Origin of the sequence: Sphingopyxis macrogoltabida (genome assembly GCF_001307295.1) — a bacterium.
GTDB lineage: Bacteria > Pseudomonadota > Alphaproteobacteria > Sphingomonadales > Sphingomonadaceae > Sphingopyxis > Sphingopyxis macrogoltabida_B.
Genome location: NZ_CP012700.1, coordinates 1,814,023 through 1,868,995, shown reverse-complemented (window position 1 = coordinate 1,868,995; position 54,973 = coordinate 1,814,023). Strand labels below are relative to the sequence as shown.

Genomic DNA, 54,973 nt, shown 5'->3' with positions numbered 1-54,973 from the left:
TTTGGGGACATTGCGCCATGCGCACACGGCCGCGCGCGACGGTTCGGCAACCGACGACGCGCAAATTGTGCGGCGGCTTGGCGTCGGCGTCACTGCGGTCGAGGGCGATGCAAGGCTCCACAAACTGACATATGCCGACGATATGGCGATCCTGTCGGGACTATTGGGGAGCAATGTCATGATGCAGACCGCGGTGGGCATGGGTTATGATGTGCACCGTCTGGTTGCCGACAAGCCGCTGTGGATCGGCGGACTGGAAATCGAGCATAGTCATGGACTTGAAGGCCATAGCGATGCCGACGTCGCACTTCATGCGCTCACCGACGCGCTGCTTGGCGCGCTCGGCGAAGGCGACATCGGCGATCATTTCCCGCCGAGCGATCCGCAATGGCGCGGCGCGGCGTCGCACCGCTTCCTGTCCTTCGCGGCCGAACGTGTCGCCGCCCGCGGCGGGCGGATCGGGCATATCGACCTGACCATCATCGCCGAAGCGCCCAAAATCGGCCCGCACCGCACTGCGATCCGCGAACGCATCGCCGAAATCCTTGCGATTTCCCCCGTGCGGGTTAGTGTGAAGGCAACAACGACCGAGCGGCTGGGCTTCACCGGCCGCCGCGAGGGGATCGCCGCCCAGGCCGTCGCTACGCTGCAACTTCCGGAGAATTGACCCCGTGCCGTCCGACTTTGAAACGCGCCTTGCCGCGCGCGACGATCTTGCCACTGCCGTGCTCGCCGAAAACCGCGCCGCCGGCCGCAAGATCGCGGTCGCCGAAAGCTGCACCGGCGGCATGGTCGCGGTCGCGCTGACCGACATCGCCGGCAGTTCGGACGTGTTCAGCGCCGGTTTCGTCACCTATTCGGGCGAAGCGAAGAAGCGCCAGCTCGACGTCAGTAGCGAAATCATCGAAACCTTCGGCGAAGTGTCGCTCGCGACGGCGTGGGCGATGGCGGCAGGGGCGCTGGCGAACAGCGACGCCGATGTCGCGGTCGCTATTACCGGGATCGCGGGCCCCGGCGGCGGGTCGGAGAAGAAGCCGGTGGGAACCGTCGTTTTCGCGCGCGCGGTGCGTGGGCAAGATCCCGACGATTACTTCACCCAGCGCGTCTTCTTCGAAGACGGCGACCGCGCGGGCATCCGCCATCACGCGACGATGTTCGCGCTCGAACTGCTTCAGCCCGGCAAGGATGCGCTGCGGCCGTCTGAGGATATCGCCCTCCCCGCCGCATAAAGTTCGTCCGCCCGCGCCTCGAACGCCGCGATCATCTTGCGCAGCGCCTTGTCGAACATCTGTCCCGCCAGCGTTTCGAAAACCCGGCTGCGGAACGAGAAATCGACCATGAAATCGACGCGGCAGCCGCCATCGTCGGTCGGCTCGAAATGCCATTCGTTGCTGAGATGGCGCATCGGCCCGTCGATATAGCTGACCGACACGTCGCTCGGCCGCTGTTTGTGGACACGGCACGAAAAGCTTTCGCGCAATCCCTTGAAGCCGACGATCATGTCGGCGACCGCCTCTTCCTCGCTCTCGCTACGGATGCGGAGCGCGATCACCCACGGCAGGAAGTCGGGATAATGCGCAATGTCGCTGACCAGCGCGAACATCTGGTCGGCGCTGTACGGCAGGACGCGGCTTTCGTGGTGCCTCGGCAACGCGGCGTCAGTCCGCCCTGGCGCGCGCCAGTTGCGCCTCGCGCGCGGCGCGCATGCGCTCGAAATCGTCGCCCGCGTGATAGCTTGAGCGGGTGAGCGGCGACGATGCGACCTGCAGGAAGCCCTTGGCGCGCGCGATCTGGGCATAGCTGTCGAACGCCTGCGGCGTCACGAAGTCGATCACCTTGGCGTGCCGCGGCGTCGGTTGCAGATATTGCCCCATCGTCATGAAGTCGATGTCGGCGCTGCGCATGTCATCCATCACCTGATGGACCTCCATCCGTTCCTCCCCGAGCCCGAGCATGATCCCCGACTTGGTGAAGATCGACGGATCGCGGCGCTTGACGCTTTCGAGCAGGCGCAGCGACGCATAATAGCGCGCGCCCGGACGGATCGTCGGATAGAGCCGCGGCACGGTTTCGAGATTGTGATTATAGACGTCGGGCCGCGCATCGACGATCGCCGCGACCGCACTTTCGGGCTTGTTGCGAAAGTCGGGCGTCAGGATCTCGATCGTCGTCTTCGGCGTTTCGCGGCGCAGCGCGTTGATCACCTTGACGAAATGGCCCGCGCCGCCATCGGGCAGGTCGTCGCGGTCGACCGAGGTGATGACGATGTGGCTGAGCCCCATCTTCGCCGCGGCGATCGCGGTATGCTCGGGCTCGAGCAGGTCGACGGGGCGCGGCATGCCAGTCTTGACGTTGCAGAAGGCGCAGGCCCGCGTGCAGGTGTCGCCGAGGATCATCACCGTCGCATGCTTCTTGGTCCAGCATTCGCCGATGTTCGGGCACGCCGCTTCCTCGCAAACCGTATGCAGGTTGAGTTCGCGCATCAGCTTGCGCGTTTCGGCATAGCCGGGACTGGTCGGCGCCTTGACGCGGATCCAGTCGGGCTTGCGGCTGCGCTGGCTTGGCGTGGTGGCTGGCTGTGCGGGAGCGTTCATTTCGCCCACATAGTCGCGCAGGCGCCTCTTCTCAACCTCGCATCCTATGCTAAGGCGCGTCCATGACTCACTTTGCAGACATGATCGAGGGATACCGGCGTTTCCGTAACGGCGGTTGGGCGGAACAACGCGAACGCTGGAAACAGCTTGCAGAGGGCCAGTCGCCCAGGGTGATGGTCATCGCCTGTTCGGACAGCCGATCCGAACCGTCGCAGATTTTCGATACCAACCCCGGCGAAATCTTCGTCGTGCGCAACGTCGCGGCGCTGGTGCCGCCGTTCGAGACGACGCCGGGGCGTCACGGCGTGTCGGCCGCGCTTGAATTCGCAGTGCAGTTTCTGAAGGTCGAGGAAATCGTCGTGATGGGGCACGGCCTGTGCGGCGGCTGCCACGCCGCGCTGCACCGCTCGATGGAGGGCGCCGAACCGGGCCGCGGCGGTTTCATTGCCGACTGGATCGCCCTGCTCGACGAAGCGAGCGCCGGGATCCGCGCCGAATATCCCGATTTCGACAACCGTACCGCAGGCCGCGCGATGGAAATGGCGGCTGTGCGCGTCAGCATAGACAATCTGCGCACCTTCCCCTGTATCCAGGAGAAGGAAAAGCGCGGCACGTTAAAACTGCGCGGCGCATTTTTTGCGATCAGCGACGGCATATTGCATGTGATGGACGAAGCGACGGGAGAATTCGCCCCGGCATAACAGGAGGACGGCATGAGCAAGAACGCAATGTGGCTGACGATCATTTTCCTCGCAGCCATTTTCGGGGCCTTCATGGGGCCATCGCTCGCCAGCATCTTTTCGCCGGGCACCTTGCTGATCCTTTCGGTGCTGCTGATCGGCGGCGTCGTCATCTTCTGTTTCTGGGCCCTGTCGAGCAACAAGGGCGGCGCCAAGGCCGACGATGCGGCCGTCGCCAACGCGCGGGCGATGCAAGCGCCCGAGGGCAAGGCGCGTATTTATATCACGCGCCGAGGCTTCGTCGCCGCGCTGCAGGGCATGGACATCACGCTCGACGACGCTGCCAAAGGGCAGATCAAGTCGGGCCAAATGCTGGTGGCCGACGTCGCGCCGGGAACACACCGCATCCACGCTGCGACCGCCAAGGCAAGCCTTGCCCGTCCGACCGATTTCGAGATCGAGGTCGGCGCGGGCGGTGTCGTGGTGATCGATGCGATGCTGGAAATGGGCGCGCTGAAAGGCGACGTGAAACTGACGCGTCTCGACGCCAACAAGGCGCGCGAGAATGTCCATGCGACCAAGCTGATGCTGTGGGAAGTGCCGCCGGCCTGAGCCGGGGTGGGATGCAGGCACTTGGAGGTGAAAGGAACGTTAGGTTTTTGGACCTAAGCCGCTCTTTCATTCCAAGAATGAAGTAAGGCAATATGCATCGGGTTTATGTTGACATATCCCTGCTGGGTATCGGCACCGCATATGGTCGTGTGTCGGGCTCTATCGATGTGAGGACTATCCCGCAAATTGGCGATCAGCTGTCATTTTCCGTTCCAAAATATGGTGATTTGCCAGCCGAGATTGGAGAAATGTCCTATATCTTGCGGGTAACCGACAGGATTATTGCCGCGAACGCCGACGACGAGGTTCTACTTTCGCTAGAAGACATCGTGGCAGAAACCGATGCGAGGGCGCGGCTTATCATGGCGTTCTTTGAAGAATGCCACGGGTTGTGCGCCGAAGCCGTCATTCACTCTCCACCGTAGCCCATCGCAAAACGCCCGCGGAAATCCGCGGGCGCCTTGTTTCGACGATGTTGCCGGGATCAGCTTTTGGCGACCCCCGCGATCGCCTGATCGACCAGCGCCTTGTCGGCCTTGGCGTCATGCTTTTCGGCGATCAGCTTCGCCGCGGCTTCGGTCGCTGCCTTGGCGGCGGCGCTGCGTACGTCGGCGAGAGCGGTGGCTTCGGCCGCGGCGATGCGATCTTCGGCCATCTGCTTGCGGCGCGCGATCAGCGCGGTCGCATCGGCCTTGGCCTTGGTGACCAGCGCCTCGGCTTCGGCATCGGCGCGGACCCGCATCTCGTCGGCTTCCCTGGCCGCGTCGGCGAGCTTTGCTTCATATTCCGCCTTCAGCGATTCGGCGTCGAGACGAAGTTGTTCGGCTTCATTGAGCTGCTTCGAAATCTCCGCGATCCGCTTGTCGAGCATCCCCGCGATCATCGCGGGCACGCCCTTCCACAACAGGATGGCGATGAAGACGAGCATCGCGATCGACACCCAGACGGTAGCATCCATGCCGAACGCCGTCGGATCGGCATGCGCTTCGCCTGCCGCTTCGGACAGGATGATCAGGGGATTAGCCATGGAGCACCGCCTTCACTGCCGCCTTGGCATCCGCCGCGACGACTTTCACGCCCGACAGCTTGGCGACCAGTTCGCCCGCTGCCTCGGCCGCGACCGATTCGATTTCGGCCATTGCCGAGGAGCGCGCGCTGGCGACTTCGGCTTCGGCGGCCGACAATTTGTCGCCCAGTTCGGCATCGACCTTGGCAAGACGCTTTTCGGCGTCTTTCGCAGCCTTGTCCTTCGCGTCGGAGACCGCCTTCTGGGCAGCGGCGCGGGCCGCGTCGCCTTGCTGGCGATAGCTTTCTTCGAGGTTGTCGGCGGCGGCATGGGCCGCCTTTGCCGCCGCCAGATCGTCAGCTACCTTGCGGTCGCGCGCGTCCACCGTCGCTTCGATCTTGGGCAGCATGCCGCGGCCGATGACGATATAAATACCGGCAAAGACGACCAGCAGCCAGAAAAGCTGCGAGGCAAGGTACCAATTGTCAGCGGTTAGCTGGGCTATCTGGGGCATGAAAGGCGAACCCTAAAATCTGGAAAAACCTGCACAGGCGAACGCCGGCTCCGAAAAGCCGGCGCCGCCGGTCGTCGCTGAAATCAGACGACGAAGAGCAGGATCATCGCAACGACGAACGCCAGCAGGCCGAGAAGTTCGGCAGCGGCGAAGCCGATGAACAGGCGGCCCTGCTGGCCGTCGGCGGCTGCCGGGTTGCGCAGCGCGCTTTCGAGGAAGCTGCCGAAGACGTTGCCCACGCCGATGGCGGCCATGCCGGCACCGATTGCGGCGAGACCTGCACCGATCAGCTTTGCTGCTTCTGCGTCCATTGTAATACTCCTTGGGTGTAAGCGTTTATTATAAAACGGATTAGTGAAGGTTGACCGCGTCGTTGATGTAAAGCGAGGTCAACAGGGCGAAAACATAGGCCTGGATGCCGGCGACGAGCAGTTCGAGCGCGCTGATGCCGATCATCAGGAGGAAGCTGAGCACCGATACGACCGAACCGATCGCGATATTCTCGGCGTTGAAGCCGTTGATCACGAAGCCCGACAGCACCTTCAGCAGCACGTGGCCGGCGGTCATCGCAACGAAGAGCCGCAGGCCGAGGCTGAACGGGCGGATCATGAAGGAAATGAACTCGATCACCGCGATGAAGGGGATCATCGGCAGCGGCGTACCGTGCGGGACGAACAGCGAGAAAAAGTGCAGGCCATGGCGCCAGAAGCCGACGACGAGCACGATCGAGAAGGAAAGCAGCGCGAGCACGCCGGTGATCGCGATGTGGCTGGTGACGGTGAAGGGGTGGAGCCCCAGCACGCCCAGCGGCAACATGCCGAGCAGGTTGCAGAACAGGATGAACATGAACAGCGAGAAGACGTAGGGCGTATATTTGCGCCCTTCGCTGCCGATATTCGCGGTCATCATGTTCGAGATGAAGCCGGTAAAGCCTTCGACTGCGGCCTGCCAGCGGCCCGGAACGAGCTGGCGGCGCATCCCGCCCCACATGAAGAGGCCGAGCACGACGGCGGCGATCACCATCCACAGCGCGCTGTTGGTGAACAGGACTTCATGCCCGCCGAGGTTGAAACCGCCGCCGAGCGGGGTCACCTCGAACTGGTGCATCGGGTCGATCTTGCCGGATTCCGCCGCCACTCTTCACTCCACGCGCATTGCGGGGCGGCTTTTTGGGGCCGTCCCGCCGATAAATTCCTGTTTGCTCCGCTAGTTGCGGGGCGTCTTTGTCAGGCGGATGATGTTCCGGAACGCCACGACGATCCCCAGAAACAACATCCCCAACAAGCCCCAGGGCGACGTGCCGGCGAAGCGATCGATCAGCCACCCGAACAGTGCGCCGCCGATCAATCCGCCCAGCAGTTCCGCCAATACCCGGTTGCCGAGCCGGTAATTGGCATCGGATTCCGGTCCGGCATTCACCGCGGTCCGTTTCGCTTCTGCGGCTTCGGCCCGGTCCAATCGCTCTTCGAGCGAGACCAGGCGCGAATCCTCCGAAGTTGGTCCCGGATCGCTGCCGTTCCCCGTCATCTTGCGCCATCCTCCTGAAACAGAAGCGGAAAACCGCGATCCTGCCTGCGAAAAAAGGCCCGAAAAATCGGGGGACCCCTAAGGCGCGGTCCGTTTAGGAACGACGCCCTGTGAAGTCAATGCCCGCGCGTGGGCGCAGCGCAACATTATGTTGCAGCGCGCAAATGAGCTTGCCGCACACACACAAAAATGCCGCCGCGTTTAGGGGCGCGGCGGCATATGGCGCCCGCGGGCGCCCTTGTTCGTTAGCCGAGCTTTACGGGCAGCGCGAATCGCGCACCGGCGGGCCGCTGTCGCGCGTCTTCCAGCTCCCGTCGGGCGCCTTGTATTTTTCGCCCGGCTTGGTCTTGGCAATCAGGTTGCAGCCGGTGACGAAAGCGAATTGCTCGACCGTGCTGCCCTGCGGGGCGCCGCTGGTATAGGCGGCCTTGCGCTTGATGTTGATGTCGTCGACGATCGCCCGCACCGCGGGGGTCGGGGTCGAGGCATAGCCGAGGTAACCGTCGGGCTGCTCGCCGACCTGCCCCGCCGCGCGGGCGGCTTCATAGGCCGGGTTGCGCTGTGCCGTCGCCGACGGCACCGCCACGGCCACTGCAGCGGTCACGGCCAAGGCGGCCATCGCCAGCCCGGTCGGCTTTATATGCTTCAAATATGTCTTCATCGTCATCATTCCCTGTCAGAATATCTCGCTATTCTGTTCGATCAGCTTTTTGGCGTCTCCATCCAGCCTGTACACGATTTCCTGGCGGATGTTGATGTTCAGGTTGATCTCGATCGGCTTGTCGGGCGTATCGATCTGAACGCAGCCCGCAAGGCCGACGGTTCCGATCAATAGCGCCAGATACCGGTTCGCGACACCCTGCCTCCTCGCTTCTCCATTGGTGGTCATCATTGCACGGGCTCGCTTGCTGGGGGCTGAACGGGATTGGGCGGGTTGGCGGCGGCTGCCTTGGCGTCTTCCTGCGCCTGAAGCAGCGCGGGCAAATTCTGTTCGATATACACTGTCGGGTCGTAAAAACCCTTGGCCGATGTCACGAGCTGGCGGAAGGGGGCCTGGATCTTGACGTTGAAGACGAATGGCAGCTTCGCGATCTGGTTGATCAGGAAATTGCGCGTTGCCCCTTCGCCCTGCCCGACGCCGCCAAAGCGGATATCGGTCACCATCTCGCCGTCCAGATCGCCGTTGAGGATGATTGTCAGGTCGTCATATTTGAGGCTGCGCAGGGCGCCAAAAGCAAAATTGGCCATCGCACCCAGATTGTGATTCGACAGCTCGCCAACATAGGCGAGCGTGCCGCCGCCCTCGCGCGAATCGATCCGGCCATTCACGATCTTGCCGCCGAGGCCGCCGAATTCCACCGGCAGCGTCCCGTCGAACTTGCCGGTCGCGTTGATATTGTCGAAGCCGAAATTCTGCAGAAAGACAGCCGCATCGACCCCGACGATATCGAACGACAGCCGCCGCGGCTCGGTCGCGTTGAAATCGAGCGTCGTCGGATGGAGCAGCAGCTTGCCGCCCGCGAACGGCCAGCTTCCTCCCTCGACGCGCACCTTGTTGTCGCCGAGCAGCCGGTATTCGATCTCGCCGTCGACCACCGGAATGCCGGGATTAATCTCCTTGATCTTCGCCATCTGGCCCGGCGCGGACCTGAGCCCGATCAGGTCGTCGAAGGTCAAGGTCGTTGTCAGACCGGTGACGGGACCGAAGGCTGCCGCAAGGTTGGTATCGGCAGTGGCGAAGGTGCCCCGGCTGGTGACGCCCGCGGGCGACCAGTCGATGCGGCCGTCGCCGACCACCGACCCCTGGACATTGGCGACGACGCCGAGCGCGAGGCGGGTGAGCTGGTCGGGCTGGAAATTGTCGCCGAAGCGCAATTCATTGACCTCGAGGTCGGCCGAACCGGTTCCGTCGGCGAGCCGGTGACGGATGACCGTGTCGACCACGCGAACGCCCGATTTCCGTTCGTCGAACCCGGCGGTTGCGTCGATCACGCCATTCGCAAAGGACAGGTGCGCGTTGTTGCTGACCAGCGGCGAAAAGCGCGCGTCGGCTTCGGCATCGGTCAGCACCATCGCGCCGTCGAGCGACAGCGCGCCGCCTGCCCAGCGCCATCGGCCGCCGATCTCGCTCATGTTCAGCGGCACGACGCCGATCTTGCCGCTCGCGCCGCCGAGCTCACCGGCCATGCCGTTCGCGGCACTGCGTCCCGACAGCGTTTCGGCAGCGAATCGCGTGATGCTATCGCCCTCGCCCAGCCGTACGTCAGCGCGCGCAAGCGACCAGCGCATCGACGCAAGGTCGATCCGCGCCGGACCGCTGTCGAAGGCAAAAGGTGACGTACCGCTGGCGCCGCGCAGCCGGATGCCCGGAATGCGGATATCGCCGCGCAACCCGTCGGGGCCCGCGCTCAGCAACGGTGCGCCCGGGCGGCTGCACAGGTCGATCGCGCTGGCACCGAGCCGGAAACCCGCCACCGCGATCCGTTGTGCGGCAACTCGGCTGCACCCGCCATTGAGGGCCAGCGCGCCGGTCGGGGCGAGGACGCCCGCAAGCGGCACTGCCAATCCGTCGACCCGCCCGTCGGCAAGCGGGCCCGACAGTTCGGCGCGCGTCGCGAAGCGGACGAGGCCGCCCGGTTCGCCCGAGAAACGGACCGGGGCGAGCGCCAGCCGCGCATCGCCCGCACTATAGGGATCGAGCCGCGCGAGCCCGCTGACGGCCCCGTCGGCGCGCCGGTCGAGGTCGAGATCGCCCGTCGGCAGGTCGCCGCCACCGAAGCTCCAGCGCCCGGCGATCAGCATCGCCGGTTTCGCCGCTGCCCAGAGGTACGAGATGCGGCTGTCGCCCCCCCCACTGAACCGCGCCCCGCTAGCGCTCGAGAGTCGCAAGGCGACCACATCGACCCGCGCCGCCTCCCCTTCTCCCGCCAGCAGGAATTCTGCGCTGCCGCCCGCATTGGCGAGCATACGCGAGAGCGCTGCGGTCGCCTTGGTAGCCAGTGGGCCGATGGGCGTTGCTTTCAGGCCATCGGCACTCGCGGCGATCGACTGCCGCAACCGCGGACTGGCATTCGCGCGGGCAAAGGCGATGCGCCCGTCGAACTTCGGCGCCTTTTCCCCGACGATGCCTTTCGCATCGAGATTGACCGAGTCGGCAGCGAAATCGGTACCACGCAGGCGCGCCATATCGGCGTCGATGTCGAGGCTGGTCTGCGCAACCGTCCCGTCGAAGCGGGCGATGACACCCAGCCGGTCCGCCTGCACGGGCCCCGCCACCAGCTTCGCGATGCTGGCGTCGGCGCTGCCCTTCCAGCTTTGCAGGTTTTCGGAAAGCGAGAGGTCGAGCGCGATCTGCGGCGCGGCCGCGGTCACGCTGCCGTTCGCGCAGCGCAACGACTTTCCGCGCAACGGCCCGACGAGGCGCGGCCGCACATCTCGCACCGACACGGTGCCATAGAAGGTGACGCCATCGCCGCTGCATCCTGCCGCGGCGATGCTCGGCGCGACCAGCGCCAGCTTGCCGGTAAAGGCGTTGCGCAGATTGCCGCCGCCGTTCAGCGCGGCGCCGACATTGCCCCATGGCGTTTCGACCCGCGCCCGCGCGTCCTTCAGCACCACCGACAGGTCGGGCAAGGCGAAGGGGTCGGTGCTGGTCGGATCGCGAAACTTGTCGAGCGCGCCGAACGACAGCCGCCCTTCGGTAAAGCGGCCGTAAAGTCGTACCCCGTCGGCGCGGATTTCGGAAACATAGGGACCGGACCAGCCGTAGCCCAGCGACACGACCACCGTTTTCGCGATCAGGTCGGGGCGTTTCGGATCGCCGATGACGACGTTCGACAGCCGTTCGGTGCGAAAACCGATGTCGTCGACCTGATAGCTTGCCGGTATCCCGCGACTGTCGAGCTCTTCGCGGATGAAGCGGTCGGCGATCGGCTCGCGCGCCAGCCACACCCCCGCGATCAACGCCGCTACCGCACCTGCCGTCAGCCAGCGTTTCTTGAACAATAATGTCCGGTATCGCCATCGGGGCCGGGGCTGTTCATCCGCCTCGTTCACGGCCTGCCTCCGGGAAGTGCGGAAACAGCCAGATCGCCCGATGACGTCATGCCGTGCAAAAATCGTCCTCCGGCCCAAACCCTGTCCGGGATGAAAACGCCGGAAATCCCGTTTCGCTGCAGGAGATTGGTCCGGATCGCCATCATCCGTTTCCTATGACCGTTGAGTGCGCCCCACAAGGCGGTTATTCGGAGGCGGATGGGGGATAGCGAAGCACCAGATCATATCGGCCACCGCGCACGGCTCCGCGCCCGCCTGCTCGACGATGCGGCCGGGCTCGCCGATTACGAGCTGGTCGAATATCTTCTGGCGCTCGCCATTCCGCGCCGCGACACCAAGCCGCTGGCCAAGGCGCTGCTCCGCGAATTCGGCTCGCTCGCGCAACTGATCAGCGCCGATCCCGAATCGCTGCGCCGCGTCGATGGCATGGGCGAAGGCGCGGTCGCGGCACTGAAAATCGTTCAGGCGGCCGGGCTGCGGATGCTCAAGGGCGAATTTCGCGACAAGCCCCTGCTCTCAAGCTGGGACGCGCTGCTCGACTGGCTGCGTGCCGACATGGGGCCGATCGACGTCGAGCGCGTCCGCGTCCTGTACCTCAATTCGCGTAACATGCTGATTCGCGACGAACTGGCGAGTGAGGGATCGATCGACCAGTCGGCAATCTACGTTCGTGAGGTGATCAAGCGTGCGCTCGAACTCGGCGCCTCGGCGATCATCCTTGTCCACAATCATCCGAGCGGCAGCCCCGAACCGAGCCGGCAGGATATCGCGATCACGCGCGACATTGCCGCGGCGGCGGCAAAGCTCGGGATCGCGCTTCACGATCACATCATCATCGGCGGTTCGGATTTTCGCAGCCTGCGCGCCATGGGGCTCCTTTAGGCGCGATTTGACTTTCGCGAGCATGGGCGACATCATCGCGCCATGCCGATCATGCGCAGCCTTTTTCGTTTCCATGGGGGACAGCTTCTCGCGGGCATCTAGCCCCGGGTTCCGGCGCGACTGCCCCGAACCCGGGGCAAATTTCCACTAGGTTCTATTGTTGCGTGCGGCTGGTCTGCCGCGCGCGTGCTGGAAAGTCCGCGCCATGAAAAACGAAGAGGCCATCCGGCCGCCTATCCATATGATCGACAGCGAGGCCGATGCGCTGACCGAACTCACGCTGCAAAAGCAGCGTGACCATATCCGCCTTTACGAGCTGTTGCTCGGCGAGATCGACCGCGCCGCGATCTACAGCAGCGCGGACATCCCGGACGATGTCGTGACGATGGGCTCGGAAGTGACCTTTCTCGACGAGAAGAGCGGCACCGAACGCACGGTGCGTCTGGTCTATCCGGGCGACGCCGACATTTCGGCGGGGCGGATATCGATCCTTACCCCGATCGGCGCCGGATTGATCGGGCTCAGTACCGGCCAGTCGATCCTCTGGCCCGACCGGGGCGGCGAAGAGCATCGGTTGACGATCGTGAAGGTCCGGCAGCCCTGACGTTCGTTTGTAGTATGCCTGACGCGATGAAGCCGCCGGATCGCTCCGACGGCTTCACTACCCAGTCAGGGACGCTGTTTAACCAGCGCCGCGCGACAGGAAACCGGTAAGCTCGGTCTTGCTGACCTGACCCGATTTGTCGCCATCGGCGGCAGCAAAGGCCTGGCCAACCCACGTCTTCACATCAGCCGATTCGGGATCGACCGAAGGATCGGTGGCAGTCCGCAGCTTCTTCATCCACGCCGCAAATTCGGCGTCGCTGAGTTCGCCCGACTTGTCGGCGTCATAGGTCGGGAACTCCTGGTCAACGATCTGTGCGACCTGCGTCGGCGAAGCTGCCGTACCGCCCGAAGGCGCCGACTGTGTTGCCGGATCGCCGGCTGGCGGCGTCGTACCCGGAGCCTGGCTGGCGGGCGGTGTCGAAGTCGCGTCGGCCGGCGGCGTGGTCGCGGCATCGGGTGCTGGAGCCGGTTCTGCCGGAGCGGGCGTCGTGGTAGTATCGGTCGGTGCCGGCTGAGAGGTCGCCGGAGCGGCCGGGTCGGCGGGCGGAGTTTCCTGGGCCAGCGCGGGGAAGCTCACCGCGGCGGCACCGATCAAAAGCATCTGTTTCAGCATCATATTACTCCTGCGGGGGAGCCGATTCGGGCTCCGGGGCCGGCTCGGCCGGCGGGGTGCTGTCGGTCGGATCGGCCTTTTCCTTGTCCGCATCAGGGGCGGCCGGATCCTCGGTCGGGGTCGTACTGTCGGTCGGAGCAGGCGCGGGTGCCGGCTCGGCCGTCGGTGCGGGCTCCGACTGCGTGGTCGGAGCCGGATCGCTGTCCGTCGGTTCGGTCGTCTGCGCCAGAGCGGGGAAGCTGATTGCTGCCGCGCCGATCAAAAGTACCTGTTTAATCACGATATTACTCCTGTAGGGGCGACGGCTTGCGATATTGCGACCCGCCACCTTTCTGATGGGGCATGGGGTCAACTCACCCGATTTGTCGAAAGTTGCCTAGCTGATGCGATTGGCGAAACACTCTGTCCCTGCTAGGGGGCGCTCCGTCGCAGTTTCGGACGGATTCTCCGATGAGGCGCCGTAAAAGGAAGGAAAATCAATGGTTCCGCGTTACGCCCGGCCGGACATGACCGCTATCTGGTCGGCCGAGAATCGCTTTCGTATCTGGTTCGAAATCGAAGCGCACGCGACCGATGCCCTCGCGGAACTCGGTACGGTTCCCAAATCGGCAGCCAAGGCGCTGTGGGACTGGTGGGCGAGCAAGCCGGTGATCGACGTCGCTGCGATCGACGCGATCGAAGCCGTCACCAAGCACGACGTCATCGCCTTTCTGACGTGGGTTGCCGAGAATGTCGGCGACGAGGCGCGCTTCATGCATCAGGGCATGACGTCGAGCGATGTGCTCGACACCTGCCTCGCCGTCCAGCTCGCGCAGGCGGCCGATATATTGCTTGCCGATCTCGACGCCCTTCTCGAAGCGATCAAGCGCCGCGCCTATGAGCACAAGCTGACCCCGACGATCGGCCGCAGCCACGGCATCCATGCCGAACCGGTGACGTTCGGGCTCAAGCTCGCCGAGGCTTATGCTGAATTCTCGCGCTGCAAGCTCCGCTTGCAGGCGGCGCGCGCGGAGATCGCGACCTGCGCCATTTCGGGCGCGGTCGGCACTTTCGCCAACATCGACCCGCGCGTCGAGGAGCATGTTGCCGCGAAGCTCGGCCTCACGATCGAACCGGTATCGACGCAGGTCATCCCGCGCGACCGCCATGCGATGTTCTTCGCGGTGCTCGGCGTCATCGCGTCGTCGATCGAGCGGCTGTCGGTCGAGGTCCGCCACTTGCAGCGCACCGAGGTGCTCGAGGCCGAGGAATATTTCTCGCCCGGGCAGAAGGGCTCGTCGGCGATGCCGCACAAGCGCAATCCGGTGCTGACCGAAAACCTCACCGGCCTCGCGCGCATGGTGCGCAGCGCCGTGACCCCGGCGATGGAGAATGTCGCGCTCTGGCACGAACGCGACATCAGCCATTCGTCGGTCGAGCGTTTCATCGGTCCCGACGCGACGATCACGCTGGACTTCGCGCTCGCGCGGCTGACCGGGGTCGTCGACAAATTGCTCGTCTATCCCGAGCGGATGCAGAAGAATCTCGACCGGATGGGCGGGCTCGTCCATTCGCAGCGCGTGCTGCTGGCGCTGACGCAGGCGGGTGCGAGCCGCGAAGACAGCTATGCGCTGGTCCAGCGCAACGCGATGCGGGTGTGGGAAAGCGACGGCCAGTTGTCGCTGCTCGAACTGCTCAAGGCCGATGCCGACGTCACCGCGCGGCTGTCGGCGGACGAACTCACCGCGCTGTTCGACCTCGACTATCATATGAAGCATGTCGACACGATCTTTGCGCGGGTGTTCGGGGCGGCGTAGCGCGCGGGCTGGCAACCCGCGGCAATCTCGCCTAAGATCGACCAAAGGGGACGACCGAGGAGCAAGACCAAGTGGGAATCCTGCGAACGATCATTTGGGTTTTTCTGACCATTGTCCTTGTCGTCTTCGCGATGGCAAACTGGCAGGCAGTGACGGTGACAATATGGCCCGGCTGGGAGGCCGAGACCAAGTTGCCGGTGATCATGCTGGTCGCTTTCGCCGTCGGTAGCATCCCGACCTGGATTGCGCTGCGCGCGACGCGTTGGACGCTTAACCGTCGTCTTGACGCAAGCGAGCGCCAGCTTGCCGACCTGCGCGCCATGGCCAGCCGCCCGTCCGACCCTGCCCCGGCGTCGGCCCCCGTCAACGACATCCCGCCATCGCCATTGGAGACCCCATGAGTTCGCCGCTTTATCTCGCCATCGATACCACTCACCTCGATGCGGCGCTGACGCTGGCGCAGAAGGTGCGGCACCATGTCGGCGGGCTGAAGCTGGGGCTCGAATTCTTCTGCGCCAACGGCCATCACGGCGTCCATGAAATGGCAAAGCTCGGCCTGCCGATCTTCCTCGACCTCAAGCTGCACGATATTCCGAATACGGTCGCCAAGGCGATCCAGGCGCTGCGTCCGCTCGAACCCGCCATCCTGACCGTCCACGCCGCGGGCGGCCGCGCGATGCTCGAGGAAGCGAAAGCCGCGGCGGGCACGAGTACCAAGGTGATCGCGGTGACGGTGCTGACCAGCCTCGACGCGCCCGATCTAGACGATATCGGCGTCGGCGGTACCCCGCACGACCAGGTCGTCCGGCTAGCGGGACTGGCGCGCCAATCGGGGGTCGACGGCATCGTCTGCTCGGGACAGGAAGTGAAGGCGGCGCGCAAGGCCTGGCCCGGCGGCTTCTTCGTCGTGCCGGGCGTCCGGCCTGCGAACGGCGCCGCGGGCGACCAGAAGCGGATCGTCACCCCGGCGCAGGCAATGACCGACGGCGCCTCGATCCTCGTCGTCGGGCGCCCGATCAGCCAGTCGCCCGACCCCGATCTCGCCGCGCGCGAAATCGAGGCGACGCTTTAACAAGAGACATCTGTCATCCCGGCGAAGGCCGGGATCTCCATGGTGAGCTCTGATGCAGCGGCGAGATCCCGGCTTTCGCCGGGATGACGACAGGATAAAGATCATGCCCCCTCTGGTTAAAATCTGCGGCCTCAAGACACCCGAGGATGTCGATGCCGCCATCCGCTTCGGCGCCACGCATATCGGTCTCAACCTCTATGAACCGAGCCCGCGCTACGTCGACCTCAAGACCGCGGCCGAGCTCCGCAAACGCGCCGAAGGGCGGGTTAAGGTCGCGCTGTTGCTCGTCAATGCGTCGCCGCTCGCGACCACCGAAGCGCTCGGCAAGATACGCCCCGATATCGTCCAGTTCCACGGCACTGAGACGCCCGAATGGGTGGCGACGGTCAATCGATCGATCCCCGCCGAGGTCTGGAAGGCGGTGGGCCTCAAGGATGCGGGGACGCTCGAGCGCATCCGGCAATATGAGGGCGCGGTCGACCGCATCCTCTTCGACGCCCCGGCGCAGGCGATGCCCGGCGGCACCGGCACCCGCTTCGACTGGTCGCTGCTCGTCAATCACCGCCACAGCATCGACTGGGGGATCGCGGGCGGCCTGACCCCTGCCAACGTCGCCGAGGCGCTCGCGGCGACCGGCGCGCCGCTGGTCGACGTATCGTCAGGGGTGGAAAGCGCGCCGGGTGTGAAGGATATGGACAAGATCGCGGCTTTCCTTAAAGCGGCGGGTCGATGACCCACGCACCCAACAGCCTCCGCACCCAGCCTGACGAACGTGGCCATTTCGGCCAGTTCGGCGGCCGCTATGTCGCCGAAACGTTGATGCCGCTGATCCTCGATCTCGAGCGCTGCTATCGCGCCGCGCAGCAGGACAACAGCTTCAAGGCCGAATTCGACTACCTGCTGAAAAATTATGTCGGGCGCCCGAGCCCGCTGTGGTTCGCCGAGCGGCTGACCGAGCATCTCGGCGGCGCGAAGATTTATCTGAAGCGCGAGGATCTCAACCACACCGGCGCGCATAAGATCAACAATTGCATCGGCCAGATCCTGCTCGCGAAGCGGATGGGCAAGACGAAGATCATCGCCGAGACGGGCGCCGGTCAGCACGGCGTCGCGACCGCGACCGTCGCGGCGCTGTTCGGCCTTCCCTGCACCATCTTCATGGGCGCGGTTGATGTCGCGCGGCAGCAGCCGAACGTGTTCCGCATGAAATTACTCGGCGCCGAAGTCGTCGCGGTGGAAAGCGGCGCCAAGACGCTGAAGGACGCGATGAACGAAGCGCTGCGCCACTGGGTCGCGAACGTCCACGACACTTTCTACATCATCGGCACCGTTGCGGGTCCGCATCCCTACCCCGAGCTGGTCCGCGATTTCCAATCGGTGATCGGCGACGAAGCGCGTGCGCAAATCCTCGAGGCCGAGGGCCGCTTGCCCGACATGCTGATTGCTCCGGTCGGCGGCGGATCGAACGCGATCGGGCTGTTCCACCCCTTCCTCGACGACGAGGGCGTCGAGATCGTCGGCGTCGAAGCGGCGGGCGAAGGTCTCGATGGCAAGCATGCCGCCAGCCTTGCGGGCGGCCGCCCCGGCATCCTTCACGGCAACAAGACCTATCTGTTGCAGGACGACGATGGCCAGATCACCGAGGCGCACAGCATCTCGGCGGGGCTCGACTATCCGGGCATCGGGCCCGAACATAGCTGGCTCCACGAAATCGGCCGCGTCCGCTACGAACCCGTGACGGATGAAGAAGCATTGGCGAGCTTCCAGAAGCTGACCAAGCTCGAAGGCATCATCCCCGCACTCGAAAGCGCCCACGCCATCGCCGCCGCCGAACGCATCGCGCCGACACTCGGCAAGGACAAGATCATCATCGTCAATTGCTCGGGCCGCGGGGACAAAGATATCTTCACCGTCGCCGACGCGCTGGGGGTGAGGCTGTGATTGCCGTTCGGAAATTTGCTACCAACATTCTCCTGTTTTTCGTGACGATCTGCGCAGCGCATTTGATCAGTTCGTTCATTTTCAGAGGGAAGATGGAAATCACGATGTCCGAGGTGCAAGTGTCCGCTCTCGCAGCACTGCTCATCGCAATCGGCCGTTTGCTATTACACGGACGCGCTCAATGACCCGTTTCGCACCCGCCTTCCACAAAGGCCCTGCGCTCGTCGCCTTCATCACGGCAGGCGACGGCGACACCGCCGCGAACCTCGACGCGCTCGTCGCGGGGGGTGCCGATATCATCGAACTCGGCATGCCCTTCACCGATCCGATGGCCGACGGTCCCGCGATCCAGGCGGCGAACCTGCGCAGCCTCGCCAAGGGCACGACGACCGCCGATATCTTCGCCATCGCCGCCGCCTTCCGATCGCGCCATGCCGACACACCGCTCGTCCTGATGGGTTATGCCAATCCGATGACGATCCGCGGCGCCGACTGGTTCGCCGCCGAATGCGCTAAAGCGGGTGTCGATGGCGTCATCTGCGTTGATATCCCGTCGGAAGAGGACGCCGAACTCGGCCCGGCGCTCCGTGGTGCCGGGGTCGATCTGATCCGTCTCGCGACGCCGACGACCGACGCGGCGCGGCTGCCCGATGTGCTCGGCGGCGCCAGCGGGTTTCTCTATTATGTCTCGGTCGCGGGCATCACCGGTCAGCAGCAGGCGGCGCAGGCGAGTATCGAGGAAGCGGTTGCACGGATCAAGGCGGCGACCGACCTGCCCGTCGCGGTCGGCTTCGGCGTCCGCACCCCGACGCAGGCGCGCGAGATCGCCAAGGTCGCCGACGGCGTCGTCGTCGGATCGGCCTTCATCGACATCATCGCCGAACATGGCGACGATGCCGCGCCCCACGTCGAAACCTTCACCCGTTCGCTTGCCCATGCTATCCACGGCGGAAAGGAGATCGCCGCATGAGCTGGCTCGACCGCGTCCGCAACGCCCTGCCCTTCACGGCGAAGCGCGATACCGCCGACAATCTCTGGCACAAATGCCGCCAGTGCCAGCAGATGGTGTTCGTCAAGGAATGGGAAGACAATCTGAACGTCTGCCCGCGCTGCGACCATCATGACCGGATCGGTGCGAAGGAACGGTTCGCGCAACTGTTCGACGGCGGCCTCCACGAACTGCTCGCGTCGCCGGCGGCGCCCGAGGATCCGCTGAAGTTCCGCGACACCAAGAAATATGTCGACCGCATCAAGGCCGCGCGCGCGCAAACGGGCGATCGCGACGCCTATCAGAATGCGTTCGGCCGCATTTCCAGCCTTCCCACGGTGGTCGGCGTGCAGGATTTCGCCTTCATGGGCGGGTCGATGGGCGTCGCGGTCGGCGAAGCCTTTGTCTCGGGGGTCGAGGAAGCCATCCGCCGCGGCTGCCCCTATATCGCCATTACGGCAGCGGGGGGTGCGCGAATGCAGGAAGGCACGCTGTCGCTGATGCAGATGCCGCGTGCCACCGTCGCGCTCGCCCGCCTGCGCCGGGCCGGCCTGCCCTATATCGTCCTGCTCACCGACCCGACCACCGGCGGCGTCACCGCCAGCTATGCGATGCTCGGCGATGTGCAGATCAGCGAGCCCAAGGCCTTGATCGGTTTCGCGGGACAGCGGGTGATCGAGAATACGATCCGCGAAAAGCTGCCCGAAGGCTTCCAGCGCGCCGAATATCTGCTCGATCACGGGATGATCGATATGGTCGTGCACCGCAAGGCATTGCCCGAAACACTGGGACGGCTGATCGGCTATCTGGCGCCCGAAAAGGCCGCATAGAGCTAGCACATAGTCAGGCACCTCTCCATTTCGTCACCCCGGACTTGATCCGGGGTCCATTCGACCGCGTGGAAAATGGATGCCGGATCAAGTCCGGCATGACGAAGGCAAGAGAGGTCTGACGACCGTTTTATGATCAAGGCTCAACGATGCCCGACCACGCCCACTCTTCCGACCCCGCCGTCCAGACCCAGCTCGACCGCCTGAGCGCACTATCGCCGGGACGCGATGTCCTCGGCCTCGAACGCATCGCCGAAATCTGCGCCCGCCTCGGGAATCCGCAAGATTGCCTTCCGCGCACCTTCCACGTCGCGGGCACCAATGGCAAGGGTTCGACCTGCGCCTTCCTCCGTGCGATCCTCGAAGCAAGCGGTCGCAAGGTGCACAGCTACACCAGCCCGCACCTCGTTCGCTTCAACGAACGCATCCGCCTCGCCGGGACGCTGATCGACGATGCGCTGCTCGCGTCGCTGCTCGAAGAGGTGCTCGACACCGCTGCCGATCTGCGCGCGAGCTTCTTCGAGGTGACGACCGCCGCCGCCTTCCTTGCCTTTGCGCGGACTCCGGCCGACGATTGCATCATCGAGGTCGGGCTTGGCGGACGCCTCGACGCGACGAATATCATCCCTGCCCCGGCGGCGTGCGGCATCGCCTCGCTCGGGATCGACCATGAAGCCTTCCTGCTCGCCCCCGAAGCGGGCACGCCGCAAGAACCCGCCACGCGTATCGCATGGGAAAAGGCAGGCATCATCAAGCCAGGAACGCGGGTCGCGACGCTTTCTTACCCCCCGGCGGTGGTGGAGGTAATCGAGGCGCGCGCTTCCGCCGCCGGTGCGCCCTTGTTCGTAGAGGGCAGTGGCTGGCAGGTCGATCCCGAGGGCGATGGCTTTCGCTGGTCCTCGGCATCGCTCGGCGCGGTTGGCGAAACCTTGTTCCCGCGCATGGCCGGCCCGCATCAGCGGCGGAACGCCGGGCTCGCGATCGCGATGTCACGGCTCGCGGAGCCGCGCCCCGCCGATACCGATGTCGTCCGCGGAATTGCGGGCACCTTCTGGCCGGGGCGCATGCAGCTGCTGGGCAGCGGCCCGCTCACCGCCGCGATGTCCGGCGAGCAGAATATCTGGATCGACGGCGGTCACAACCTCGACGCGGCGCTGCAACTTGCGGACTTCCTTGGTCAGACGCTCGCCCGGCGCGAGCCGGTCGACCTTGTCCTCGGCATGCTCGCAAACAAGGATGCCGCCGGCTTTCTCGCCCTGCTCGCCCCGCACGTCGGCAGGCTGGTCGCGGTACCGATACCGGGACACGAGCATCACACCCCCGCCGATCTGGTGGGCATCGCCCGCGACAGCGGCATTGCACAGGCTTCGGCGCAAGGCGACCTGCCGTCGGCACTCCGCGCGCTCGCGGCCGACAGCCCGGCGCGCAACATATTGATCGGCGGATCGCTCTATCTGGTCGGGCAGGCGCTCGAGCTCAACGAAGAGTTCCCTAGCTGAGTTGAGGGCCTAGGTTGCTGCCGGCTTCGGCTTGTCCTTTTCGGGATGCGCGATCTCGTGGCCGTCGTCCTCGGTGCTCGGCTGGCGTACCGTCTGGACGACGAAACCTTTCTTCCACAAGATCCAGAGCAGCAGCATTCCCGGGATCGCGATGACCACGGTGAACAGCCAGAATCCGACCCAGCCGAGGCCCTCTGCAATATAGCCGCCCGGCGCCGCGAGCCATGTCCGGCCGACCGCCGCGAAGGACGACAGCAGCGCGAACTGGGTGGCGGTATAGGCAAGGCTCGACAGGCCCGACAAATAGGTGACGAAGACGGTGAGGCCGATGCCGCTGGTGAAATTCTCCGTGCCGACAGCGATCGCGAGCATCAGCGGCGAGTGGCCGACCGAGGCCAGCGCGGCGAACAGCAGATTGCTGAACATCATCATCAGACCCGAAACGAGCAGCGCCCGGCCCATGCCGAGCCAGGCGATAAAGGGCGCCGCGAGCGCCGAACCGAGGATCAGCGCGACGAAGCCGACCCCCTTGTTGATCGCGACGAATTCGGTGTCGGTGAAGCCAAGTTCGACGATCATCGGGTTGAGCATCCCCTGCCCCATCGCATCGCCGACCTTGTAGACGAGGACGAAGAACAGGATCAGCACCGCGCCATGGCGGCCGAAAAATTCGCGGAACGGGTTGATCACCGTTTCCTGCAGCCAGCTTCCGAAGCTCTGCCCTGCGGCGCGGGCGCGCGTTGGATCGAAGCGTCCCGGCCCCGCATACAGCGCGCCGAGCAGCGCGGGGAGAATCGCTAGCCCGGTGAAACCATAAGCCGCGGCCCAGCCGAGGTTGAACCCCTCGGGCGACGCCAGCGCGATCGTGCCGACACCGGCGATCAGATTGCCGGTACGATACCCGAACTGGTTCATCGCGGTGCCGTGCGGCAGTTCGGCGTCGCTTAAAATCTCGATACGATAGGCGTCGATGACGATGTCCTGCGTCGCCGACAAAAAGGCGACGGTGATCGCCCAGAAAGCGAAGGGCGCGAGATTGTCGTTGGTCGGGTTGCTCGTGCCCAACTGCCAGATCGCGACGACCAACAACGCCTGAATGAAGAACAGCCAGCCGCGCCGCTGTCCGAATGTTTTGGTCAGGAACGGCAGCGGAAGGCGGTCGACGAGCGGCGCCCAGAGGAATTTCAGCGTATAGGGCGTCGTCAGCCCGATCGCGAAGCCGATGGTCGATTTCTCGATCCCGACCTTCGACAGCCAGAAGGTCATCGTGCCGAGCAGCAGGGTCAGCGGAAAGCCGCTCGAAATGCCGAGCAGGAAGGCGACGATCGGCATCGGCTTGCGATAGGGGGCAAAACTCGGGATCACGAACGCGAGGCCGATGACCAATGCAAGCACGGCAACCAACACCACCGAATCGAGCCCAAGCTGCATCGCGAACCTCCCCCTTCCGCGTGCGCGGACCGTCAAAGCCAAAGGCCTAAAGCCTCGGTCCCAAATTGGAAGCGGCTATTTGGCGATCATGCGCCAGGCCGAGCCGATCAGGCGGCCTCGGGGCGCCAGTAGGTCTGGAGGCCGCTGATCTTGCGCGGCGGCTTGTTCTTGCAAACCATGCCCTCGACCGCGCGCAATGCGGCGACGAGCGCCGAGGCGCTGTGCGGCTTACCGAGGCAGGCGAGCGCGATGTCGCTCGCGTCTTCGGGACATTTTCCGGTCACGAGGAGCACGGCGATGCCGCGGTCGCGGGCGAGCCGTGCGACTTCGCGTCCGGTCATATGTCCCGCGAGCGCGAGGTCGAGGACCAGCGCGTCGAGCTGTTCGGCCGCGATAATCGCGACCGCCGCCTCGCCCGAATCGACGGTCGCGACGACGTCATAGCCGCTGTGCTGCAGCGTCCGCTCATTGTCGAACGCGACCAGCGGATCATCCTCGATGATCAGCAGCCGCTTGATACACGACGGGCGGGACGCGAAGAGCATGAATACTCCCTTTGACATCGCCATGACTCGCTCCGCGCCTTCGTGCAAGATCGCTTCTGCTCGCCATCGACGAAGCGATACGTTTCCGGCTATGAGCGTGATCACAACGCAACACCTTTTCCTGAAAACGACACGAAAGCCGCATCCGTTCCGATGACGACCCGACGTCCGCCCCGTAATCCGTCCCGCCCGGCGCCAAACAACTCTGGCGATCGCGACGCCCCGAAGGGCCGCCGCGCCGCGCGCGCCGCCGTGCCGCCGCGCAAAACCCAGGCCGCCGAGCCCGAGCGCGAGGACGGGCCGCAACGCATCGCCAAGCTGCTGGCGCGCGCCGGCGTGGGATCGCGCCGCGACGTCGAACGCATGGTCGAGGAAGGGCGCATTGCGCTGAACGGTCAGGTCATCGTTCACCCTGCACCGCTGCTCACTTCGCTCGAAGGCCTGACCGTCGACGGCAATCCGGTCGCCAAGCCGGTGTCGACGCGCCTCTATCGCTTTCACAAGCCCTCTGGCTGCCTGACCGCAGCGCGCGACCCCAAGGGCCGCAAGACGATCTATGATTTGCTGCCGAAGGACTTGCCGCGCCTGATGCCCGTCGGGCGGCTCGACTATAATACCGAAGGGCTGTTGCTGTTGACCAACGACGGCGAGTTCAAACGCCAGCTCGAATTGCCGGCGAGCGGCGTCGAGCGGACATACCGCGCCCGCGCGTTCGGCGATATCAGCCAGACCCAGCTCGAAGACCTGGTCGAAGGGATCGAGATCGACGGCATCCGCTATGGCAAGATCGATGCAAACCTCGAACGCCGGACGGGCCGCAACCAGTGGATCGAGATGACGCTGACCGAAGGCAAGAACCGCGAAGTCCGCCGCGTGCTCGAACATCTGGGGCTCCAGGTCAGCCGCCTGATCCGTACGCGTTACGGCCAGTTCACCCTTGAAGCCCTCGACGTCGGCGCGGTCGAGATCGTCCCGCGCGACGAGCTGTTCCAGTTCCGGCGGCGGATGGGCTGACGATGCGCGTAATTTCCGGCGAATGGCGCGGACGCAAACTGCTCGCGCCGAAGAATGACGCGACGCGTCCGACGGCGGACCGCACGCGCGAAACGCTGTTCTCGATGCTGGCGAGCCGCCTCGGCAGTTTCGAGGGACTGCATGTCGCCGACCTGTTCGCGGGATCGGGCGCGCTGGGGATCGAGGCGCTGTCGCGCGGTGCGGCGCAATGCCTGTTCGCCGAACAGGATCGCGATGCGCTCGACGCGCTCAGGAAGAATCTGGGTACGCTCGGCGCCGCGGACCGCGCCGATGTGCGCGCGGGTTCGGTGCTCGCTCTCGGCCCGGCAAAGCGGAGCTACGACCTGTTGCTGTTCGACGCGCCTTACGGCACCGGCGCGGGCAGCGTTGCGCTCGACAAACTCAACCGGCTCGGCTGGATCGGACCAGACAGCCTGATCTCGATCGAAACCGCCGAAAAGGAAGCGGTCGAGGTTGCGGGTTTCGAGGTCGATACCGACCGCAAGGTCGGCAAGGCGAAGCTGACCTTGCTTCGTCCCGCCTGAACTCAGCTTTCGGCCACCTGGCGGCGCACCATCAATAGGCCGAGCCAGCTCACCACCCCGGCCAGCGCCAGATACAGCCCGACCATCGGCGTTCCGCCGCGCTCCGCTAACGCCTGTGCGATGATCGGCGCCATCGCGCCGCCGAGGATGCCGCCGGCATTGAAGGTCACCGAGGCCCCCGTATAGCGCACATGAACCGGGAACAGCGCGGTCAGCCAGCTTCCGAGCGGTCCGTAAACCAGCCCCATCACAAACAATGCGGCGGCGAGTCCGAGGAAGACGATCGGCCAGCTTCCCGACGCGAGCGTCGGCCCGAACAGGAAGCCGATGAGGATCGTCGCGCCGCAGCCCCAGGTCAGCACGCGTTGTGCGCTCGACGCATCGCTCACATAACCCGCGAAGACGATGCCGCCCGCCATGAACAGGATCGCGCCGAGCTGGACGAGCAGGAACTGCTCCTTCGGATAGCCGAGCGCGCTTGTCCCGTGCGCGAGGGCGAAACTGGTCGCGAGATAGAAGATGGCGAAGCAGGCGACGACCGCGAAGGTCCCCGCCAGCGTCGGGATCAGGTGACCGCGCAGCAATTCGCCGATCGGCACTCCGACCGGCGCTTTCTGCTCCAGTGCTTCGGTAAAGGCGGGCGTCTCGCCGATCTTGAGCCGCACCCACAGCCCGAGCCCTACTAGTAGCGCCGAAAAGAGGAAGGGAATGCGCCAGCCCCAGCTCGTGAAATCGGCGTCGGAGAGCGTTACGCCGAGGATCAGGAACAACCCGTTCGCGGCGATGAAGCCGACCGGCGCGCCGAGCTGCGGGAACATGCCGAAGCGCGATTTCCATCCCGGCGGCGCATTCTCGACCGCCAGCAGCGCCGCGCCGCCCCACTCGCCGCCAAGCCCGAAGCCCTGGCCAAACCGAAGGATGCAGAGGAGCAGTGGCGCGATCCACCCCGCCATCGCATAGGTCGGCAGAAAAGCGATCAGCAGCGTCGATCCGCCCATCAGCATCAGCGAAGCGACGAGCGTCGACTTGCGTCCGATCCGGTCGCCATAATGGCCGAACACGATCGCCCCAACCGGCCGCGCGAAGAAGGCGAGGCCAAAGGTCATGAAGCTGTACATGAGCTGCGCCGACGCCGATTCGTCGGGAAAGAAGAGCGGCCCGAAGACGAGCGCCGCCGCAGTGCCATAGATATAGAAATCGTAAAATTCGACCGCGGTGCCGACGAGGCTTGCGGTCAGGATGCGCCGGTGCTTGCGATAGGGTGCCAGATCCACGGACAACGCCCCTCCCCTGTTTGTCTCGGCGCCGCTTTGGACGCGTTGCCCTGTGTGGTGCAAGGTAGAATGCAGCGCGGTGGCCGTTTGGACCTTTCATGCGGCGCATTGGCCAACCGCCTGCGACGGAGCTAAGAGCGGTCCATATGACCGGATTTCAACAGATCGGCATCGTCGGCGCAGGCCGGGTCGCGCAGGCGCTGGCGCTCGGCCTTTCGCCCCACTCGCTCGCGCCGCCGTTGCTGTGGGCGCGCGCTCCCGACAAAGCCGAAGCCGCCGCAGCGCGCTTGGGATGCGCGGTCACGGAGCATCGCATCGACCGGCTGATGCAATCTTGCGATGCCGTTGCCATAGCGGTGTCCGATGATGCCGTGGAAACGATTGCCGCTGAACTGGCGGCGGCGGGGCCGGCGGATCGTCGCCCGTTCGTGTTCCATGTCAGCGGCCGCAGCGGCGCAGCGATCCTCGAACCATTACACGCGGCGGGAGCGCTGACCGCGGCGATCCATCCCGCGATGACCTTTACCGGCGATCCGCAGGGCGAAGCCGCACGCATGAAGCAGGCGCGCTTCGCGGTGACCGGATCGTCGCCGCAAGCAATCGAGCTCGCGCACCGCCTTGTGGGCCTGTTGGGCGGGATCGCGGTCGATATCGCAGAGGAGCGTCGCCCGCTCTATCATGCCGCGCTGTGCCACGCGTCCAACCATCTGGTCACGCTGATGGACGGCGCCTCACATGCACTGCGCAATGCAGGGGTCGACGATCCCGCGACCTTCCTAGCCCCGCTCGTCCGCGCCGCGCTCGAAAACAGCCTCGACCGGGGTTTCGATGCCTTGTCGGGGCCGCTGCGGCGCGGCGACAGCCGGACGATCGAAAGCCATCTGGGCGCGCTCGGCGCCGGGTGTCCCGACCTGCTGCCGGCCTATCGCGCCATGGCGCTCGCGACGCTCGACGAGCTGACCCGCGGCGATGCGGCGCGCGTATCGCCCGAGCTGCGCAGCTTGCTTTGCTGAGCGGCGCGTCCCGTCGCCGCGCACTGGACAGCGCTCGCGCTGTTCCCTAATCGTTCGCGCGTGAATATGCCCCCTGCCTCGATACCCGACCTGCCGCCGCCCGACCCGTCGGACCCGCCCTATCTGCACGGGCTGAATGGGCCGCAGCGACAGGCTGTGCTGACGACCGAGGGCCCGGTGCTGATGCTCGCGGGGGCCGGGACCGGCAAGACCGCAGCGCTGACCGCGCGGCTGGCGCATATCATCGCAACGCGCCGCGCCTGGCCATCGGAGATCCTCGCGGTCACCTTCACCAACAAGGCGGCGCGCGAGATGCGCGAACGAATCGGGCGGATGATCGGCGACGCGGTCGAAGGCATGCCTTGGCTCGGTACCTTCCACAGCATCGCGGCGAAGATGCTGCGCCGCCACGCCGAACTCGTCGGGCTGCAGAGCAATTTCACCATCCTCGACACCGACGACCAGCTGCGCGTCCTCAAGCAACTCATCCAGGCCGAGGGGCTGGACGAGAAGCGCTGGCCGGCGCGCCAGCTCGCGGGGTTGATCGACAAATGGAAGAACCGCGGCCTGACCCCGCCCGATCTCGATGCGGCCGACAAGGAAGCCTATGCTGACGGCAAAGGGCAGCATTTCTACGCGCTCTATCAGGCGCGGCTGAAAACCCTCAACGCCTGCGATTTCGGCGACCTGCTGCTTCACATGCTGGTGATCCTGAAAAACCACCGCGACGTGCTCGAACAATATCAGGAACGATTCAAATATATCCTTGTCGACGAATATCAGGACACCAACGCCAGCCAGTATCTCTGGCTCCGCCTGCTCGCGCAGGCGCGCAAAAATATCTGCTGCGTCGGCGACGACGACCAGTCGATCTATTCGTGGCGCGGCGCGGAGGTCGCGAATATCCTGCGTTTCGAAAAGGATTTCCCCGGCGCGACGGTGATCCGCCTCGAACAAAATTATCGCTCGACGCCGCAGATCCTTGCCGCCGCTTCGGCGCTGATCGCGCAGAACAGCGGCCGCCTGGGCAAGACGTTGTGGACCGAGCTCGATCCCGGCGACAAGCTGCGCGTCGTCGGCGTCTGGGACGGGCCCGAGGAAGCCCGGCGGATCGGTGAGGAACTGGAGACGCTCCAGCACCGCAAGGTCAGCCTCGACCGCACCGCAATTCTCGTCCGCGCGCAGTTCCAGACGCGCGAGTTCGAAGACCGCTTCATCGCGATCGGCATGCCGTACCGCATCGTCGGCGGTTTCCGCTTCTACGAACGCGCCGAAATCCGCGATGCGCTCGCCTATCTCCGTCTCGTCCAGTCGGCAGCCGACGACCTCGCGTTCGAGCGCATCGTCAACGTTCCCAAGCGCGGGCTCGGCGACAAGGCGCTGGCGCGTATCCACCAATATGCGCGGCATGAGCGCGCGCCGCTCTTCCACGCCGCGTCGCGGATCACCGAAACCGACGAACTGACGCCGCAGGCGCGCCGCCAGCTGGCGAATTTCGTCGCGCAGATGCGGAACTGGCAGGGCAAGGCGAACGAGCTGTCGCATCCCGAACTCACCCAGCTGATCCTCGACGAATCGGGCTATACCGCGATGCTGCAGGCCGACCGCAGCGTCGAGGCTGCGGGTCGCCTTGAAAACCTCTCCGAGCTCGTCCGCGCGATGGAGGAGTATGAATCGCTCGAAGCCTTCCTCGAGCATGTCAGCCTGGTGATGGACCGCGACCAGAATGACGACACAGAGACCGTCACCATCATGACGATCCACGCCGCCAAGGGGCTTGAGTTCGATCATGTCTTCCTTGCCGGCTGGGAGGATGGCGTCTTCCCGTCGCAGCGCTCGATGGATGAAGGCGGCACCGCCAGCCTGGAGGAAGAGCGCCGCCTCGCCTATGTCGCGATCACCCGCGCCCGCCGGCGCGCGAGCATCTATCATGCCGCGAACCGGCGTATCTATGGCCAGTGGATGAGCAGCATCCCCAGCCGCTTCATCGGCGAAATCCCGCAAGAGCATATCGAGAGCGAGAACAGCTTTGGCGGCGGGCAAAGCCTGTGGCGTGCTAACTGGTCGGCGCAGGGCGACCCCTTCGCGCATGTCGCCGAACGCCAGCCGGCGCGGACGATGACGCGCGGTCCGGCTTGGCAGCGCGCGGTCGCGCAATCCTCGACGATCACGCGCGCGCCGGCGCCCAGCGAAAAAGGCCCGGCCGCCTCGGTCGGCGCCAAGCCGCGCAGCGATCTCGCGATCGGAATGCGCGTGTTCCACGAAAAATTCGGGTACGGCGAGATCATCGACATCGACGGCAACAAGCTGGAGGTCGAGTTCGAGCAGGCCGGCAGCAAGCGGGTGCTTGACGGCTTTGTGAAGCTCGCCTGATCTCTTATTGTCTACTACATTAGTTATGATATGTAGTCCCATGCGGCCAACGAGTCGCGTTTTGGGAGAGTCTTCTATGAAAACCAAGCTCTTAGCGGGCGCGATGGCGCTCGCCCTGATCGGCTGCTCGAAAAAGGCAGCCGAAGATGCTGCTTCGACCGACACCCCTGCCCCCGCCACCGAAGCTGCGTCGGCGGCCCGCGACGCGGCAGAAGAGGCGGTTCCCGATATCGGCCTTAATGCGACCCCCGGCGTCGCCTTCGATTATAGCTATGCGTTCCGCTTAGACGACAACCGGATCGCCAAGGTCCAGAGCGAACATGCCGCTGCGTGCGAAATGCTCGGCACCGCGCGGTGCCGGATTGCCGACATCCGCTATGGCAAGGTTCGCGAGAATGAGGTCGAGGCGCAGACGAGCTTCAAACTCGACCCCGGCATCGCCCGCAAGTTTGGCGCCGATGCGATCGCCAGCGTCGAGAAGGCCGAGGGCGTACTCGCCGATGCCAGCGTCGCCGGCGAGGATGTCGGCACGCAGATCGAGCAATCGCAGCAACGCAGTGCCGGTGCCGCTGCCGAAATCGAGCGTCTCGAAGGGCGGCTGAAACAGGGCGGGCTCGACAAGGGTGAGCGCGCGGAACTGCTCGCGCAAATCGCCGGGCTGCGCGGCCAGCTCGGCGACGAGCGCGCCAGCCGGCGCGCCGGCGAAGCGAAAATCGCGATGACCAGCGTCGTCTTTAACTATGTCGGCAACGGCGGCCTGCCGGGGATCGGCCACGAAAACCCGTTCAGCAACGCGTGGACGACGCTGCTTGGCAGCGGCGGCACCCTGCTTTCGATCATTCTCGTGGCTGGCGCAGCGATCCTGCCCTGGGCGCTGCTTGCCGCGCTTATCGTCTTCCTGTGGCGGAAAGTCCGTCGCGGGCGTCCGACCGGGCCGTCGGCGCCGACAGCCTGACGGGCATCATGGCCGGGGGCGGATGATCTGTCCCCGGTCGATACGTTTGACTGGAAGGAGAAAGGGTCGTGGTGGAGCCGAGGGGAATCGAACCCCTGACCTCTGCAGTGCGATTGCAGCGCTCTCCCATCTGAGCTACGGCCCCGCGACCGGCGGCGTCTTAACGGGCCAGCCGGACAGTGGCAACGGCTTTTCTGATCATTGGGCCGTGTCGCCTAATAAAAACGGGAAAGCGGGGGTAATATGGCCAAGGCGTGGCACCTCATCAGCCGTCCGACCGGACTACCGACGATGGCGGACTTCGCGTTACGCGATCTGCCCGACGCGCCGCTGGAAGCCGATCAATTGCGGGTTCGCAACCTCTGGCTTTCGGTCGATCCCTACATGCGCGGCCGCATGAACGACGCGAAAAGCTATGCCGCCAGTTTCAAGATCGACCAGCCGATGACCGGCGGCGCGATCGGCGAAGTGATCGAAAGCCGGCTCGACGGTTTCGCGCCCGGCGACCTCGTCCTCCATATGGGCGGCTGGCGCGATGGCGGCGTGATCGGACTCGACGTGAGGCCCAATAAATTGCCCGCAGCGGCGCTCGCCGCTGGGATGACGCCGCAGACCTTTCTCCACAATATGGGCCTGACCGGCGGCACGGCGTGGATCGGGCTGCTGAGGATCGCGGCCGCGAAGCCCGGCGACGTCGTTTTCGTCTCCGCAGCCGCGGGCGCCGTCGGTTCCGCCGTAGTACAGATCGCCAAGGTGCGCGAGATGACGGTGATCGGCTCGGCGGGCGGCGCCGAAAAGTGTAAGTGGGTCAGTGCGCTGGGTGCCGATGCGGTGATCGATTACAAGGCTGGGCCCGTCCTTCCGGCGCTGGCAGCGGCTCTGCAGAAATTGGGCAAGAGCGGCGTCGATGTCTATTTCGACAATGTCGGGGGCGAGCATCTCGACGCTGCTTTCGCTACCGCGAGCGATTTCGCACGCTTTGCCATTTGCGGGATGATCGACGTCTATAACGACGGCAAGGCGCAGGAGATGAAGTATCTGATCCGCGCGATCCCGGCGCGCATCCGGATGGAAGGCTTTATCTACACCGACCAGTTCATCGATTGCATGGAAGAGTTCTACGCCGACATGGGGGCGTTGATCGCAAGCGGCGCGGTGACGATGCGCGAGACGGTGCACGACGGGCTCGAGGCGGCGCCCGACGCTTTCCTCGGACTCTTCTCCGGCGACAATATCGGGAAGATGCTGGTCAGGCTCTGACCCGCGTCGGCATCACTCGGTGCCGAAGCCAACCGAAAGAAAGCTCGGCATCGGACCGTTCCAGCCATCGTCGGGACCGTCCCGGTCGTCGTGACGGTCGGACGCCGGAGGCTTGCGCTTGTCGCCGGACTTCTTCGGCTTCGACGGCGCTTCCTCGGTGGCCTTTACCGGACGCGGCTCGTCCGTCGTCGATTTCGATCCGCCGCGGCTGCGCCCGGACCGGGCCTCTCGTCGCGGTTCCCGATCCCCGACGTCGGCCGCCTTGGCATCCGATGCCGTGGGTGACGCCTGACTGTGGACCGGAATCTGGTAGCCGGTGAGCTTCTGGATATTGTCGACCGCTTCGTCGTCCGACGGCGTGACCAGCGTAAACGCCCGCCCCTTCGCGCCCGCGCGACCGGTGCGGCCGATGCGGTGGACATAGTCGTCGGGATGCCAGGGGGCATCGAAATTGAAGACGTGGCTGACGCCCTTCACATCGAGCCCGCGCGCCGCAACATCGGAGGCGACGAGGATATTGATCGTGCCGGCCTTGAAACGGTCGAGCTCGGCGATCCGGCTCGACTGATCCATGTCGCCGTGAATCTCACCCGCCTTGTAGCCGTAGCGCTGCAGCGACTTGGCAAGTTCGCGGACCGTCGTCTTGCGATTGCAGAAGATGATCGCGGTACCGATGTCTTCGGCCTCGATCAGCCCGCGCAACGTGTCGCGCTTGCTGCGTTCCGACGTCTTGACGAGGAACTGTTCGATATTTTCGTTGCGGCTCGCCGGGCGGGCAACCTCGATCGTCTTCGGGTTCGACAGGAACTTGTCGGCCAGTTTCTTGATCGGCGGCGGCATCGTCGCCGAGAACAGCAGCGTTTGCCGAGTCGCGGGCAGCTTCGTGCAGATATTCTCGATATCGGGGATGAAGCCCATATCGAGCATCCGGTCGGCCTCGTCGATGACGAGCAAGTTGCAACCGGTGAGCAATATCTTGCCGCGCTCGAACAGGTCCATCAGGCGCCCCGGCGTTGCGATCAGCACGTCGACGCCTTTTTCGAGCGCTTTGACCTGGTCACCCATCTGGACGCCGCCGATCAGCAGCGCCATCGACAGCTTGTTATATTTGCCGTATTTTTCAAAATTTTCCGCGACTTGCGCTGCAAGTTCACGCGTCGGCGCGAGGATCAGCGAGCGCGGCATCCGGGCGCGGGCGCGGCCGTGAGCGAGGATGTCGATCATCGGCAAGACGAACGAAGCGGTCTTGCCGGTGCCCGTCTGGGCGATGCCGATAATATCCCGCATCATCAGGACCGACGGGATCACCCCCGCCTGAATCGGCGTCGGTTCGTCGTAGCCCGACTCCTCGATGGCGCGCAAAAGTTCGTCGGAAAGGCCGATGTCGGCAAATTTCATAAGGTCATCATGTCCGGAAAAGGTGACAGCGCAGCGTCCCACGCCAGCCAACGCTGCGCCGCCCCTAAGGGAAAGGGCGATGAAAAGTCAAGGAAAGCCGAGCCTATGGACACGATTAATCGTCGCGTCCGTCACGGGCATCAATCCTCGTCGCGTGGAACCGGAACCATCAGACGGAACTTGTCGACCTCACACTTCGCCCCGGTACGAGCGTGAATCTGGTCGCGACCCTCGCAGAGCCTGCCGTCCTTGCTGCCCTGCATATAGAATCCGGCGTAGAAATCGAGCGCCCGGCAGCCTCGGTTGAGCTGGGCGCGAAGCCTTTGTTTTTGCCGCGTTATCAAATCGATACTGTCGCGCTGGACCGCCTGCATGCCAAGGATGTTGCGCATGGCGACGCATTTCGGCGCCTTCTTTTCTTTCCACACCAGCGGCAGTTCGCGCGACCGCAGCGCCGTCGTCGGCCCCGCGGCAAAATTGTTGAGCGAGGAGCGTTGCGCCGGAACGCGGATGATCAACTGCTGCTCGATCACGACCTGCCAGTAGGGAGCCGTCGGCGGTTCGAGCCCCGGCGCCGCAAGGGACACCAGCGGTTCGGGCGGCGCGGCGGGCATTTCGGCGTCGGCGGGTGCCGCCGCGAGCATCAGCAGGGTCGCGGACGTCAGCACGATTCGGTTGCCGTCCTTTCGGCGCCCTGACAGAAGATGTTGCTCACCATGGCTCCCGCATCGATGCTCGCTGGACGAAAATAGCCTATTCGTCCAACGCCCCCTTTAACAGGCATGATTGAACATCAAATGAATTGCTGTCGACCCCTGCCCCTCCAACCGTCGCGAAATTCCGGAGCAAAGCATCATGACTAGCGCGCCATCGCCTGAGGCCCTCGATGCGTTTGCCGGCCTGCTCGGGTCCAAGGGTTTCACCACCGATGGCGATGCGATGACGCCGTGGTTGACCGACTGGCGCGGCAAATATCATGGCGCCGCCGCCGCGATGCTGTCTCCCGCGACGACCGATGAGGTGGCTTCCGTTGTTCGCCTATGTGCCGAGAACGACGTTGCGTTGGTGCCCCAAGGCGGAAACAGCGGCATGGTCGGAGGCGCGACGCCCGACGCTTCGGGAAATACGGTCTTGCTTTCGACGCGCCGAATGAATGCCATTCGCGCAATCGACCGCGATGCGCAGACTGTCGTCGCCGAAGCCGGCGTGATCCTCGAACATCTGCACGAAGCGGTCCTGCAGGAGGGATTGCGCTTTCCCCTGACCCTTGGCGGCAAGGGGTCGGCGACGATCGGCGGTCTCGTTTCGACCAATGCCGGCGGCACGCAAGTCCTTCGCCACGGTACGATGCGGGCGCTGGTCGCCGGGATCGAGGCCGTGCTGCCCGACGGCAGCATTTTCGATGGCCTCGCGCCATTGAAGAAGGACAATCGCGGCTATGACCTGCGTCACCTGCTCTGCGGCGCCGAGGGGACGTTGGGCATCGTGACGGCGGCGTGCCTTCGCCTCGTGCCCGCCGTGGCGGCGCGCCGGACGGCGTGGATCGGCCTCGAATCGCCCGCCACCGCGCTGCAGTTGCTCCGCCGCCTCGACGCTGCGATTGGCCGCGAACTCGAAGGCTTCGAAATCATTCCGCAAAGCTGCCTCGACGCCGTCCTTCGTCATATTCCCCAAACGCGCGCCCCTCTTGCGAAGGCCAGTCCCTGGCACGCTTTGGTCGAACTCGCCGGCGAGAGCGAAGATGCGCTCGACGCGGCATTGCAGGCCGAACTCGCCGCTGCGCTCGACGCAGGGTTGATCGCGGATGTCGTGATTGCCAAAAATGATCGCGAAAGCGAGGATTTTTGGCGCCTGCGCGATTCCATATCGGAAGCCGAGCGCGCCGAAGGCCCGGCGCTTCAGCACGATATTAGCGTCCCCGTCGACCTTATGCCGGCATTCATCGCCGAAAACCCGCTGCGCCTCGCCGCAGCCTTCCCCGGCGCCCGCGCGCTGTCCTTCGGACATCTGGGCGACGGCAATGTCCATCACCATGTCCAGCCGCCGGTGGATGCCGACGGCCGGGCATGGCTTGCCGCGCATGGAGAAGCGGTAAGCCGGCTCGTCTATTCGCATGTGATCGAACTCGGCGGTTCGATCTCGGCGGAGCACGGGATCGGCCAGATGAAGCGCGACATCATGGCGGAACTAGACAGTCCGGCGCGCATCGCGGCGCTGCGCGGCATAAAGGCGGGCCTCGACCCTGCCGGCCTGTTCAATCCGGGCAAGCTGATCGGCTGACCATCCGTCGCTCGGCGGTCACCCTCCGGATCATCGCCCCCTTGCGCCGCGCCGCGCGTACCAATATGGCGCGCCATTGCCCTTTCGACCCCGGCCAACGGGGTCCCATCTCGGAGTTCGATCATGGCCACTGCGCCCGCCCCTGCCAACCTGCCGCTTTTCTACAAGGACCTCGTTCCGCTTTCGAGCGTCGATCACGCCGACTTCCACGCGCGCCCGCTCGACAAGGCCGACTTTCTGATCGACCAGCATGCCGTGCCGCTGACCTCGGACGAGTTCATCGCCGCGAGCCGCTTTTACCCGATCGTCTTTTCGGCCGGTGAAAACCCGGTTCCGCTCGCGCTGATGGGGCTCAACGAAGGCATGAACACCTTTGTCGATGCCGATGGCAAGCTGATCAACCCGGTCTATGTGCCGGCCTATATCCGCCGTTATCCCTTCCTGCTCGCCCGCCTGCGCCCCGACAGCGACGAACTGTCGCTGTGCTTCGACCCCACTTCGGGCGCGGTCGGCAAGTTCGACGAAGGCGACGCGCTGTTCGCCGACGGCAAGCCGACCGAACCGGTCAACGCCGTGCTCGAATTCTGCAAGAATTTCGAAGAATCGGGCCAGCGCACCGGTGCCTTCGTTGACGAGCTCAAGAAGGCCGACCTGCTGATGGACGGCGAAGTCAGCATCCAGCCCGAAGGCAGCGACAAGCCCTATGTCTATCGCGGGTTCCAGATGGTCGACGAAAACAAGCTGCGCGAACTGCGCGGCGACGTCTTGCGCAAGATGATGCAGAACGGCATGCTCGGCCTGATTTTCGCGCACCTCTTTTCGCTGCAACTGATGCGCGAGATTTTTGCGGAGCAGGTGAAGAGCGGCAAGATGCCGCTGGTCACGGAGGCTCCCGCCGCCTGAGGAGACTGCTTATGGCCACCAACGCCGACGCCGGGGCAGCGGGAACCACCGCCGACCCGCGCTATACGAAGGTGGCCATATGGCTTCACTGGGTGATCGGGCTGGCGGTTATCGCCAATATCGGTCTCGCGATGCTGACCGAGGACATGCCGCGCGAGACACATCGCGCGGCAATGGCGACCCACAAGGCGCTCGGCATCGCGGTGCTGTTCCTGACCATCGTCCTGATCCTGTGGCGTCTGGGGCATAAACCCCCACCCTATCCGGCGGCGATGCCAGCCTGGCAGCGACCGGTGAGCAAGATCGTCCACCTGCTCTTCTACCTGCTGCTGATCCTGCTGCCACTTTCGGGATGGGTGTGGATGTCGGCGGCCAACCGGCCCGTCGATTTCTTCGGTTTGTTCACGGTGCCGTCGATCGCTGCGCCGAGCGAGGCCTTGGCCGACACCTTGCACGACCGGCACGAGGTGCTGGGGCTGACGATGCTAGCGCTGGTTACGCTGCATATCCTTGCGGCGCTGAAGCATCAGTTTTTCGACCGCACGCGATTGATGGGACGGATGAATCCCTTTTGATTTTTACATCAACCGAAACGTCAGAAGTCGATGGCAAGGCCCTTGAGCTCCCAGTCGCCATAGCGCACCGGGTTGCGTCCGCCCGGCTGCTCGGCGTCGGGTTCGGCGCGAGCCGGTTCGGGAGCGGGAACCGGCGTGTTCGTCCAGCCGGCGGGCGGCTTTACATGCGCGGGACGCTTCGCCGCGCGCGGGGTACCGCCAATCGTTTCAGCTTCATCATGCTTGCTCATCACCATATCAATATAGGCCAGCGCATCTTGATCGCCAACCGTCATGGCTGACCGGCGGCCTCCCCGCCGGCGCCGCGGGTCCGAGGGCGACCCGCCGGGCACGGCGCCGCGCCGCGCCGCCCTGCGTCTGATCGACGCCGTGCTGCGGCGCGGCGATCCGCTCGATATCGCCGCCCACGCGGCGACGCAGGGCCTTGCGCCCGCCGACCGGGCCTTTGCGATCGCAATCGTGTCCGAAACGCTGCGCTGGATGGTCGACATCGACGCGCTGATCGACAGCGCCACGGCACAGCCGCTGCCTGACGACGTCAAGTCGCGCGCCGTGCTGCGGATCGCACTGGCGCAGCTCTTGGTGCTGAAAAGTCCGGGACATGCGGTGGTGTCGACCGCGCTCCCGCTCGTCGATGGTGGACCGCGGCGGCTGGTGCATGCGATCCTGTCGCGCGCGCAACAGGAAGAATGGGCGCTGCCCGAACGCGCCACGCTGCCCCCGGCGACCGCCGAGCGCTGGTCGGCGGCGTGGGGCGACGCGATGGTGACGGCGGCGGAAGCGGCGTGGAGCGCGCCGCCGCCACTCGACCTCAGTTTCGCCGCCGAACCCGATGCGGCGGCGTGGCCCGACGCCACCAGCCTTGTCCCGCGCCATTTGCGCTTGCCACGCGGGCAGGCGGTGACCGATCTGCCCGGTTTCGAGGCGGGCGGCTGGTGGGTGCAGGATATCGCCGCCAGTATCCCCGCGCGGCTGCTTGGCGCAGGCGACGGGCGGTCGGTGCTCGACCTCTGCGCCGCGCCCGGCGGCAAGACGATGCAGCTCGCCGCTGCGGGCTGGTCGGTACTTGCCGTCGACGCAAGCGCCAAAAGGCTGGCGCGGCTCGAGGAAAATCTCGACCGCACCGGGCTGGAAGCTGCGGTCGTGCAGGGCGATATCCGGAAATGGGAACCGGGCGAGGCGGCCGATGCGGTGCTGCTCGACGCACCCTGCTCGGCGACGGGTATCTTCCGCCGCCACCCCGACGTGCTTCACCGCATCGAAGCACGCGAGATCGCCGAGATGGCCGGACTTCAGAGCGAACTGCTCGCGCGCGCGGCGAAGTGGGCCAAGCCGGGCGGCACGCTTGTCTATGCGACCTGCTCGCTCGAACGCGCGGAAGGGGAGGACCAGATTATGGCTTTTCTCGCCGGGCGTCCCGATTGGTCGGTCGTTCCGGCAGGTGGCGACGAACTCCCCGCGGGAATCGCGCCTGATGCGAACGGTTTTGTCCGAACGCTCCCAGACATGCTCACGGCGGCCGGCGGCCTCGACGGCTTTTTCATCGCCCGGTTGCGGGCACCGTCAGGCTGAGCGGCGCGACAGGCGATAGAGCGCCAACTCGCCATAATCCTTGGCGAGCTTCACTTTGCCGACATAATCGCAGTTGAAATCGCGCGCATTGCCGAGCGCCAGCATCGCCGCGAGCGGTTGGGTGCAATAAATCTCGCCGACGAGCGTTACCGGCTCGATCCGCGCGGTGCGGGTTACCTCGGTTCCATACCACAGCTCGTTGCCGACCACCGGATCGACGCCGCGATAGATCGGCCCGAAGTGAATGCCGGTGCGCATCCCGGCGCGATGCCCTTCGAGGCCGAGGCCCGGCGGCAGCGTGCCGAGCCGTTCCTGCATCGCCAGCGCGATCCGCGCGGCGGTCGCCGGCTCGTCGATGATCGCATAGACGGCATCGCCCCAGGTGTTGCGGAACAAGACGGCGTCGCCGAAATCGTCGAGGATGCGGCCGATGCCGCCCATGACCTCCTGCGCGAAAACGGGGAGCTCGCCCTCGCCGAGCTTCGAAAAGCCGGCGAAATCGGCGAACAGGATCGCATAAAGGCCGCGCCGCGTGCCCTCGGGCGGTTTCGGCGCAGGGGGAAATTCCAGTCTGCGGTCGAGATCACCGACGGCAATCGTCCCGGTAACCCCGCCATTGTCGCGCCACAGGGCGATATCGGCGTTGGTGCCCGCGATGACCGCATCGGGCCGCGCCGCCACCGCCGGATCGACGACGGCGAACTGGATCGCCGCGGTTTCGAGTTCGCGGGCGCGGAGCTTGGCGAGCCCCATCGCAGTGTGCGAACCGAGGATGAACTGGCAATCGTCGCTGACATAGCGCGCGGTGCTGGCGAAATGGACCATCGCCGCGCCGTCGCGGCAGCGGACATAACGTGCGAGCCATTCGTCGCCGCCCGACAGCACCGACTGGGCGATGAAATCATCCTCGGCGAAAGGCAGCACCACGGTCAGGTCGATGCCGCGCGCCAGCGCTTCCTCGGCGAACAATATGTCGGCGCCGCAGGCGAGCGGGCCGATCAGCGCCGACACGGGCCGGGTATCGAGCGCGCGGGCGATCGCGGCGTGCGCATTGGCCTCCCCCGCCCCGCCGGCCCGGAACATGCGGCCGCAATAGACGCCGACCGGCATCGGGCGCAGCACGGCGATGATCGCGGCGGCATGATCGCGATCGATCGCGCGGCTCTTGGCGAGCCGGTCAATCTGGCGGCAGGTCGAAGCGCGATCGCCGGCCCGGGTGCCGGCCTGTTCATCCGCACTGCGAGCGTGGATCAACGCCTCGTCCCCGCGTCCCAGCAACAGCAACGCCTCGACAAAGGTCGCCTGATCCCAATAATTGCCAGCCGGGCCATTGGCGGCGATCGGTTCGGCGAGCGACGCGGCCCGCTCGCGTTCGCCAAGCATCGCGTACAGGCTCGCGGCATTGATCGCCGGAAAATCTGCGCCCGACATGCGAAAGGCGTGATCGTAAGCGGCAGCGGCCTTTTGCAGATAGGCCGTGCGTTCGGAACCGCGGTGGTCGAACGCTGCATCCTTCCAGATGCGCCCTGCGAGCGAAACACTGTCGACGTCGCCGCTCGCGGCGAGGTCGAACTGTTCATAGAGGTGCATCGCGCCGAGGCTATCGCCCGACGCGGCCAGCGCGCGCACCATCAGATAACGGAGGCGCGGGCTGTCGGTGCCGGCGCGGCGTGCGGCGGCGGCGCAGTCGAAGGCGCTCAACGCATCGCCCTGCCCCAGCCGGTGCGCGACCTCTGCCTCGGCGGAGGCGCTCGCCGTCGCCCCGCTATCCGTCATTGCGCGCCGGCTTCGGCCGACTTCAGCAGGCTGACGTTCGCCTTTTCGGTCGCCGACAACTGCACATTGTCGCTTGTCGGACGATACCAGTCGAACTGGCCGAAATGTCGCGCCAGCCGCGGATCCTTGAACCGGAAACCATGGCGTGCGAAAATCTCGTTCCGCGCGATACGCAGTTCGAGCAGCCCGAAATTGGCGATATCGGCGGGGGTCAGCAGCCGTTCGGACGAATCGGGAATCACCACCCCGCTGCCGCCTACCCCGGTCGGCATTGGACCGGCGGGCGCGGCGGGCGTTCCCTGTGCCGCCCCGCCCTCGACCAGCCGGATATATTTGCGGAACATATAGCCCATCGTGCCGTCCGCTTTGCGGACGCGCCACCATTGGCCCGGTTGTTTGTAGGTCAGGAATTTTTCGCCTTCGAGCACCTTGCCGACGATCGCCGACTGGGTGTTCTGCGCCGCGCGAATGTTGGTGAACCCGTCGGGATCATCGATGACCGCGGCCAAGGTATAAGCTTCGCCCGGCGCGGTGGCCGGCGCTGGCGCGTCATCGGATGCGGGAACCTCGGGCTTTTCCTCCTCGACCGGCGCGGCCGCTTGCGATGCGGCAGGTTCGACGGCGGCGGGCTGCGTCAGTTTCCAGGCGAGCAGCGCAATGGCGACGACGGCGAGCCCGAGCAGTGCCCATGGCAGGAACGAGGATTTTGGCGCTGCGGGCGGCGACGGCACATCATCGCGCGGCGGGGCGACCGGGGCCATCGGACGCGGGACCTGCACCGGTGCAGCCACGGCTTCCCTGCCGCATAAATCCTCGAGACTCATCAGCACCTTGCGCCAGCCGCTGTGATCGGCCTCGCCGCGCCAGTCGCTGAGGTCGGCGAACTGGATCTGGTTGAAGGGGAGCGGCGGCATCACGTCGTCGATCGCCGTCTGCACCAGCTTCTTCTGGTTGCGTGCGACATCGGCCTCGGCGCGCACCCATTCGGACTGCGCCGATGCCTGCGACCAGACGACGATCGCCGCCTTTGCGCTGCCGATCTTTTCCGTAATCACATCGCCGTACGACCGGTGCGGCGGCAGTTCGGCATCCCACCAGACGTCATAGCCTGCCGCCGAAACCGCCGCCGCGATATCGGCGACGCGCGCCTTGTTGTCGCGCGAGTAGGAAATGAACACGTCGACCATGGACCAGCCCCCTTTTACGGGAGGCTAGACATGCGATCGCCGATTCGCCAGCCTCAGAAGACCGCCTTCGGCGCCTCTTCCTTCATCATCGCGGCGCGCACCATCGGGATCGGCGGCCCGCCGTACGACAGGAACTGGTCGTGGAATGCCTTCCACTTCGTCTTGTCGCCCTTCGTCCAGTCCTCGCGGAGCTTGCGGATCATCAGCTTGCCCATCGTGTAATTGAGGTACAGCGGATCATAGGTGCCGCGCGCCGCCTGCTGGCGGGCGTTGCCTTCGTCCTGATAGCATTGTTCCTTGAACAGCTTTTCGGAGTCGGCGACCGTCATGCCCTTGGTGTGGAGCCCGATGGCCGACAGATAGCGGCAATCGCGCAGCAACGCGTTAGACAGCTGGCCGATATGCGTTTCGGGGTCGCCGTCACCGAGCCCGGCGTCCCACATCATCTCCTCGGTATAATGCGCCCAGCCCTCGGCGAAGGCGTAGCCGACGAACAGCTTGCCGAAGATGCTTGTCGCGCGGTTCGAATGGAGGAAGTTGAGGAAGTGGCCGGGCCATACCTCGTGCACCGAGGTGAACATCAGATCCTTTCGGCCCGGCACAAAGTCGTTCTGCGTCTGCTTGTCCCACGTCGGATCGGGCGGCGAGATATAATAGACCGACGGCAGGCCTTTCTCATACGGCCCGGGAATGTCGATATAGGCGCTGTTCTGCCGGTTGTACGGCGGCGATTCCTCGACCTGCGCCTGTTCGGTGCCAGGGATCGTCACCAGATCCTTCTCGACGAGGAACGCGCGGAGCGCCGGGAGCTGACGGCGGGCCTCCGCGACCGGACCGTCGGCGGGCTTGTCCGAATTCATTTTCTTCATGCAGTCGGCGATCGTCATCCCCGCCGCATAGGTCGCGCAGGCTGCTTTCAGCGCATCCTGATTGCGCTTGAGATCGGCCTGGCCGATACGCTCGAGTTCGTCGAGCGGCGTATCGACGCCTTCGTTGGTCAGGATCATCTTCGCGAACTTGTCGGCGCCGAGCGCATATCCGTCGGCCGTACCGGGCTGCGAGCCGACATAGGCGGCGAGATCCTTCATCGCCGCAGCGGCCTTGGCCGCAGCATCGTCGAACTGCTTCTGCAACTCGGGATCTTTGACCTCGGCAAAGGCCTTTTTGGCGTCGCCGGTGTAATAATCGGCGAAACCGCCGAAGCCCGCGGTGCCATATTTGACAAAGGTCGCGGGCAGCGGCAGCTTCAGGTTCGCCTTGATCTGTTCGGCGGCCGCCGGAACCTTCTGCGCATAGGCGATGAAGGCCTTCATTCGCGTCGTCGCATCGGCATAAGGCCTTGCGATATAGACGTTGGGATCGAGCGCGCCGACGTAAAAGGCCGGATTCTTCTGCACGAAATCGGTGTCGCGGAGGAAGAAGAGCTGTCCCTGCGCGACATGGACCAGATAATCGCGTTCGAACTCTTCGGCATCGGTCATCTTGCCGTCGAACGCCTTTGCGTCGGCAATCGTCTTCTCGAGGAACGCCGCCTGCTTTTCGATGCCCTCGGACGACCAGTCGGGAAGCTGGCCGTCGAACTCGTGCTTGCCCTGATAGACGGCGAAATTCGGGTTGAGCGGAAAATAGCCGGCAAGGAAATTGTCGCGGAACCCGGTCCAGTTTTCTGCGCTCCCCTGCGCCGATGCGGATTTGTTGTCCGACGCATTGCAGGCGGTAAGGACCAGCAAGCTTGCGGCCATCGCGGCACCGCCAAAGCGGGCAAAACTCTTTTTCATCCGGTGAACTCCCTGAACTCGATGCCCGGCTTTTTGCCACCCGGTGCCATCGATGACATCCGTTAATCGACGAACGGCAGGTGCAAGCCGTCTGGACAGGCCCGAAAAGCGGTTTAGGGCGGAACGCGATGGCAACGCTCCCACCCGAACCCGCTGACGAACCGGTGATGCCGGGCGCCGATCCCAAAGCCCCTTCCCCGCTCAGCTTTCCCGACTATCGCTATTACTGGTTCGCACGCTTCACCGCGGTGATGGCGACGATCGCGATGGTCGTGGTCATCGGCTACCAGCTCTACGACACCGCCCGCACCGACTATGGCATGTCGATCAAGGAGGCGTCGTTCCAGCTCGGGCTGCTCGGGCTGTTCCAGTTCCTGCCGCTCGCCATCCTGACCCCGGTCGCCGGCTGGGCGGCGGACCGGTTCGAGCGCCGCACCGTGGCGATTTTCTCCAACCTTATCGATATTCTCATCGCCGCGACGCTCGGCTGGTTTACCTGGACCGATGGCCTGTCGCTGCCATTGCTGTTCGGTCTCGCGGCGCTGCACGGCGTCGCACGCGTTTTCTCCGGGCCGGCGATGAGCGCGATCGCTCCGAATATCGTGCCGCCAGCCGTGCTGCCTCGCGCGATCGCGATGAGCAGCATCGCCTGGCAGTCGGCGTCGGTGATCGGCCCCGCTGCCGGCGGCCTCATCTATGCGGCGCATCCGACGTCGGTCTATATTTTCGCGGTGGTGCTGCTCGCCGTCTCGGCTTTCACGCTCAGCCGCGTCCGGCCCGTGCTGCCCCCGCCTGCCGAGGTGCGCCGTCATCCGCTGCGCGAGATGGTCGACGGCCTCCGCTTCGTGTGGACCGAGCGCTTCTTGCTCGGCACGATCACGCTCGATCTGTTCGCGGTGATCCTCTCGGGCGCGACCGCGATGTTGCCGGTCTATGCCCGCGACATCTTGCACACCGGCTCCGAAGGACTCGGGCTTCTCCGCGCCGCGCCTGCGGTCGGCGCCGCGGTCGTCGCGCTCGGGCTCGCTTGGCGGCCGATCGAGCGTAATGTCGGGGTCAAGATGCTGTGGGCAGTCGCCGTGTTCGGTGCCGTCACGGTCGCTTTCGGCCTGTCGACCAGCTTTTTTCTGTCGCTCGGTCTGCTCGTCGTCATGGGCGCGGCGGACATGTTCTCGGTCTTCGTGCGCGGCACGCTGATCCAGCTCAACACGCCTGACCATATGCGCGGGCGCGTCAGTGCCGCGTCTGGGCTCGCCATATCGGCCTCCAACGAACTGGGCGAGATGCGCGCCGGCGCGATGGCGGCGGCGCTGGGTCCGGTGAGCGCCGTCGCGCTTGGCGGCGCGGCCGCGGTCGGCGTGACCGCATTATGGGCGTGGCTGTTCCCCGAACTGCGGCGCGCGCGGACGTTCGAGCCGCAGTTCAAGCAATAGGATTGCGGACCGCAAAACCGTCTGTCGCAATTGTCCGTCATTCCGTCCAAAGGATATTGTCAATTTAATTAGTTGAGTTATTCAGGTGCCACCCGTCACCGCGGCTCCCTCTCACTTCCCCATGGATGGAGCACATGTCATGCACAGTTCGACAATCGCCCATAAAATCCTGACGATACCGGGGCTCTACAACAGCGGCCCGACCCATTGGCAAAGCCTGTGGGAGCAGAAGTTCGGCGCCTGCGAGCGAATCGAGCTCGGCAACTGGAACGACCCCGACCGTGACGAATGGGTCGGACGGATCGCCGCGGCGATGTCGGCTGAAAGCGAACCGGTGCTGATCGCGGCGCACAGCCTCGGCTGCCACGCCTTCGCCCACTGGTTCGCGCAGGCGAGCGATTTTGCGCGGGCCCGCATCGCCGGCGCGCTGCTGGTCGCGCCGCCCGAACTGTCGCAGCTCCGGCGCGACAACCGTGCGACCAGCTTTGCCGATTCCCCCTCCTTCACGTCGCAGACGCCGATGATCGTCGTGGCGAGCGACAACGACCCCTATGCCAAGACATCGCACGTCTGGCGCCTGTCGCGGCAGTGGGACGCGCGTTTCGTCAATGCAGGACCGTTCGGCCATATCAACGCCGACTCCGGCATCGGCGATTGGCCTTATGGACAGTATCTGCTGGCGTCGTTACAACCCGCGCCCGCACCGGCGCTCGCGGACGAGGCGCTCTGGCTTCGTGCCGGAGACTGGCCGAACCGCGTTCGCCGCGACCCGCGGTTCGAATTCAAAGAAAGAGCGCACCGATCATGAAAGCCAATTCGATCCTCGATACCATCGGGAATACGCCGCATATTCGCGTCGCAAAGCTGTTCCCCGACGCCGAAGTCTGGGTGAAGTCGGAACGCAGCAATCCCGGCGGGTCGATCAAGGATCGCATCGGGCTGGCGATGATCGAGGCCGCCGAAAAGGACGGCAGCCTGAAGCCCGGCGGTACCATCGTCGAGCCGACGTCGGGGAATACCGGCATCGGTCTCGCGATGGCTGCGGCGGTCAAGGGATATAAACTCGTCCTCGTCATGCCCGAAAGCATGTCGCTCGAACGCCGGCGGTTGATGCTCGCCTATGGCGCGACGTTCGACCTGACCCCGCGCGAAAAGGGCATGAAGGGCGCGATCGAACGCGCGATCGAACTGGTCGAGACGACACCCGGCGCATGGATGCCGCAGCAGTTCGAGAATGAAGCCAACATCGACGTCCACGTCCGCACCACCGGCCCCGAAATCTATGAGGATTTCAAGGACACGCCGATCGACGTGCTGATCACCGGGGTCGGTACCGGCGGCCATATCACCGGTACGGCACAGTTCCTGAAGCAGCATTGGCCGAACCTGAAAGTGTTTGCGGTCGAGCCGGAAGCATCGCCGGTCATCTCCGGCGGCCAGCCCGCGCCGCACCCGATCCAGGGTATCGGTGCGGGCTTCATCCCGCGCAACCTGCACACCGACCTGCTCGACGGCGTGATCAAGGTCGATGCGGCCGCCGCCAAGGATTTTGCACGCCGCGCCGCGACCGAAGAAGGCATGCTGGTCGGCATTTCGTCGGGCGCGACGCTCGCCGCGATTGCGCAGAAGCTCGCCGAACTGCCGGCAGGGAGCCGGGTGCTCGGTTTCAACTATGACACCGGCGAGCGTTACCTGTCGGTTCCCGATTTCCTTCCCGAGATCTGATCCTCCTGCATGCGCCCCGAGGGCGATCCGGTGACGTTGCCATTGTGGCGCGAACGGTCGGGGTGGCTGTTCGTGCTGCTGGCTGTCGCGGCGATCGTCGCCGTATTGCATCTGAGCGGCCAGATCGGCGGCGGTGTGGCGACGCGCCCGCACCCCGTCGCGCCGCCCGCCGATATCGTCCCCGATGTGCTGCCTATGGAGCTGGCACCCGTCACCGAGGATGATGCGCGCGCAGCCAATGCAAAAATCCCCCTGATAACCAAGGATTTCGCGACACCCCGCCCCTTCGTCTACGCGGGCGATGGCGACGGGCGCAGCCGCGCCCGCGACTGTCTGGCGGCGGCGATGCTTTACGAAGCGGGCGACGGCAGCAAGGGCCAGTTCGCGGTCGGCCAGGTCATCATCAACCGCGCGCGTCATCCCGCCTTTCCGAAGTCGATTTGCGGCGTCGTCTTCCAGGGTTCCGAACGCAGCACCGGTTGCCAGTTCACCTTCACATGCGATGGCGCACTCAGCCGCCGCTATTCTGATGCGGCGTGGACGCGCGCGCAGGTCAATGCCGACATGATGATGTCGGGCCTCACCTACCCCGCCGTCGGGCTCGCCACCCATTATCACACCGACTGGGTCCGCCCGTACTGGAGCGACAGTCTCGAAAAGATCGCGATCGTCGACACCCACCTGTTCTTCCGCTGGCCCGGATATTGGGGAACGCCCGGCGCTTTCCGCGGTGCCGTGTCCGGAAGCGACGGCCCGGTCGCCAAGATGGCGGCGCTTTCGCCGCTCCACGCGCTGGCGCTGGGAGTTGCGCCGACCGAGCTTGCGGGCGTCGATGCCAATGCCGCACTCGGTGAGGCCAGGGTGATCGCCGGTGCGGGCGAAGCCGCAGGCCGCGACACCATCTATGTCGCGCTCGACCGCAAGGCCGCACCCGAAAGCTTCGTCACCACCGCGCTGCGGCTCTGCGGCGACAAGCCCTATTGCAAGTTCATGGGCTGGACCAACCCGACGCTCAAACCCGACAGCGACGCGATGAGCGACATGCAGCGCGCCGCGATGACCTTTTCCTATCTCCGCGACGACAAGGCGGGCTTCGAGAAGGCGCTGTGGAATTGCAGCGAATATAAGCGTGACGACGCGCGCCAGTGCATGAAGCGATAATCCGAAGAACGGCAGAAATCTGCCGAACTTCACACTGAAAATCGAGATTCTTCGTCGGCCCGAACCCGATTGCAACGCCGGCCCCGTCACGCTGCCCGCCAGATGCCAGATTGCGTCGAGCAGAGTGAGGAACGAGAGCGAAGCCGATTTCCCAAACGGCAGAAAACTGCGCAACTTCACACTGAAATCGCGTTCTTTGCCACTACAGGAATTTACGGCATGCTCCATTCATCAGCATGAAGCACGCCGCGGCAATGTAGGACAGCGGTTTTGATCCGTCAGCCGTGCGGCCTGATCAGATATTTCTCACCCGTTCGCTTCGCGTTGTAAGCCTGCGCCGTGTCGACATCCAGCGCCCCGGTCAGTGACACTTCATGGCTGTAGTGGCTCTTGAACGTCGTCGTCAGCTCGTCGACGACGCGTTGCCGCATCCGGCCCACGACCTCCATGCCCGCCTTGGCCATGAAGGGGGTCAGCAGGAAGCCGCCGAGCGCCCAGGTCAGGCCGAAGCTGCGCGCCGAGAAGGTCGTCGGTGACAGGTCGAGCGCGCCATAGATATAGACCTGCTTGAAGGTGTCCGAGCCGTAGCGGCTGTAGCTCGTCATCCGCTGGACCGCCGCGGCTTCCATCGCGGTCAGCAGCTGCCCGGCAAGCTTGCCGCCGCCGGTCGCATCGAAACCGAGCGTAGCGCCGGTTTCGACGATCGCATCGATCAGCCGCTCCATGAAATCGTCGGCGCTGCTGTTGACGATATATTTCGCGCCGATCGCTTTGAGAATTTCGACCTGTGCGTCGCTGCGCACAATGTTGACGAGCGGGATGCCGTCCTTGGCGCAGATCTTGACGAGCATCTGGCCGAGGTTCGATGCCGCGGCCGTGTGGACGATCGCGCTGTGGTTTTCCATCCGCATCGTCTCGGTGAAAGCCAGCGAAGTGAGCGGATTGACGAAGCAGGAGGCACCGTCGGCTGGGTCGGTGCCGTCGGGCAGCGGCATCACCATCTGCACGGGCAGGCAGCGATATTCGGCATACATTTCGCCGCCGAGCAACGCGACGGTCTTGCCGAGCAGCGCCTGCGCCTCGGGCGAATCGCCGGCCTTCACGACCAGCCCGCAGCCTTCGTTGCCGATCGCCATCGCCTCGCCGATGCGGCCGCGCATCGCGCGCATTCCCGCGGGCGGGACGTCGGCAGTGAGCACGGGAAGGCCGTCGCGCGTCGATGCCTGCGCCGTCGTCATGTCGGCACCACCGAACAGCAGGCCGAGGTCGGACGGGTTGATCGGCGCCGCGAGCACTTTCACCAGCACCTCGTGCGGCTTGGGCTCCGGCATCGGCCGGCGCTCGAGCGAGACTTCGAGATGCCCTTCGGGCTTCACCAGCGTCAGCATGACAAGGTTGGTATCAGGCAGGTCGGTCATCGCGCATCTCCCGTTGTTCGGTTTTTCGATGCAACGGATTAGGCGGTGCCGATACGGCTGGCAACCTCTCCATAGCCGGTCATCCCGGCGAAGGCCGGGATCTCGACGGTGCGTCACAATTTGGCGGGGAGATCCCGGCCTTCGCCGGGATGACGATCAGGAGTTCGGTGAATAGTCCGCAGCCAGCCGCAACACATCGTCGGCCAGTTCCTTCCGGCAGATCAGCAGGTCGGGCAGATAAGTATCGATATTGTTGTAGCGGAGCGGCGAACCATCGGCGCGGCTGACGTGAAGCCCCGCTGCCTCCGCCACCGCGGCAGGCGCGCAATTGTCCCACTCATATTGGCCGCCGGTGTGGAGATAGATATCGGCCTCGCCGCGCACCACCGCCATCGCCTTGGCCCCCGCCGAGCCCATCGGCACGAGTTCGGCACCGAAGCTTTCGGCAACGGCCAGCGCTTCGGCAGCAGGGCGCGTGCGGCTGACCAGCATTTTCGGCGGCGTATTAGCGGGCTGGAGCGCGACGGGAGCCCCTGACGTCAGCGTTACATCGAGGCCGGGCAAGGCGACCGCACCGATGACCGGTTCGCCGTCGATCGCGAGTGCGACATGGACGGCCCAATCGCTGCGGCCCTCGCCATATTCACGGGTGCCATCGAGCGGGTCGACGATCCAGACGCGGCTTTTGGTAAGGCGATCAGGGGTGTCCTTGCTCTCCTCCGACAGGATGCCATCATCGGGGCGCTGTTCGCGGAGCGCATGGATCAGGAACTGGTTCGCGACCTGATCGCCGGCCCTGCCGAGCGCCTTGCCGGCGAAGAGGCCGGACTCCCGCACGGTGAGCAGGATGCGCCCCGCGGTCTCGGCGAGATGCGCGGCCAGCGCGGCGTCGTCGAGCGCGGCGCTCATCCCAGCAGCCTGTCGACGATGATGTCGGCGGCCTCATCGGGTGTCATGTTGGTTGTATCGATGCGGATTTCGGGGTTTTCGGGTGCCTCATAGGGGCTGTCGATGCCGGTGAAGTTCTTGAGCTGTCCGGCGCGGGCCTTTTTGTAGAGGCCCTTGACGTCGCGGTGTTCGGCTTCGGCGAGCGGGGTGTCGACGAAGATTTCGATGAACTCGCCCTCGGGCAGCATCGCGCGGACCATCTCGCGCTCGGCCTTGAACGGCGAGATGAAGGCGGTGATGACGATCAGCCCTGCGTCGGTCATCAGCTTCGCGACCTCGCCGACGCGGCGGATATTCTCGATCCGGTCGGCCTCGGTGAAGCCGAGATCGCGGTTCAGCCCGTGGCGGACATTGTCGCCGTCGAGCAGGAAGCTGTGCCGGTTCATCCGGTGCAGCTTCTTCTCGACGAGGTTGGCGATCGTCGACTTGCCCGAGCCCGAGAGGCCGGTGAACCATAGTAGCGCGGGACGCTGGTTCTTGAGGCCCGCGCGCATGTCGCGGTCGATGTCGGTCGCCTGCCAGTGGACATTCTGCGCGCGGCGCAGGCTGAAGTGCAGCATGCCCGCCGCGACCGTCGCATTGGTCAGCTTGTCGATCAGGATGAACCCGCCCAACACCTTGTTTGGGCTTGTGCGATTGTCGCCATAGGCCTCGAAGGTGATCGGCTTGTCGGTCGACAGCTCGACAACCCCGATGCCGTTGAGGTCGAGCGTCTTCGCCGCGAGATGGTCGAGCGTGTTGACGTTGATCTCGTACTTCGGTGCCTGCACCGTCGCCGACACGCTCTGCGTCGCCAGCTTCAGCCAATAGGCGCGCCCCGGGATCATCGCCTCGTCGGCCATCCACACCAAAGTCGCCTCGAACTGGTCGGCCGCCTCGGGCGGATTGTCGGCCGCCGCGATGACGTCGCCGCGCGAGCAGTCGACCTCGTCGGCCAGCGTCAGCGTCACCGACTGGCCCGCGACGGCCTCGTCGAGGTCGCCATCGAGGGTGACAATGCGGGCAACCGCCGTCGTCTTGCCGCTCGGCAGAATACGCACCGCGTCGCCCGGCCTGACCTTGCCGCTCGCAAGCTGGCCCGAGAAGCCGCGGAAGTCGAGGTTGGGCCGGTTGACCCACTGCACCGCCATGCGGAAGGGCTTCGCCTCGTCGGCGGCGCTGCCGACCTCGACGCCTTCCAGATGCTCGATCAGCGCCGGGCCCTTGTACCAGGGCATGTTGTCCGACAGCGCGGTGATATTGTCGCCCTTGAACCCCGAGATCGGGATGGCGGTGAAGTTCGTGATGCCGATCTCGCTCGCAAAGGCGCGGTAGCTGAGCAGGATGCGCTCGAACACCGTCTTGTCGTAATCGACAAGGTCCATCTTGTTCACCGCGAGCACGATATGCTTGATGCCGATCAGATGCGCGAGGAAGCTGTGGCGCCGCGTCTGGGTGAGCACGCCCTTGCGCGCATCGATCAGGATGACGGCGAGGTCGGCGGTCGAGGCGCCGGTGACCATGTTGCGCGTGTACTGTTCGTGCCCCGGGGTGTCGGCGACGATGAACTTGCGCTTTTCCGTCGTGAAAAAGCGATAGGCGACGTCGATCGTGATCCCCTGCTCGCGCTCGGCGGCGAGGCCGTCGACGAGCAGCGCGAAGTCGATCTCCTGCCCCTGCGTGCCGACGCGCTTCGAGTCCGCCTCCAAGGCCGCCAGCTGGTCCTCGAAGATCATCTTCGAGTCATAGAGCAGGCGCCCGATCAGCGTCGATTTGCCGTCGTCGACCGAGCCGCAGGTGATGAAGCGCAGCAGCGACTTTTGCTGATGCTGTTCGAGATAGGCGTCGATATCCTCGGCGATCAGCGCGTCGGTGACATAGACGGGGGTGTCGGAGGGAGCCGGCATCAGAAGTACCCCTCCTGCTTCTTCTTCTCCATGCTGGCGTCGCCGCCGTCCTTGTCGATGATGCGGCCCTGCCGCTCGCTGGTGGTGGTGAGGAGCATTTCCTGGATGACTTCGCTGAGCGTCGTCGCTTCGCTTTCGACCGCGCCGGTCAGCGGATAACAGCCGAGCGTGCGGAAGCGCACCGAGCGCTGAACCGGCACCTCGCCTTCTTTCAGCGGGAAGCGATCGTCGTCGACCATCAGCAACAGGCCGTCACGCTCCACCGTCGGGCGCGGGGCGGCGAAGTAGAGCGGTACGATCGGGATATTCTCGCGCGCGATATATTGCCAGATGTCGAGCTCGGTCCAGTTCGAGATCGGGAACACCCGGATACTCTCCCCCTTCGCCTTCCGGGCGTTGTAGAGGTTCCACAGTTCGGGCCGCTGCTTCTTCGGATCCCAGCCGTGGCTTGCGGTGCGGAAGGAGAAGATGCGTTCTTTCGCGCGGCTCTTTTCCTCGTCGCGCCGCGCGCCGCCGAAAGCGACGTCGAAGCCATGGAGGTCGAGCGCCTGCTTCAGCCCCTCGGTCTTCCACATGTCGGTGTGCAGCGGGCCATGGTCGAACGGGTTGATCCCCCGCGCCTTCGCCTCGGGGTTCTGGTAGACAATGAGCTCCATGCCGCTCTCCGCCGCCATGCGGTCGCGCAGCGCGTACATCGCCTGGAACTTCCACGTCGTGTCGACGTGCAGTAGCGGAAACGGCGGCGGCGAAGGATAAAAGGCCTTGCGCGCCAGATGCAGCATCACCGCACTGTCCTTGCCAACACTGTAAAGCATCACGGGCTTGGCCGCATCCGCCAGCACCTCGCGCATAATGTGAATGCTCTCCGCCTCAAGACGGTCCAAATGGGTCAGCGTATCGGTCATGTCCCGCCCTTGCCGCCGCTCATGTCGGCGGGCAAGCTGTATGGGCTTTTGACGCTGCAAGCCAGACTTGTGGGGCCGCGCTCACGCCGCCCCTTCAACCTTCATTTCGCGCCAGTCGGCGGCGATGCTCGCGATCGTCTCAAGACCGTGCGTCAGCCGCGGCGCGACCTCGGGAAGCGCGGCCCAGGCCGGGTCGAGGATCAACCCCAGCTCGCGACGGAAGTCGTAACCCGCAACTTTCAGCGGAACGATGCCCTCGATCGCCAGCGACACCGGCGCGGTGGTGATACCGACCCCGGCGGCAACCATGCGCAGGCAGCGGTCGTCGCTGTCGCTGCGCAGCGCAAAGCGCGGACGGACGCCGTGGCGGGTAAAAAAGCGGCTCGTCGCATCGAGGAACTCGCACGACCGGCGCGCGATCATCGTCTCGGCCGCCAGTTCCTCGGGCGCGACCTCGACCCGGCCCGCGAGCGGGTGGTCGGTCGCGACGAACATCGTCAGCGGCTCTTCGTAAAGCGGCAGGATATGCGCCCCGCGCTCGTCGGGGCGAAGCGGGAGCAACGCCATGTTGACGCGGCCGCTGCCGACCGCCGAGCGCAGGTCGGATTCGGTGCTTTCGGCCAGCTCGATGGCAAAGCCCGGCCGGAGCACGGTGGCGAGCGCCTGCAGCAACTCGCCCGGCGCCGAGCGGATCGTGCCGAGCTTGAGCCCGGTGGCGTCGCTGTCAGCACTGCGGCCAAAGCGGTCGGCGGCGTGGAACCCGCGTTCGAGGTCGCGCGCAATCGGCAGGAAGCGCCCGCCCGCCTCGGTCAGCCGGATCTGGCGGCGGTTGCGGATGAACAGCGGCGTGCCGACCAGCTTTTCGAGTTCGGCGATGCCCGTCGACAGCGCCGGCTGCGTCACCCGGATGCGCAGCGCGGCCTGCGTGAAACTGCCGGCGTCGACCACAGCGAGGAACTGGCGGATATGGGTGCGCTTTATCATAAATTCTACTTATGATAATCCTGCATTCGTTTCAATTTCCATATGATGTGCTTTTCGGGCACTATCGCGCCTTCATCCCGCCCTCTCGATAGGCTGATCCATGCGCGCTACCCCCGATTTCGATTTCGCCCTCGGTGAAAATGCCGACATGATCCGCGACACGACCGCCCGCTTTGCGGACGAACAGATCGCCCCGCTCGCCGACAAGGCCGACCGTGAGGACTGGTTCCCGCGCGACGAATTGTGGACGCAGATGGGCGGGCTCGGCCTGCACGGCATCACCGTCGAAGAGGAATGGGGCGGCCTGGGCCTCGGCTATCTCGAACATGTCATCGCGGTCGAGGAAGTGTCGCGGGCGTCGGGCGCAATCGGCCTTTCCTACGGCGCACATTCGAACCTGTGCGTCAACCAGATCCGCCGCTGGGGCAATGCCGAACAGAAGGCAAAATATCTCCCCAAGCTGATTTCGGGCGAGCATGTCGGCAGCCTTGCGATGTCGGAAGCCGGCGCGGGCAGCGACGTCGTGTCGATGAAGCTGAAGGCGGAGAAAAAGGGCGACCGCTTCGTCCTCAACGGCACCAAATTCTGGATCACCAACGCGACCTGCGCCGACACGCTGGTCGTCTATGCCAAGACGAGCCCCGAAGCGGGATCGCGCGGCATCACCGCCTTCCTGATCGAAAAGGACATGCCGGGTTTCAGCATCGGGCAAAAGATCGACAAGGTCGGCATGCGCGGTTCGCCGACCGCTGAACTGGTTTTCGACGACTGCGAGGTGCCCGCCGAACAGGTCATGGGGCCCGAGAACGGCGGCGTCGGCGTGCTGATGTCGGGGCTGGACTATGAGCGCGTCGTGCTCGCCGGGCTCCAGCTCGGCATCATGCAGGCCTGCCTCGATACGGTCATTCCGTATGTTCGCGAGCGCAAGCAGTTCGGCAAGCCGATAGGGTCGTTCCAGCTCATGCAGGCGAAGGTCGCCGACATGTATGTCGCACTCCAGTCGGCGCGCTCCTATGTCTATAACGTCGCCAAGGCTTGCGACGCCGGACAGACGACGCGCTTCGATGCCGCGGGCTGCATCCTGCTCGCCAGCGAAAGCGCGGTGAAGGTCGCGGGCGAAGCGATCCAGGCGCTGGGCGGCGCGGGCTATACCAAGGACTGGCCGGTCGAACGCTACTGGCGCGACGCCAAGCTGCTCGACATCGGCGCGGGTACCAACGAGATCCGCCGCATGCTGATCGGCCGCGAACTGATCGGCGCCGGCGCGTGATCTGGCTCTGGCTGTCGGCCGCCTTCATGGTGACGACGGCCGGGGTCCATTCGGTGCTGGGATACCGGCGGCTGATCGTGCCGTTGCTGCGCAGCGAAGCGGGGCCGCTTGCCGATCCGCTGTCGCGGCGGATTATCCGTTTTGCTTG

Annotated in this window: 57 protein-coding genes and 1 tRNA gene (2 of these 58 running past the window's edge); 31 read left to right on the top strand and 27 right to left on the bottom strand. The window is 65.0% G+C overall.

Annotated elements, in window-relative coordinates:
• Together AN936_RS08820 and AN936_RS08815 are read left to right on the top strand one after the other, a co-directional pair.
• A protein-coding gene (locus AN936_RS08820) for a bifunctional 2-C-methyl-D-erythritol 4-phosphate cytidylyltransferase/2-C-methyl-D-erythritol 2,4-cyclodiphosphate synthase (protein WP_054587837.1) crosses the window boundary here: on the top strand, positions 1–667 show its 3' portion. 515 nt of this gene lie to the left of the window's left edge; only the last 667 of its 1,182 coding nucleotides appear in the window; the start codon falls outside the window, past its left edge; the stop codon is at positions 665–667.
• A 4-nt stretch (positions 668–671) separates the two neighbouring features.
• Positions 672–1,229, top strand: a complete 558-nt coding sequence (locus AN936_RS08815) for a CinA family protein (RefSeq protein ID WP_054587836.1) — start codon at positions 672–674, stop codon at positions 1,227–1,229.
• Here AN936_RS08815 and AN936_RS08810 read toward each other — a convergent pair.
• Positions 1,172–1,651, bottom strand: a complete 480-nt coding sequence (locus AN936_RS08810; protein WP_084758253.1) for a type II toxin-antitoxin system RatA family toxin — start codon at positions 1,649–1,651, stop codon at positions 1,172–1,174. The two genes, AN936_RS08815 and AN936_RS08810, sit on opposite strands and share 58 nt — an antisense overlap.
• A 7-nt stretch (positions 1,652–1,658) precedes the next feature.
• Positions 1,659–2,594, bottom strand: coding sequence for a lipoyl synthase (gene lipA, locus AN936_RS08805; RefSeq protein WP_054587834.1), 936 nt, complete (start codon positions 2,592–2,594; stop codon positions 1,659–1,661).
• A gap of 62 nt (positions 2,595–2,656) precedes the next feature.
• Here lipA and AN936_RS08800 point away from each other — a divergent pair, with 62 nt between their 5' ends.
• The 3 genes from AN936_RS08800 to AN936_RS08790 all read left to right on the top strand — a co-directional run bounded on the left by AN936_RS08800 (position 2,657) and on the right by AN936_RS08790 (position 4,311).
• A complete protein-coding gene (locus tag AN936_RS08800) occupies positions 2,657–3,295 on the top strand; it encodes a carbonic anhydrase (protein WP_054587833.1) in 639 nt (212 codons plus the stop codon).
• Between the two features lie 12 nt (positions 3,296–3,307).
• Complete coding sequence (locus AN936_RS08795) at positions 3,308–3,886, top strand: DUF2846 domain-containing protein (protein ID WP_054587832.1); 579 nt, start codon at positions 3,308–3,310, stop codon at positions 3,884–3,886.
• 92 nt (positions 3,887–3,978) lie between these two features.
• Positions 3,979–4,311 (top strand): hypothetical protein, encoded by a 333-nt coding sequence (locus AN936_RS08790; RefSeq protein ID WP_054587831.1) that lies wholly within the window; start codon positions 3,979–3,981, stop codon positions 4,309–4,311.
• Positions 4,312–4,370: 59 nt separating this feature from the next.
• On the opposite strand, the gene AN936_RS08785 is transcribed toward AN936_RS08790, so the two are convergent.
• The 8 genes from AN936_RS08785 to AN936_RS08750 form a co-directional block, all read right to left on the bottom strand.
• On the bottom strand, positions 4,371–4,913 hold the full coding sequence (locus tag AN936_RS08785) for an ATP synthase subunit B (RefSeq protein ID WP_054587830.1): 543 nt from the start codon (positions 4,911–4,913) through the stop codon (positions 4,371–4,373).
• On the bottom strand, positions 4,906–5,406 hold the full coding sequence (locus AN936_RS08780) for an ATPase (protein WP_054587829.1): 501 nt from the start codon (positions 5,404–5,406) through the stop codon (positions 4,906–4,908). The genes AN936_RS08785 and AN936_RS08780 overlap by 8 nt, the downstream gene beginning before the upstream one ends.
• An 83-nt stretch (positions 5,407–5,489) precedes the next feature.
• Complete coding sequence (locus tag AN936_RS08775; RefSeq protein ID WP_003044110.1) at positions 5,490–5,717, bottom strand: F0F1 ATP synthase subunit C; 228 nt, start codon at positions 5,715–5,717, stop codon at positions 5,490–5,492.
• Positions 5,718–5,757: 40 nt separating this feature from the next.
• Positions 5,758–6,543 carry a F0F1 ATP synthase subunit A gene (locus tag AN936_RS08770; protein WP_054587828.1) on the bottom strand — a complete coding sequence of 262 codons (786 nt, stop codon included), beginning with the start codon at positions 6,541–6,543 and terminating at the stop codon, positions 5,758–5,760.
• A gap of 69 nt (positions 6,544–6,612) precedes the next feature.
• The gene (locus tag AN936_RS08765; protein WP_054587827.1) at positions 6,613–6,933 is read right to left on the bottom strand and encodes an AtpZ/AtpI family protein; all 321 of its coding nucleotides are present in this window, start codon (positions 6,931–6,933) and stop codon (positions 6,613–6,615) included.
• Positions 6,934–7,189: 256 nt separating this feature from the next.
• Positions 7,190–7,594: a YdbL family protein gene (locus tag AN936_RS08760; RefSeq protein WP_420496840.1), complete on the bottom strand. Its 405-nt coding sequence runs from the start codon at positions 7,592–7,594 to the stop codon at positions 7,190–7,192.
• Positions 7,595–7,609: 15 nt separating this feature from the next.
• Complete coding sequence (locus AN936_RS08755; RefSeq protein WP_054587826.1) at positions 7,610–7,825, bottom strand: YnbE family lipoprotein; 216 nt, start codon at positions 7,823–7,825, stop codon at positions 7,610–7,612.
• Entirely contained in the window at positions 7,822–10,989 is a 3,168-nt protein-coding gene (locus tag AN936_RS08750; RefSeq protein ID WP_234715778.1) for a YdbH domain-containing protein, read from the bottom strand. Before AN936_RS08750 ends, AN936_RS08755 begins: the two co-directional genes overlap by 4 nt.
• Before the next feature lie 198 nt (positions 10,990–11,187).
• On the opposite strand from AN936_RS08750, the gene radC reads away from it, so the two are divergent.
• Complete coding sequence (gene radC, locus AN936_RS08745; RefSeq protein ID WP_054587825.1) at positions 11,188–11,871, top strand: RadC family protein; 684 nt, start codon at positions 11,188–11,190, stop codon at positions 11,869–11,871.
• Between the two features lie 205 nt (positions 11,872–12,076).
• On the top strand, positions 12,077–12,475 hold the full coding sequence (rnk, locus tag AN936_RS08740; protein WP_054587824.1) for a nucleoside diphosphate kinase regulator: 399 nt from the start codon (positions 12,077–12,079) through the stop codon (positions 12,473–12,475).
• A gap of 78 nt (positions 12,476–12,553) precedes the next feature.
• Here the strand turns inward: rnk and AN936_RS08735 are convergent, their stop codons facing one another.
• Together AN936_RS08735 and AN936_RS25305 are read right to left on the bottom strand one after the other, a co-directional pair.
• Entirely contained in the window at positions 12,554–13,090 is a 537-nt protein-coding gene (locus AN936_RS08735) for a calcium-binding protein (RefSeq protein ID WP_054590173.1), read from the bottom strand.
• Positions 13,091–13,094: 4 nt separating this feature from the next.
• Positions 13,095–13,370, bottom strand: a complete 276-nt coding sequence (locus tag AN936_RS25305; protein ID WP_201782976.1) for a hypothetical protein — start codon at positions 13,368–13,370, stop codon at positions 13,095–13,097.
• A 199-nt stretch (positions 13,371–13,569) separates the two neighbouring features.
• Here AN936_RS25305 and purB point away from each other — a divergent pair, with 199 nt between their 5' ends.
• The 8 genes from purB to AN936_RS08685 all read left to right on the top strand — a co-directional run bounded on the left by purB (position 13,570) and on the right by AN936_RS08685 (position 21,216).
• On the top strand, positions 13,570–14,886 hold the full coding sequence (gene purB, locus AN936_RS08725) for an adenylosuccinate lyase (RefSeq protein ID WP_054587822.1): 1,317 nt from the start codon (positions 13,570–13,572) through the stop codon (positions 14,884–14,886).
• 71 nt (positions 14,887–14,957) lie between these two features.
• On the top strand, positions 14,958–15,287 hold the full coding sequence (locus AN936_RS08720; protein ID WP_054587821.1) for a lipopolysaccharide assembly protein LapA domain-containing protein: 330 nt from the start codon (positions 14,958–14,960) through the stop codon (positions 15,285–15,287).
• On the top strand, positions 15,284–15,958 hold the full coding sequence (gene pyrF, locus AN936_RS08715) for an orotidine-5'-phosphate decarboxylase (RefSeq protein WP_054587820.1): 675 nt from the start codon (positions 15,284–15,286) through the stop codon (positions 15,956–15,958). The genes AN936_RS08720 and pyrF overlap by 4 nt, the downstream gene beginning before the upstream one ends.
• A 103-nt stretch (positions 15,959–16,061) precedes the next feature.
• Positions 16,062–16,691 carry a phosphoribosylanthranilate isomerase gene (locus tag AN936_RS08710; protein ID WP_054590172.1) on the top strand — a complete coding sequence of 210 codons (630 nt, stop codon included), beginning with the start codon at positions 16,062–16,064 and terminating at the stop codon, positions 16,689–16,691.
• Complete coding sequence (trpB, locus tag AN936_RS08705) at positions 16,688–17,899, top strand: tryptophan synthase subunit beta (RefSeq protein WP_054587819.1); 1,212 nt, start codon at positions 16,688–16,690, stop codon at positions 17,897–17,899. Before AN936_RS08710 ends, trpB begins: the two co-directional genes overlap by 4 nt.
• 181 nt (positions 17,900–18,080) lie before the next feature.
• Positions 18,081–18,869, top strand: a complete 789-nt coding sequence (gene trpA / locus AN936_RS08695) for a tryptophan synthase subunit alpha (RefSeq protein ID WP_054587817.1) — start codon at positions 18,081–18,083, stop codon at positions 18,867–18,869.
• Positions 18,866–19,717, top strand: a complete 852-nt coding sequence (gene accD, locus AN936_RS08690; protein WP_054587816.1) for an acetyl-CoA carboxylase, carboxyltransferase subunit beta — start codon at positions 18,866–18,868, stop codon at positions 19,715–19,717. The genes trpA and accD overlap by 4 nt, the downstream gene beginning before the upstream one ends.
• A 149-nt stretch (positions 19,718–19,866) precedes the next feature.
• On the top strand, positions 19,867–21,216 hold the full coding sequence (locus tag AN936_RS08685; protein WP_054587815.1) for a bifunctional folylpolyglutamate synthase/dihydrofolate synthase: 1,350 nt from the start codon (positions 19,867–19,869) through the stop codon (positions 21,214–21,216).
• A 9-nt stretch (positions 21,217–21,225) separates the two neighbouring features.
• On the opposite strand, the gene AN936_RS08680 is transcribed toward AN936_RS08685, so the two are convergent.
• Complete coding sequence (locus AN936_RS08680) at positions 21,226–22,647, bottom strand: AmpG family muropeptide MFS transporter (RefSeq protein ID WP_054587814.1); 1,422 nt, start codon at positions 22,645–22,647, stop codon at positions 21,226–21,228.
• A gap of 107 nt (positions 22,648–22,754) precedes the next feature.
• Positions 22,755–23,192, bottom strand: a complete 438-nt coding sequence (locus AN936_RS08675; RefSeq protein WP_054590171.1) for a response regulator — start codon at positions 23,190–23,192, stop codon at positions 22,755–22,757.
• A 252-nt stretch (positions 23,193–23,444) separates the two neighbouring features.
• Here AN936_RS08675 and AN936_RS08670 point away from each other — a divergent pair, with 252 nt between their 5' ends.
• Positions 23,445–24,206 (top strand): pseudouridine synthase, encoded by a 762-nt coding sequence (locus AN936_RS08670; RefSeq protein ID WP_234715777.1) that lies wholly within the window; start codon positions 23,445–23,447, stop codon positions 24,204–24,206.
• 2 nt (positions 24,207–24,208) lie between these two features.
• The gene (gene rsmD, locus AN936_RS08665) at positions 24,209–24,751 is read left to right on the top strand and encodes a 16S rRNA (guanine(966)-N(2))-methyltransferase RsmD (RefSeq protein ID WP_054587813.1); all 543 of its coding nucleotides are present in this window, start codon (positions 24,209–24,211) and stop codon (positions 24,749–24,751) included.
• A 2-nt stretch (positions 24,752–24,753) separates the two neighbouring features.
• Here rsmD and AN936_RS08660 read toward each other — a convergent pair whose 3' ends face one another.
• Positions 24,754–26,019, bottom strand: a complete 1,266-nt coding sequence (locus tag AN936_RS08660) for an MFS transporter (RefSeq protein WP_054590169.1) — start codon at positions 26,017–26,019, stop codon at positions 24,754–24,756.
• Between the two features lie 152 nt (positions 26,020–26,171).
• On the opposite strand from AN936_RS08660, the gene AN936_RS08655 reads away from it, so the two are divergent.
• From AN936_RS08655 to AN936_RS08645, 3 genes are all read left to right on the top strand, one after another.
• Entirely contained in the window at positions 26,172–27,038 is an 867-nt protein-coding gene (locus AN936_RS08655; protein ID WP_054587812.1) for a Rossmann-like and DUF2520 domain-containing protein, read from the top strand.
• A gap of 66 nt (positions 27,039–27,104) precedes the next feature.
• The gene (locus tag AN936_RS08650; protein ID WP_054587811.1) at positions 27,105–29,411 is read left to right on the top strand and encodes an ATP-dependent helicase; all 2,307 of its coding nucleotides are present in this window, start codon (positions 27,105–27,107) and stop codon (positions 29,409–29,411) included.
• A 76-nt stretch (positions 29,412–29,487) separates the two neighbouring features.
• Positions 29,488–30,366, top strand: coding sequence for a DUF4349 domain-containing protein (locus AN936_RS08645; RefSeq protein ID WP_054587810.1), 879 nt, complete (start codon positions 29,488–29,490; stop codon positions 30,364–30,366).
• A 69-nt stretch (positions 30,367–30,435) separates the two neighbouring features.
• Here AN936_RS08645 and AN936_RS08640 read toward each other — a convergent pair.
• Positions 30,436–30,511, bottom strand: a tRNA-Ala gene (locus tag AN936_RS08640).
• A 98-nt stretch (positions 30,512–30,609) separates the two neighbouring features.
• On the opposite strand from AN936_RS08640, the gene AN936_RS08635 reads away from it, so the two are divergent.
• Positions 30,610–31,626 carry an NADP-dependent oxidoreductase gene (locus tag AN936_RS08635; RefSeq protein WP_054587809.1) on the top strand — a complete coding sequence of 339 codons (1,017 nt, stop codon included), beginning with the start codon at positions 30,610–30,612 and terminating at the stop codon, positions 31,624–31,626.
• A gap of 12 nt (positions 31,627–31,638) precedes the next feature.
• Here the strand turns inward: AN936_RS08635 and AN936_RS08630 are convergent, their stop codons facing one another.
• Positions 31,639–33,024, bottom strand: coding sequence for a DEAD/DEAH box helicase (locus tag AN936_RS08630; RefSeq protein WP_054587808.1), 1,386 nt, complete (start codon positions 33,022–33,024; stop codon positions 31,639–31,641).
• Between the two features lie 140 nt (positions 33,025–33,164).
• Complete coding sequence (locus AN936_RS08625; protein ID WP_054587807.1) at positions 33,165–33,692, bottom strand: hypothetical protein; 528 nt, start codon at positions 33,690–33,692, stop codon at positions 33,165–33,167.
• A gap of 187 nt (positions 33,693–33,879) precedes the next feature.
• Between AN936_RS08625 and AN936_RS08620 the strand changes: the two genes are divergently transcribed.
• From AN936_RS08620 to AN936_RS08610, 3 genes are all read left to right on the top strand, one after another.
• Complete coding sequence (locus AN936_RS08620; RefSeq protein ID WP_054587806.1) at positions 33,880–35,304, top strand: FAD-binding oxidoreductase; 1,425 nt, start codon at positions 33,880–33,882, stop codon at positions 35,302–35,304.
• A 123-nt stretch (positions 35,305–35,427) separates the two neighbouring features.
• Positions 35,428–36,207 (top strand): SapC family protein, encoded by a 780-nt coding sequence (locus tag AN936_RS08615; RefSeq protein ID WP_054587805.1) that lies wholly within the window; start codon positions 35,428–35,430, stop codon positions 36,205–36,207.
• A gap of 11 nt (positions 36,208–36,218) precedes the next feature.
• Complete coding sequence (locus AN936_RS08610; RefSeq protein WP_054587804.1) at positions 36,219–36,782, top strand: cytochrome b; 564 nt, start codon at positions 36,219–36,221, stop codon at positions 36,780–36,782.
• Positions 36,783–36,802: 20 nt separating this feature from the next.
• Here AN936_RS08610 and AN936_RS08605 read toward each other — a convergent pair whose 3' ends face one another.
• Positions 36,803–37,012, bottom strand: a complete 210-nt coding sequence (locus tag AN936_RS08605; protein ID WP_054590168.1) for a DUF1674 domain-containing protein — start codon at positions 37,010–37,012, stop codon at positions 36,803–36,805.
• Positions 37,013–37,055: 43 nt separating this feature from the next.
• Here AN936_RS08605 and AN936_RS08600 point away from each other — a divergent pair, with 43 nt between their 5' ends.
• The gene (locus tag AN936_RS08600) at positions 37,056–38,354 is read left to right on the top strand and encodes an RsmB/NOP family class I SAM-dependent RNA methyltransferase (protein WP_054587803.1); all 1,299 of its coding nucleotides are present in this window, start codon (positions 37,056–37,058) and stop codon (positions 38,352–38,354) included.
• Here the strand turns inward: AN936_RS08600 and AN936_RS08595 are convergent.
• From AN936_RS08595 to AN936_RS08585, 3 genes are read right to left on the bottom strand one after another with little or no spacing between them, the layout of a single operon-like run.
• On the bottom strand, positions 38,346–40,130 hold the full coding sequence (locus AN936_RS08595; protein WP_054587802.1) for a TRAFs-binding domain-containing protein: 1,785 nt from the start codon (positions 40,128–40,130) through the stop codon (positions 38,346–38,348). The genes AN936_RS08600 and AN936_RS08595 overlap by 9 nt on opposite strands.
• Positions 40,127–41,317, bottom strand: a complete 1,191-nt coding sequence (locus AN936_RS08590) for a TIR domain-containing protein (RefSeq protein ID WP_054587801.1) — start codon at positions 41,315–41,317, stop codon at positions 40,127–40,129. The genes AN936_RS08595 and AN936_RS08590 overlap by 4 nt, the downstream gene beginning before the upstream one ends.
• A gap of 53 nt (positions 41,318–41,370) precedes the next feature.
• The gene (locus AN936_RS08585) at positions 41,371–43,095 is read right to left on the bottom strand and encodes a DUF885 domain-containing protein (protein WP_054587800.1); all 1,725 of its coding nucleotides are present in this window, start codon (positions 43,093–43,095) and stop codon (positions 41,371–41,373) included.
• Positions 43,096–43,223: 128 nt separating this feature from the next.
• Here AN936_RS08585 and AN936_RS08580 point away from each other — a divergent pair, with 128 nt between their 5' ends.
• The 4 genes from AN936_RS08580 (at position 43,224) to AN936_RS08565 (ending at position 47,414) form a co-directional block, all read left to right on the top strand.
• The gene (locus tag AN936_RS08580; RefSeq protein ID WP_084758250.1) at positions 43,224–44,528 is read left to right on the top strand and encodes an MFS transporter; all 1,305 of its coding nucleotides are present in this window, start codon (positions 43,224–43,226) and stop codon (positions 44,526–44,528) included.
• Between the two features lie 139 nt (positions 44,529–44,667).
• Positions 44,668–45,336, top strand: a complete 669-nt coding sequence (locus AN936_RS08575) for an RBBP9/YdeN family alpha/beta hydrolase (RefSeq protein ID WP_054587799.1) — start codon at positions 44,668–44,670, stop codon at positions 45,334–45,336.
• Complete coding sequence (cysK, locus tag AN936_RS08570) at positions 45,333–46,253, top strand: cysteine synthase A (protein WP_054587798.1); 921 nt, start codon at positions 45,333–45,335, stop codon at positions 46,251–46,253. Before AN936_RS08575 ends, cysK begins: the two co-directional genes overlap by 4 nt.
• A gap of 9 nt (positions 46,254–46,262) precedes the next feature.
• Complete coding sequence (locus AN936_RS08565) at positions 46,263–47,414, top strand: cell wall hydrolase (protein WP_054587797.1); 1,152 nt, start codon at positions 46,263–46,265, stop codon at positions 47,412–47,414.
• Positions 47,415–47,692: 278 nt separating this feature from the next.
• Here the strand turns inward: AN936_RS08565 and AN936_RS08560 are convergent, their stop codons facing one another.
• The 5 genes from AN936_RS08560 to AN936_RS08540 all read right to left on the bottom strand — a co-directional run bounded on the left by AN936_RS08560 (position 47,693) and on the right by AN936_RS08540 (position 53,555).
• Positions 47,693–48,832 (bottom strand): zinc-binding dehydrogenase, encoded by a 1,140-nt coding sequence (locus tag AN936_RS08560; protein WP_054587796.1) that lies wholly within the window; start codon positions 48,830–48,832, stop codon positions 47,693–47,695.
• Between the two features lie 156 nt (positions 48,833–48,988).
• The gene (locus AN936_RS08555; RefSeq protein ID WP_054587795.1) at positions 48,989–49,741 is read right to left on the bottom strand and encodes a 3'(2'),5'-bisphosphate nucleotidase CysQ; all 753 of its coding nucleotides are present in this window, start codon (positions 49,739–49,741) and stop codon (positions 48,989–48,991) included.
• Positions 49,738–51,666 carry a sulfate adenylyltransferase subunit CysN gene (gene cysN, locus AN936_RS08550; RefSeq protein WP_054587794.1) on the bottom strand — a complete coding sequence of 643 codons (1,929 nt, stop codon included), beginning with the start codon at positions 51,664–51,666 and terminating at the stop codon, positions 49,738–49,740. The genes AN936_RS08555 and cysN overlap by 4 nt, the downstream gene beginning before the upstream one ends.
• Positions 51,666–52,613, bottom strand: a complete 948-nt coding sequence (gene cysD / locus AN936_RS08545; RefSeq protein ID WP_257719804.1) for a sulfate adenylyltransferase subunit CysD — start codon at positions 52,611–52,613, stop codon at positions 51,666–51,668. Before cysD ends, cysN begins: the two co-directional genes overlap by 1 nt.
• Before the next feature lie 39 nt (positions 52,614–52,652).
• The gene (locus AN936_RS08540; protein WP_054587792.1) at positions 52,653–53,555 is read right to left on the bottom strand and encodes a LysR family transcriptional regulator; all 903 of its coding nucleotides are present in this window, start codon (positions 53,553–53,555) and stop codon (positions 52,653–52,655) included.
• 100 nt (positions 53,556–53,655) lie between these two features.
• On the opposite strand from AN936_RS08540, the gene AN936_RS08535 reads away from it, so the two are divergent.
• The gene (locus AN936_RS08535; RefSeq protein ID WP_054587791.1) at positions 53,656–54,825 is read left to right on the top strand and encodes an isovaleryl-CoA dehydrogenase; all 1,170 of its coding nucleotides are present in this window, start codon (positions 53,656–53,658) and stop codon (positions 54,823–54,825) included.
• Positions 54,822–54,973, top strand: the 5' end (the start) of a protein-coding gene (locus AN936_RS08530; protein ID WP_054587790.1) for a hypothetical protein. 205 nt of this gene lie beyond the right edge of the window; the window shows 152 of its 357 coding nt (coding positions 1–152); its start codon is at positions 54,822–54,824; the stop codon falls past the right edge of the window. The genes AN936_RS08535 and AN936_RS08530 overlap by 4 nt, the downstream gene beginning before the upstream one ends.

What these genes read in the sequence shown, in the direction of transcription:
- lipA (WP_054587834.1), bottom strand. Translation starts at nt 2,594, where the DNA reads ATGAACGCTCCCGCACAGCCAGCCACCACGCCAAGCCAGCGCAGCCGC.
- AN936_RS08800 (WP_054587833.1), top strand. Translation starts at nt 2,657, where the DNA reads ATGACTCACTTTGCAGACATGATCGAGGGATACCGGCGTTTCCGTAAC.
- AN936_RS08795 (WP_054587832.1), top strand. Translation starts at nt 3,308, where the DNA reads ATGAGCAAGAACGCAATGTGGCTGACGATCATTTTCCTCGCAGCCATT.
- AN936_RS08790 (WP_054587831.1), top strand. Translation starts at nt 3,979, where the DNA reads ATGCATCGGGTTTATGTTGACATATCCCTGCTGGGTATCGGCACCGCA.
- AN936_RS08785 (WP_054587830.1), bottom strand. Translation starts at nt 4,913, where the DNA reads ATGGCTAATCCCCTGATCATCCTGTCCGAAGCGGCAGGCGAAGCGCAT.
- AN936_RS08780 (WP_054587829.1), bottom strand. Translation starts at nt 5,406, where the DNA reads ATGCCCCAGATAGCCCAGCTAACCGCTGACAATTGGTACCTTGCCTCG.
- AN936_RS08775 (WP_003044110.1), bottom strand. Translation starts at nt 5,717, where the DNA reads ATGGACGCAGAAGCAGCAAAGCTGATCGGTGCAGGTCTCGCCGCAATC.
- AN936_RS08765 (WP_054587827.1), bottom strand. Translation starts at nt 6,933, where the DNA reads ATGACGGGGAACGGCAGCGATCCGGGACCAACTTCGGAGGATTCGCGC.
- AN936_RS08760 (WP_420496840.1), bottom strand. Translation starts at nt 7,594, where the DNA reads ATGAAGACATATTTGAAGCATATAAAGCCGACCGGGCTGGCGATGGCC.
- AN936_RS08755 (WP_054587826.1), bottom strand. Translation starts at nt 7,825, where the DNA reads ATGATGACCACCAATGGAGAAGCGAGGAGGCAGGGTGTCGCGAACCGG.
- radC (WP_054587825.1), top strand. Translation starts at nt 11,188, where the DNA reads ATGGGGGATAGCGAAGCACCAGATCATATCGGCCACCGCGCACGGCTC.
- rnk (WP_054587824.1), top strand. Translation starts at nt 12,077, where the DNA reads ATGAAAAACGAAGAGGCCATCCGGCCGCCTATCCATATGATCGACAGC.
- AN936_RS08735 (WP_054590173.1), bottom strand. Translation starts at nt 13,090, where the DNA reads ATGCTGAAACAGATGCTTTTGATCGGTGCCGCCGCGGTGAGCTTCCCC.
- purB (WP_054587822.1), top strand. Translation starts at nt 13,570, where the DNA reads ATGGTTCCGCGTTACGCCCGGCCGGACATGACCGCTATCTGGTCGGCC.
- pyrF (WP_054587820.1), top strand. Translation starts at nt 15,284, where the DNA reads ATGAGTTCGCCGCTTTATCTCGCCATCGATACCACTCACCTCGATGCG.
- AN936_RS08710 (WP_054590172.1), top strand. Translation starts at nt 16,062, where the DNA reads ATGCCCCCTCTGGTTAAAATCTGCGGCCTCAAGACACCCGAGGATGTC.
- trpB (WP_054587819.1), top strand. Translation starts at nt 16,688, where the DNA reads ATGACCCACGCACCCAACAGCCTCCGCACCCAGCCTGACGAACGTGGC.
- trpA (WP_054587817.1), top strand. Translation starts at nt 18,081, where the DNA reads ATGACCCGTTTCGCACCCGCCTTCCACAAAGGCCCTGCGCTCGTCGCC.
- accD (WP_054587816.1), top strand. Translation starts at nt 18,866, where the DNA reads ATGAGCTGGCTCGACCGCGTCCGCAACGCCCTGCCCTTCACGGCGAAG.
- AN936_RS08685 (WP_054587815.1), top strand. Translation starts at nt 19,867, where the DNA reads ATGCCCGACCACGCCCACTCTTCCGACCCCGCCGTCCAGACCCAGCTC.
- AN936_RS08680 (WP_054587814.1), bottom strand. Translation starts at nt 22,647, where the DNA reads ATGCAGCTTGGGCTCGATTCGGTGGTGTTGGTTGCCGTGCTTGCATTG.
- AN936_RS08675 (WP_054590171.1), bottom strand. Translation starts at nt 23,192, where the DNA reads ATGCTCTTCGCGTCCCGCCCGTCGTGTATCAAGCGGCTGCTGATCATC.
- rsmD (WP_054587813.1), top strand. Translation starts at nt 24,209, where the DNA reads ATGCGCGTAATTTCCGGCGAATGGCGCGGACGCAAACTGCTCGCGCCG.
- AN936_RS08655 (WP_054587812.1), top strand. Translation starts at nt 26,172, where the DNA reads ATGACCGGATTTCAACAGATCGGCATCGTCGGCGCAGGCCGGGTCGCG.
- AN936_RS08650 (WP_054587811.1), top strand. Translation starts at nt 27,105, where the DNA reads ATGCCCCCTGCCTCGATACCCGACCTGCCGCCGCCCGACCCGTCGGAC.
- AN936_RS08645 (WP_054587810.1), top strand. Translation starts at nt 29,488, where the DNA reads ATGAAAACCAAGCTCTTAGCGGGCGCGATGGCGCTCGCCCTGATCGGC.
- AN936_RS08635 (WP_054587809.1), top strand. Translation starts at nt 30,610, where the DNA reads ATGGCCAAGGCGTGGCACCTCATCAGCCGTCCGACCGGACTACCGACG.
- AN936_RS08630 (WP_054587808.1), bottom strand. Translation starts at nt 33,024, where the DNA reads ATGAAATTTGCCGACATCGGCCTTTCCGACGAACTTTTGCGCGCCATC.
- AN936_RS08620 (WP_054587806.1), top strand. Translation starts at nt 33,880, where the DNA reads ATGACTAGCGCGCCATCGCCTGAGGCCCTCGATGCGTTTGCCGGCCTG.
- AN936_RS08615 (WP_054587805.1), top strand. Translation starts at nt 35,428, where the DNA reads ATGGCCACTGCGCCCGCCCCTGCCAACCTGCCGCTTTTCTACAAGGAC.
- AN936_RS08610 (WP_054587804.1), top strand. Translation starts at nt 36,219, where the DNA reads ATGGCCACCAACGCCGACGCCGGGGCAGCGGGAACCACCGCCGACCCG.
- AN936_RS08605 (WP_054590168.1), bottom strand. Translation starts at nt 37,012, where the DNA reads ATGAGCAAGCATGATGAAGCTGAAACGATTGGCGGTACCCCGCGCGCG.
- AN936_RS08600 (WP_054587803.1), top strand. Translation starts at nt 37,056, where the DNA reads ATGGCTGACCGGCGGCCTCCCCGCCGGCGCCGCGGGTCCGAGGGCGAC.
- AN936_RS08595 (WP_054587802.1), bottom strand. Translation starts at nt 40,130, where the DNA reads ATGACGGATAGCGGGGCGACGGCGAGCGCCTCCGCCGAGGCAGAGGTC.
- AN936_RS08590 (WP_054587801.1), bottom strand. Translation starts at nt 41,317, where the DNA reads ATGGTCGACGTGTTCATTTCCTACTCGCGCGACAACAAGGCGCGCGTC.
- AN936_RS08585 (WP_054587800.1), bottom strand. Translation starts at nt 43,095, where the DNA reads ATGAAAAAGAGTTTTGCCCGCTTTGGCGGTGCCGCGATGGCCGCAAGC.
- AN936_RS08580 (WP_084758250.1), top strand. Translation starts at nt 43,224, where the DNA reads ATGGCAACGCTCCCACCCGAACCCGCTGACGAACCGGTGATGCCGGGC.
- AN936_RS08575 (WP_054587799.1), top strand. Translation starts at nt 44,668, where the DNA reads ATGCACAGTTCGACAATCGCCCATAAAATCCTGACGATACCGGGGCTC.
- cysK (WP_054587798.1), top strand. Translation starts at nt 45,333, where the DNA reads ATGAAAGCCAATTCGATCCTCGATACCATCGGGAATACGCCGCATATT.
- AN936_RS08565 (WP_054587797.1), top strand. Translation starts at nt 46,263, where the DNA reads ATGCGCCCCGAGGGCGATCCGGTGACGTTGCCATTGTGGCGCGAACGG.
- AN936_RS08560 (WP_054587796.1), bottom strand. Translation starts at nt 48,832, where the DNA reads ATGACCGACCTGCCTGATACCAACCTTGTCATGCTGACGCTGGTGAAG.
- AN936_RS08555 (WP_054587795.1), bottom strand. Translation starts at nt 49,741, where the DNA reads ATGAGCGCCGCGCTCGACGACGCCGCGCTGGCCGCGCATCTCGCCGAG.
- cysN (WP_054587794.1), bottom strand. Translation starts at nt 51,666, where the DNA reads ATGCCGGCTCCCTCCGACACCCCCGTCTATGTCACCGACGCGCTGATC.
- AN936_RS08540 (WP_054587792.1), bottom strand. Translation starts at nt 53,555, where the DNA reads ATGATAAAGCGCACCCATATCCGCCAGTTCCTCGCTGTGGTCGACGCC.
- AN936_RS08535 (WP_054587791.1), top strand. Translation starts at nt 53,656, where the DNA reads ATGCGCGCTACCCCCGATTTCGATTTCGCCCTCGGTGAAAATGCCGAC.